The sequence below is a fragment of the Bacillus sp. FSL K6-1003 genome (assembly GCF_037964945.1).
GTDB lineage: Bacteria > Bacillota > Bacilli > Bacillales > Bacillaceae > Bacillus > Bacillus mojavensis.
On sequence record NZ_CP150176.1, the window covers coordinates 3,161,054 to 3,218,724 of the forward strand.

At 44.5% G+C, this 57,671-nt stretch carries 55 protein-coding genes and 2 riboswitches (1 of these 57 cut by a window edge); of the genes, 19 read left to right on the forward strand and 36 right to left on the reverse strand.

The features are described from left to right. Positions 1–1,600: the 5' portion of a M3 family oligoendopeptidase gene (locus tag NSU16_RS16215; RefSeq protein WP_339191500.1), read on the reverse strand. It extends 185 nt beyond the left edge of the window; the window shows 1,600 of its 1,785 coding nt (coding positions 1–1,600); the start codon lies at positions 1,598–1,600; the stop codon falls past the left edge of the window. Between the two features lie 135 nt (positions 1,601–1,735). Here NSU16_RS16215 and NSU16_RS16220 point away from each other — a divergent pair, with 135 nt between their 5' ends. Both NSU16_RS16220 and mrgA read left to right on the forward strand, forming a co-directional pair. Then, complete coding sequence (locus tag NSU16_RS16220; protein WP_326196757.1) at positions 1,736–2,590, forward strand: oxidoreductase; 855 nt, start codon at positions 1,736–1,738, stop codon at positions 2,588–2,590. A 77-nt stretch (positions 2,591–2,667) separates the two neighbouring features. After that, a complete protein-coding gene (gene mrgA / locus NSU16_RS16225) occupies positions 2,668–3,129 on the forward strand; it encodes a metalloregulation DNA-binding stress protein MgrA (protein ID WP_268447220.1) in 462 nt (153 codons plus the stop codon). Between the two features lie 40 nt (positions 3,130–3,169). Here the strand turns inward: mrgA and NSU16_RS16230 are convergent, their stop codons facing one another. Further along, positions 3,170–4,546 carry a trypsin-like peptidase domain-containing protein gene (locus NSU16_RS16230; RefSeq protein ID WP_339178116.1) on the reverse strand — a complete coding sequence of 459 codons (1,377 nt, stop codon included), beginning with the start codon at positions 4,544–4,546 and terminating at the stop codon, positions 3,170–3,172. Between the two features lie 276 nt (positions 4,547–4,822). On the opposite strand from NSU16_RS16230, the gene cssR reads away from it, so the two are divergent. Continuing rightward, positions 4,823–5,500, forward strand: coding sequence for a secretion stress-responsive two-component system response regulator CssR (cssR, locus tag NSU16_RS16235; protein ID WP_168748709.1), 678 nt, complete (start codon positions 4,823–4,825; stop codon positions 5,498–5,500). Continuing rightward, positions 5,497–6,852, forward strand: coding sequence for a secretion stress-responsive two-component system sensor histidine kinase CssS (cssS, locus tag NSU16_RS16240; protein ID WP_010331824.1), 1,356 nt, complete (start codon positions 5,497–5,499; stop codon positions 6,850–6,852). Before cssR ends, cssS begins: the two co-directional genes overlap by 4 nt. A 27-nt stretch (positions 6,853–6,879) precedes the next feature. Here cssS and spxO read toward each other — a convergent pair whose 3' ends face one another. Next, a complete protein-coding gene (gene spxO, locus NSU16_RS16245; RefSeq protein ID WP_003221681.1) occupies positions 6,880–7,044 on the reverse strand; it encodes an anti-adapter protein SpxO in 165 nt (54 codons plus the stop codon). A 168-nt stretch (positions 7,045–7,212) separates the two neighbouring features. Between spxO and NSU16_RS16250 the strand changes: the two genes are divergently transcribed. After that, the gene (locus NSU16_RS16250; protein WP_268447217.1) at positions 7,213–8,088 is read left to right on the forward strand and encodes a TetR/AcrR family transcriptional regulator; all 876 of its coding nucleotides are present in this window, start codon (positions 7,213–7,215) and stop codon (positions 8,086–8,088) included. A 37-nt stretch (positions 8,089–8,125) separates the two neighbouring features. Here the strand turns inward: NSU16_RS16250 and fumC are convergent, their stop codons facing one another. After that, complete coding sequence (fumC, locus tag NSU16_RS16255) at positions 8,126–9,514, reverse strand: class II fumarate hydratase (RefSeq protein ID WP_010331827.1); 1,389 nt, start codon at positions 9,512–9,514, stop codon at positions 8,126–8,128. Positions 9,515–9,580: 66 nt separating this feature from the next. Next, the gene (locus tag NSU16_RS16260) at positions 9,581–9,766 is read right to left on the reverse strand and encodes a YvzF family protein (protein ID WP_010331829.1); all 186 of its coding nucleotides are present in this window, start codon (positions 9,764–9,766) and stop codon (positions 9,581–9,583) included. A gap of 117 nt (positions 9,767–9,883) precedes the next feature. On the opposite strand from NSU16_RS16260, the gene gerAA reads away from it, so the two are divergent. The 3 genes from gerAA to NSU16_RS16275 are packed head-to-tail and all read left to right on the forward strand — an operon-like array spanning position 9,884 to position 13,516. After that, positions 9,884–11,332 carry a spore germination receptor protein GerAA gene (gene gerAA, locus NSU16_RS16265; protein ID WP_168748712.1) on the forward strand — a complete coding sequence of 483 codons (1,449 nt, stop codon included), beginning with the start codon at positions 9,884–9,886 and terminating at the stop codon, positions 11,330–11,332. Beyond that, positions 11,301–12,398 carry a spore germination protein gene (locus NSU16_RS16270; protein WP_168748713.1) on the forward strand — a complete coding sequence of 366 codons (1,098 nt, stop codon included), beginning with the start codon at positions 11,301–11,303 and terminating at the stop codon, positions 12,396–12,398. Before gerAA ends, NSU16_RS16270 begins: the two co-directional genes overlap by 32 nt. Next, the gene (locus NSU16_RS16275) at positions 12,395–13,516 is read left to right on the forward strand and encodes a Ger(x)C family spore germination protein (RefSeq protein ID WP_168748714.1); all 1,122 of its coding nucleotides are present in this window, start codon (positions 12,395–12,397) and stop codon (positions 13,514–13,516) included. The genes NSU16_RS16270 and NSU16_RS16275 overlap by 4 nt, the downstream gene beginning before the upstream one ends. 6 nt (positions 13,517–13,522) lie before the next feature. Here NSU16_RS16275 and liaR read toward each other — a convergent pair whose 3' ends face one another. The 11 genes from liaR to NSU16_RS16330 form a co-directional block, all read right to left on the reverse strand. Then, positions 13,523–14,158: a two-component system response regulator LiaR gene (gene liaR / locus NSU16_RS16280; RefSeq protein WP_168748715.1), complete on the reverse strand. Its 636-nt coding sequence runs from the start codon at positions 14,156–14,158 to the stop codon at positions 13,523–13,525. Next, on the reverse strand, positions 14,136–15,218 hold the full coding sequence (gene liaS / locus NSU16_RS16285; protein WP_168748716.1) for a two-component system sensor histidine kinase LiaS: 1,083 nt from the start codon (positions 15,216–15,218) through the stop codon (positions 14,136–14,138). Before liaS ends, liaR begins: the two co-directional genes overlap by 23 nt. Then, positions 15,215–15,943, reverse strand: a complete 729-nt coding sequence (gene liaF / locus NSU16_RS16290) for a cell wall-active antibiotics response protein LiaF (RefSeq protein ID WP_268504666.1) — start codon at positions 15,941–15,943, stop codon at positions 15,215–15,217. Before liaF ends, liaS begins: the two co-directional genes overlap by 4 nt. Positions 15,944–15,977: 34 nt before the next feature. After that, the gene (locus tag NSU16_RS16295; protein ID WP_339191502.1) at positions 15,978–16,850 is read right to left on the reverse strand and encodes a DUF4097 domain-containing protein; all 873 of its coding nucleotides are present in this window, start codon (positions 16,848–16,850) and stop codon (positions 15,978–15,980) included. Between the two features lie 99 nt (positions 16,851–16,949). Then, positions 16,950–17,630: a PspA/IM30 family protein gene (locus NSU16_RS16300; protein WP_010331838.1), complete on the reverse strand. Its 681-nt coding sequence runs from the start codon at positions 17,628–17,630 to the stop codon at positions 16,950–16,952. 26 nt (positions 17,631–17,656) lie between these two features. Then, the gene (gene liaI, locus NSU16_RS16305) at positions 17,657–18,037 is read right to left on the reverse strand and encodes a cell envelope stress-induced membrane anchor protein LiaI (RefSeq protein WP_326226719.1); all 381 of its coding nucleotides are present in this window, start codon (positions 18,035–18,037) and stop codon (positions 17,657–17,659) included. 161 nt (positions 18,038–18,198) lie between these two features. Further along, positions 18,199–19,467, reverse strand: coding sequence for an MFS transporter (locus NSU16_RS16310; protein WP_010331840.1), 1,269 nt, complete (start codon positions 19,465–19,467; stop codon positions 18,199–18,201). Positions 19,468–19,642: 175 nt separating this feature from the next. Then, entirely contained in the window at positions 19,643–20,224 is a 582-nt protein-coding gene (locus NSU16_RS16315; RefSeq protein WP_339192705.1) for a cob(I)yrinic acid a,c-diamide adenosyltransferase, read from the reverse strand. A gap of 22 nt (positions 20,225–20,246) precedes the next feature. Beyond that, positions 20,247–21,587 carry an ATP-binding cassette domain-containing protein gene (locus tag NSU16_RS16320; RefSeq protein WP_339192706.1) on the reverse strand — a complete coding sequence of 447 codons (1,341 nt, stop codon included), beginning with the start codon at positions 21,585–21,587 and terminating at the stop codon, positions 20,247–20,249. Then, a complete protein-coding gene (locus NSU16_RS16325) occupies positions 21,583–22,647 on the reverse strand; it encodes an iron ABC transporter permease (RefSeq protein ID WP_339191504.1) in 1,065 nt (354 codons plus the stop codon). Before NSU16_RS16325 ends, NSU16_RS16320 begins: the two co-directional genes overlap by 5 nt. Continuing rightward, positions 22,610–23,563: an ABC transporter substrate-binding protein gene (locus NSU16_RS16330; RefSeq protein WP_339191505.1), complete on the reverse strand. Its 954-nt coding sequence runs from the start codon at positions 23,561–23,563 to the stop codon at positions 22,610–22,612. The genes NSU16_RS16325 and NSU16_RS16330 overlap by 38 nt, the downstream gene beginning before the upstream one ends. 101 nt (positions 23,564–23,664) lie before the next feature. Then, positions 23,665–23,804, reverse strand: a riboswitch (cobalamin riboswitch). Positions 23,805–23,958: 154 nt separating this feature from the next. Between NSU16_RS16330 and NSU16_RS16335 the strand changes: the two genes are divergently transcribed. Then, a complete protein-coding gene (locus NSU16_RS16335) occupies positions 23,959–24,750 on the forward strand; it encodes an SDR family oxidoreductase (RefSeq protein ID WP_326218326.1) in 792 nt (263 codons plus the stop codon). Positions 24,751–24,785: 35 nt separating this feature from the next. Here NSU16_RS16335 and NSU16_RS16340 read toward each other — a convergent pair whose 3' ends face one another. The 5 genes from NSU16_RS16340 to sigO all read right to left on the reverse strand — a co-directional run bounded on the left by NSU16_RS16340 (position 24,786) and on the right by sigO (position 29,116). Beyond that, entirely contained in the window at positions 24,786–25,664 is an 879-nt protein-coding gene (locus NSU16_RS16340) for an SMP-30/gluconolactonase/LRE family protein (RefSeq protein WP_268471563.1), read from the reverse strand. 69 nt (positions 25,665–25,733) lie between these two features. Then, positions 25,734–27,476, reverse strand: coding sequence for a HAMP domain-containing sensor histidine kinase (locus NSU16_RS16345; RefSeq protein WP_339191508.1), 1,743 nt, complete (start codon positions 27,474–27,476; stop codon positions 25,734–25,736). Beyond that, on the reverse strand, positions 27,473–28,192 hold the full coding sequence (gene yvrH / locus NSU16_RS16350; protein ID WP_026014607.1) for a two-component system response regulator YvrH: 720 nt from the start codon (positions 28,190–28,192) through the stop codon (positions 27,473–27,475). The genes NSU16_RS16345 and yvrH overlap by 4 nt, the downstream gene beginning before the upstream one ends. A gap of 153 nt (positions 28,193–28,345) precedes the next feature. After that, a complete protein-coding gene (rsoA, locus tag NSU16_RS16355; protein ID WP_010331850.1) occupies positions 28,346–28,582 on the reverse strand; it encodes a sigma-O factor regulator RsoA in 237 nt (78 codons plus the stop codon). A gap of 3 nt (positions 28,583–28,585) precedes the next feature. Further along, positions 28,586–29,116 carry an RNA polymerase sigma factor SigO gene (sigO, locus tag NSU16_RS16360; RefSeq protein ID WP_268471583.1) on the reverse strand — a complete coding sequence of 177 codons (531 nt, stop codon included), beginning with the start codon at positions 29,114–29,116 and terminating at the stop codon, positions 28,586–28,588. A 205-nt stretch (positions 29,117–29,321) separates the two neighbouring features. Between sigO and NSU16_RS16365 the strand changes: the two genes are divergently transcribed. The 3 genes from NSU16_RS16365 to NSU16_RS16375 all read left to right on the forward strand — a co-directional run bounded on the left by NSU16_RS16365 (position 29,322) and on the right by NSU16_RS16375 (position 31,219). Continuing rightward, positions 29,322–29,477, forward strand: a complete 156-nt coding sequence (locus NSU16_RS16365) for a YvrJ family protein (protein ID WP_010331852.1) — start codon at positions 29,322–29,324, stop codon at positions 29,475–29,477. Positions 29,478–29,596: 119 nt separating this feature from the next. Further along, on the forward strand, positions 29,597–30,754 hold the full coding sequence (oxdC, locus tag NSU16_RS16370) for an oxalate decarboxylase (RefSeq protein WP_010331853.1): 1,158 nt from the start codon (positions 29,597–29,599) through the stop codon (positions 30,752–30,754). 63 nt (positions 30,755–30,817) lie between these two features. Continuing rightward, on the forward strand, positions 30,818–31,219 hold the full coding sequence (locus tag NSU16_RS16375) for a regulatory YrvL family protein (RefSeq protein WP_339191510.1): 402 nt from the start codon (positions 30,818–30,820) through the stop codon (positions 31,217–31,219). A 33-nt stretch (positions 31,220–31,252) separates the two neighbouring features. On the opposite strand, the gene NSU16_RS16380 is transcribed toward NSU16_RS16375, so the two are convergent. The 6 genes from NSU16_RS16380 to NSU16_RS16405 form a co-directional block, all read right to left on the reverse strand. Then, complete coding sequence (locus NSU16_RS16380) at positions 31,253–32,482, reverse strand: ABC transporter permease (protein WP_268448347.1); 1,230 nt, start codon at positions 32,480–32,482, stop codon at positions 31,253–31,255. Beyond that, complete coding sequence (locus NSU16_RS16385) at positions 32,475–33,161, reverse strand: ABC transporter ATP-binding protein (RefSeq protein ID WP_010331856.1); 687 nt, start codon at positions 33,159–33,161, stop codon at positions 32,475–32,477. The genes NSU16_RS16380 and NSU16_RS16385 overlap by 8 nt, the downstream gene beginning before the upstream one ends. Next, entirely contained in the window at positions 33,145–34,338 is a 1,194-nt protein-coding gene (locus tag NSU16_RS16390) for an efflux RND transporter periplasmic adaptor subunit (protein WP_339191512.1), read from the reverse strand. The genes NSU16_RS16385 and NSU16_RS16390 overlap by 17 nt, the downstream gene beginning before the upstream one ends. 172 nt (positions 34,339–34,510) lie before the next feature. Next, a complete protein-coding gene (locus NSU16_RS16395; RefSeq protein WP_229149182.1) occupies positions 34,511–35,320 on the reverse strand; it encodes an ABC transporter ATP-binding protein in 810 nt (269 codons plus the stop codon). Between the two features lie 14 nt (positions 35,321–35,334). Then, the gene (locus tag NSU16_RS16400) at positions 35,335–36,345 is read right to left on the reverse strand and encodes an iron ABC transporter permease (RefSeq protein ID WP_339191513.1); all 1,011 of its coding nucleotides are present in this window, start codon (positions 36,343–36,345) and stop codon (positions 35,335–35,337) included. After that, positions 36,345–37,394, reverse strand: a complete 1,050-nt coding sequence (locus tag NSU16_RS16405; RefSeq protein WP_268471567.1) for an iron ABC transporter permease — start codon at positions 37,392–37,394, stop codon at positions 36,345–36,347. Before NSU16_RS16405 ends, NSU16_RS16400 begins: the two co-directional genes overlap by 1 nt. Before the next feature lie 202 nt (positions 37,395–37,596). Between NSU16_RS16405 and NSU16_RS16410 the strand changes: the two genes are divergently transcribed. Continuing rightward, positions 37,597–38,544: an iron-hydroxamate ABC transporter substrate-binding protein gene (locus tag NSU16_RS16410; RefSeq protein WP_268447212.1), complete on the forward strand. Its 948-nt coding sequence runs from the start codon at positions 37,597–37,599 to the stop codon at positions 38,542–38,544. A gap of 206 nt (positions 38,545–38,750) precedes the next feature. On the opposite strand, the gene NSU16_RS16415 is transcribed toward NSU16_RS16410, so the two are convergent. Both NSU16_RS16415 and sspJ read right to left on the reverse strand, forming a co-directional pair. After that, a complete protein-coding gene (locus tag NSU16_RS16415) occupies positions 38,751–40,160 on the reverse strand; it encodes an amino acid permease (RefSeq protein ID WP_268471568.1) in 1,410 nt (469 codons plus the stop codon). A 104-nt stretch (positions 40,161–40,264) separates the two neighbouring features. Next, positions 40,265–40,444: riboswitch (Lysine riboswitch) on the reverse strand. A 115-nt stretch (positions 40,445–40,559) separates the two neighbouring features. After that, entirely contained in the window at positions 40,560–40,700 is a 141-nt protein-coding gene (gene sspJ / locus NSU16_RS16420; RefSeq protein ID WP_010331863.1) for a small acid-soluble spore protein SspJ, read from the reverse strand. A gap of 166 nt (positions 40,701–40,866) precedes the next feature. Between sspJ and NSU16_RS16425 the strand changes: the two genes are divergently transcribed. Both NSU16_RS16425 and NSU16_RS16430 read left to right on the forward strand, forming a co-directional pair. Beyond that, on the forward strand, positions 40,867–41,349 hold the full coding sequence (locus NSU16_RS16425; protein WP_024122827.1) for a metal-dependent hydrolase: 483 nt from the start codon (positions 40,867–40,869) through the stop codon (positions 41,347–41,349). A gap of 101 nt (positions 41,350–41,450) precedes the next feature. Beyond that, on the forward strand, positions 41,451–43,307 hold the full coding sequence (locus NSU16_RS16430) for an LTA synthase family protein (protein WP_339192707.1): 1,857 nt from the start codon (positions 41,451–41,453) through the stop codon (positions 43,305–43,307). Positions 43,308–43,333: 26 nt separating this feature from the next. Here NSU16_RS16430 and NSU16_RS16435 read toward each other — a convergent pair whose 3' ends face one another. Next, complete coding sequence (locus NSU16_RS16435; RefSeq protein WP_268471569.1) at positions 43,334–44,260, reverse strand: substrate-binding domain-containing protein; 927 nt, start codon at positions 44,258–44,260, stop codon at positions 43,334–43,336. A gap of 110 nt (positions 44,261–44,370) precedes the next feature. On the opposite strand from NSU16_RS16435, the gene modA reads away from it, so the two are divergent. Next, positions 44,371–45,153 carry a molybdate ABC transporter substrate-binding protein gene (modA, locus tag NSU16_RS16440; RefSeq protein ID WP_268471570.1) on the forward strand — a complete coding sequence of 261 codons (783 nt, stop codon included), beginning with the start codon at positions 44,371–44,373 and terminating at the stop codon, positions 45,151–45,153. After that, a complete protein-coding gene (gene modB, locus NSU16_RS16445; RefSeq protein ID WP_168748734.1) occupies positions 45,125–45,835 on the forward strand; it encodes a molybdate ABC transporter permease subunit in 711 nt (236 codons plus the stop codon). The genes modA and modB overlap by 29 nt, the downstream gene beginning before the upstream one ends. 15 nt (positions 45,836–45,850) lie before the next feature. On the opposite strand, the gene pgoN is transcribed toward modB, so the two are convergent. Continuing rightward, positions 45,851–46,681 carry a glyoxal/methylglyoxal reductase gene (pgoN, locus tag NSU16_RS16450; protein WP_010331868.1) on the reverse strand — a complete coding sequence of 277 codons (831 nt, stop codon included), beginning with the start codon at positions 46,679–46,681 and terminating at the stop codon, positions 45,851–45,853. A 244-nt stretch (positions 46,682–46,925) separates the two neighbouring features. Here pgoN and yvgO point away from each other — a divergent pair, with 244 nt between their 5' ends. Continuing rightward, on the forward strand, positions 46,926–47,411 hold the full coding sequence (yvgO, locus tag NSU16_RS16455; protein ID WP_010331869.1) for a stress response protein YvgO: 486 nt from the start codon (positions 46,926–46,928) through the stop codon (positions 47,409–47,411). A 46-nt stretch (positions 47,412–47,457) separates the two neighbouring features. Here yvgO and NSU16_RS16460 read toward each other — a convergent pair whose 3' ends face one another. From NSU16_RS16460 to helD, 4 genes are all read right to left on the reverse strand, one after another. Continuing rightward, positions 47,458–49,470 carry a Na+/H+ antiporter gene (locus NSU16_RS16460; protein ID WP_168748735.1) on the reverse strand — a complete coding sequence of 671 codons (2,013 nt, stop codon included), beginning with the start codon at positions 49,468–49,470 and terminating at the stop codon, positions 47,458–47,460. A 259-nt stretch (positions 49,471–49,729) separates the two neighbouring features. Beyond that, complete coding sequence (gene cysI, locus NSU16_RS16465; RefSeq protein ID WP_339191516.1) at positions 49,730–51,448, reverse strand: assimilatory sulfite reductase (NADPH) hemoprotein subunit; 1,719 nt, start codon at positions 51,446–51,448, stop codon at positions 49,730–49,732. A 25-nt stretch (positions 51,449–51,473) separates the two neighbouring features. Beyond that, positions 51,474–53,288 (reverse strand): assimilatory sulfite reductase (NADPH) flavoprotein subunit, encoded by a 1,815-nt coding sequence (locus tag NSU16_RS16470; protein WP_339191517.1) that lies wholly within the window; start codon positions 53,286–53,288, stop codon positions 51,474–51,476. Positions 53,289–53,462: 174 nt separating this feature from the next. Continuing rightward, a complete protein-coding gene (gene helD, locus NSU16_RS16475) occupies positions 53,463–55,787 on the reverse strand; it encodes an RNA polymerase recycling motor HelD (protein WP_339191519.1) in 2,325 nt (774 codons plus the stop codon). A 576-nt stretch (positions 55,788–56,363) separates the two neighbouring features. On the opposite strand from helD, the gene NSU16_RS16480 reads away from it, so the two are divergent. Continuing rightward, a complete protein-coding gene (locus NSU16_RS16480; protein ID WP_168748739.1) occupies positions 56,364–56,798 on the forward strand; it encodes a hypothetical protein in 435 nt (144 codons plus the stop codon). Positions 56,799–56,907: 109 nt separating this feature from the next. On the opposite strand, the gene NSU16_RS16485 is transcribed toward NSU16_RS16480, so the two are convergent. Further along, positions 56,908–57,519 (reverse strand): trimeric intracellular cation channel family protein, encoded by a 612-nt coding sequence (locus tag NSU16_RS16485; RefSeq protein ID WP_339191521.1) that lies wholly within the window; start codon positions 57,517–57,519, stop codon positions 56,908–56,910. Positions 57,520–57,671: the final 152 nt, after the last annotated feature.

Sequence of the window (57,671 nt, forward strand, 5' to 3'; positions counted from 1 at the left end):
GCGCCAGAGCGTAAATGCCGAGAGAAAACAGATAGCCGAACGTATAAGGGTAATTGTAAAACGGCACTCTCGTAATATGAAAGTGGAGCTTTGACGCCCAGAATAGCGGATGATACTCGTCTAAAGCGCCGCAGAACGCTTCTTTTTGCGCCTCTTCCATCAGCTCATTTAAACGGTCCGCCGGCACAATTCCCCGTTTTCGTTCTTCGTAAAACCTCGTTTCAAATAAAAATCTCGCGTGGATATTCATAAAAAAAGCAACGCTTCTTTGCACTTTATCCTCCAAAAGCACAAGCTTTTCTTCCTTTGTTTCCGCCTGATTGACAGTCGCGTCTGCCACAATCATTTCCGCAAAAGTTGACGCAGTTTCCGCTACATTCATAGCATAGGATCGATTTAACGGCCTTACATTGAGCATCGCTTCCTGATGAAAGGCATGCCCGAGTTCATGGGCAAGCGTTGAGACGTTCGAGGCACTGCCGGAAAACGTCATGAAGATACGGGATTCCCCGCTGTCAGGAAAGCTTGTGCAAAAGCCGCCGACTCTTTTCCCGCTTCTGTCCTCGGCTTCAATCCAGCGGTCACGGAACGCCTTTTCTGTAAAGGCGGACAACTTTCGTCCAAACGTGGAAAATTGGCTGATGATTAAGTTTGCGGCTTCATCGTATGAGTATTCCTTACCGGCAGACCCAATCGGTGCCTCAACGTCGTACCAATTGAGCTTTTCGAGACCAAGCATGGATGCTTTCCGGTTGAGAAACTGAACGAACGGCTGCTTATTTTCAATAATGACCTGCCACATCGTATCCAGCGTTTCTTTTTTCATCCGGTTGATTTGCAGCGCCTCCTTCAGAACATCCTGCCATCCCCGCGCTTTGTAGGTTTCCAGCCGAAATCCCGCCAAATGATTCAGCGTGCTGCTGAAAATATCCTGTTCCTGCTCCCATGCATGATTGATGCGTTCAAAAACGGTTTTCCTGACAGTACGGTCCTGATGTGACATCATGTTTTCCGCCTGTCCGACAGATAATTGTTTTTCCTCAAACGGAATGGTCATTTTTCCGACAACGATATGATATAAATCATCCCAGGCATGATAACCGTCAACCGCAAGGCTTCCAATCAGTTTTTCTTTGTCTGGGCTGAGCTTTTCGGCAACCCGTTCTCTTCTTTCATTTAATATGTATGATACCTCTCGCAGCCCGGTTGTTTTGAGCAATTCTTCCCACACGCCTTGATCAATCTCCACAAGTTTATGATCCAATGTGACAAGGGAGGACTGAAAATCTGCGACTAGCTGATGCATGCATGATTTATGCTCATTCGCCTTCTGATCGCTAATGTTCTGTGCCTGAAGACACGAGACAAAAGCACCAGCCTGCTGCAGTTTGACCGAATTTTGTTCAAATGCATCGAGCAATGCGGTCAGCCTTCCAGCATCAGCCGGCGTTTCTGGCGGCTCAAAAGCATCCGTCATGTCTTGAAATGCACGCAGGCTTTGTGACAGCTTTTCAATATATCTCTTGAATTCTTCTGACTGGCTCCCGCCTTTAAAAAACGAATCCAGATCCCATGTTTTGTCTACCCCTTGCAATCCCATGACTCAAAACCCCTTTCCTCATTTGATTTTATTATAGAACAATTCTGAATTATTGTATAAAAATTTCTTTTATAGGCGTCATTCTCTGTGCATCATTGTACAATAGCTGTAGCACCAAACAGGAGGATATGGAAAATGAATAAAAAAATAGCTATCGTAACAGGAGCGTCAAGCGGTTTTGGTCTGTTGGCGGCAGTCAAACTGGCTCAGTCATTTTTCGTCATTGCCACAGCAAGGCAGCCCGAGAAAGCGGAACAGCTGCGCGGTTTAGCAGCAAAACATCATGTAGCTGACTCCATTCACATCACCGCTCTCGATGTCACTGATGAACACTCGATCGAAGCGTTTGGAAAAACCATAAGTGCGTATGCCCCAATTGATGTACTCGTTAATAACGCGGGTACAGCTTACGGGGGATTTATCGAGGATGTCCCAATGGAGCATTTCAGAAAGCAATTTGAAACGAATGTTTTCGGATTGATCAATGTCACAAAAACCGTCCTGCCTTACATAAGAAAGCATAGCGGGGCAAAGATTATAAACGTAAGCAGTATCAGCGGTTTGACCGGATTTCCGGCACTGTCGCCTTACGCCGCTTCCAAGTATGCATTAGAAGGATTTTCTGAAAGTCTGCGCTTGGAGCTGCTTCCTTTCGGCATTGAAACCGCTCTGATCGAGCCAGGCTCATACAAGACATCGATCTGGACAACATCTTTATCGAATCACATGACTGTGCCGGCTGACGATTCAGCCTATCATCAATACTATAAAAAGATCCTTTCTTATGTTGAAAAAAATGCCGCTGAAAGTGGAGACCCCCAAGAGGTTGCCGACCTCATTTATCAATTAGCGATGAAACAGCGCGTAAAGAAATTGCGTTATCCGATCGGAAAAGGCGTCAAGCTCACCCTGCTATTCCGTGCACTTTTTCCTTGGTCCGCTTGGGAATCTATCTTGAAGAAAAAACTATTCACCCGACCTAAATTATAATTATTATAATTTAGTATTGATTTTTAATTAATATGTGATATAATTAAATTAACAGATCACAAGGAGGACGTAATATTATGAAAACCGAAAACGCAAAAACAAACCTGACATTAGTTGAGAATTCAATGAACACCCAATTATCAAACTGGTTTCTTCTATACTCCAAGCTGCACCGTTTTCATTGGTATGTAAAAGGGCCTCACTTCTTTACATTGCATGAAAAATTTGAAGAACTGTATGACCACGCGGCGGAAACTGTAGATACGATTGCTGAGCGCCTGCTGGCTATCGGAGGACAGCCTGTTGCCACTTTGAAAGAATACACTGAGCAAGCATCCATCACAGACGGCGGAAACGAAACGTCAGCTTCAGAAATGGTCCAAGCTTTGGTGAACGACTATAAACAAATCAGCAGCGAGTCTAAATTCGTCATCGGCCTTGCGGAAGAAAATCAAGACAATGCGACAGCAGACTTGTTTGTCGGACTTATAGAAGAAGTCGAAAAACAAGTGTGGATGCTTTCCTCTTATTTAGGCTAAAAAAAAGCTGAACCCTCTTCGGGTTCAGCTTTTTTGCCAGTTAGCTGCTGAGGCTCTCTGTCTTCTTGGTCAATGTCACATTCAGGTTTTTCGTTTTTCCGTTGCGTATCACTTGAATTGTTGTTTTATCTCCGACTTTTAAATCTTTATAAAGAATTTGACGGATATCCGCACTGCTTTGGATATCTTTGCCGTTTAATTTGACAATCACATCCTCAGGTTTCATCCCTGCTTTAGCCGCCGGTGAATTTGATTGAACTTCTTTGACGTAGACACCTTTGCTCAATTGATCCCCAAACAGGCCGAGTGTATTTTCCTGGTACGTTTCAGGAACTTGTGACATATCAATCATCTGCACGCCTAAGAATGGACGGTCCACTTTTCCGTTTTCAAGAAGCTGGTCAACAATTGGCTCTACATCGTTGCTTGGAATCGCAAAACCGAGTGACTCAACCCCGCTTTCACTCACTTTCAGACTGTTGATACCGATCACTTGGCCGTTTGAATTGATTAACGGGCCGCCGCTGTTTCCCGGATTGATTGCGGCGTCTGTTTGCAGCACATTCATTTCAACGGTACCTTGAGTCGTATCGACATCAATCGTCCGGTTAAGTCCGCTAATGATCCCTTGTGTCACTGTTCCAGAGAACTGCTGGCCGAGCGGATTACCGATGGCGATGACTTTTTCACCTGTGCGCAGCTGCGAAGAATCACCGAAGCTCGCCACTTTTTTGACGTTCTTGCTGTTGATTTCCAAAACAGCCAAATCGGTAATTGCATCGCTTCCCACAAGCTTTGCTGTCTCCGTTTTACCATTGTACAGGGTAACAGTCAGCTTATTCGCTCCTTCCACTACGTGGTTGTTTGTAATGATATATGCTTTGTTATTGTCTTTTTTGAAAATAACCCCTGACCCTGTTCCGCTTTCACTTTCTGAACCGGAGCTGCCTTCTGTGCCGAATGTGTTATTATGAGAGGTTTGGATATTTGAGATTCCGACAATCGTCGGCTCTAAGTCCTCTACCATATCAGCCACGTTGGTCGCGTTTGTCACAGGTGTCGTTGTAAAATTGTCGGATTGCACCTGTTTATTTGCGGAAGCCGTTTCGGTCGTCTGATTATGGTCAGACGGCAAATAAGGCGCGATGCCGAGCATCAGTCCGCCGCCGATGATCCCGCCTAAAATCGGGCTCAGCCATGCCGCTCTCCGCTTCTTCTCTTTTTTTACAGCTGTTTCTTTCTTTTCCATTTCTAAAGCGGAAGCTGTTTCTTTTCGTCCCGCTTCATAAGAATGAGGCTGATCAAGCAATTTTTGTTCAGGATGCTCAATCAGCTTCCGGTTATCTGTATTCATGTTTTCTGTATGTGAAGGTTCCGTTTGTTGTTCCCCGTTTTGGTCATCACGTCGGTAATCCATATGCATACACTCCTTATTCGGTTTTTCGTTTATCGTTACATATTCATCTCATGTACAAGTTCAATTGTCCCAATAATGAGGAGAAAAGCAAAGCACCAAAATAGAATATGTTTGATCATCCTGCATCTTCCCCGCTCTTTTCTTTTCCTTTCTTCCCTTATACACATCATAAACAAACATTGTGGGATAAAAATGAAAAGAATATGTGAAATTATGAAAATTGCCTGCCGTATGTTAAAACTAGTTTATAATGACGTTGAAAGGATGTGAAGGGCCTTGTCATATACCATTTATCTAGTTGAAGATGAGGATAATCTGAATGAATTGCTGACGAAGTATTTAGAGAATGAGGGCTGGAACATTACATCTTTTACGAAAGGCGAAGACGCCAGAAAAAAAATGACGCCGTCTCCCCACCTCTGGATTCTCGATATCATGCTGCCGGATACTGACGGCTATACATTAATAAAAGAAATTAAAGAGAAGGACCCTGACGTGCCGGTCATTTTTATTTCCGCACGAGACGCCGATATTGACAGAGTGCTTGGGTTAGAGCTTGGAAGCAATGACTATATTTCAAAACCATTTCTCCCGCGGGAACTGATTATACGTGTGCAAAAGCTGTTGCAGCTTGTCTATAAGGAAGCGCCGTCCGCACAAAAGAACGAAACTGTCGTCTCCTCCTATCGGGTCGCAGAAGACGCCCGAGAGGTTTATGATGAAAACGGCAATTTGATTAATTTAACGTCGAAGGAATTTGATCTCCTCCTCTTATTTATCCATCATAAAGGACATCCATATTCCCGTGAGGATATTCTCGTAAAGGTATGGGGACATGATTACTTTGGAACTGACCGCGTTGTTGACGATCTTGTCCGGAGGCTGCGTAAAAAGATGCCTGAACTCAAAGTGGAGACCATTTACGGGTTTGGCTACAGGATGATGACATCATGAAAAACAAGCCTCTCTCGTTTCAAATATGGGTTGTCATCTCCGGCATCCTGTTAGCCATATCGATTTTATTGCTTGTTTTATTTTCAAACACGCTGCGTGATTTTTTCACCAATGAAACGTACACCACCATTGAAAATGAACAGCATGTTCTGACCGAGTACCGCCTGCCTGGTTCAATCGAAAGGCGCTATTACAGCGAGGAAGCCACGGCGCCGACGACCGTGCGCTCTGTTCAGCACGTGCTTCTGCCCGAAAACGAAGCGGCTTCTTCAGACAAGGATTTACGAATCCTGTCGTCTGATTTTATCCATAAGGTATACCAGCTGGCTGATAAACAGGAAGCCAAAAAGAAACGATACAGCGCTGAAATTAATGGCGAAAAAGTGTTTTTTGTCATTAAGAAGGGACTTTCCGTAAACGGGCAATCCGCCATGATGCTGTCCTATGCACTTGATTCTTATCGGGACGATCTGGCCTTCACTCTGTTCAAACAGCTGCTGTTTATTATAGCGGTTGTCATTTTATTGAGCTGGATTCCGGCGATTTGGCTTGCGAAATATTTATCAAGGCCTCTCGTTTCGTTTGAAAAGCACGTCAAACGGATTTCAGAACAGGATTGGGATGATCCTGTCATAGTGGATCGGAAAGATGAAATCGGCAAATTGGGGCATACCATCGAAGAAATGCGCCAAAAGCTTGTGCAAAAGGATGAAACAGAAAGAACCCTTTTACAAAATATTTCACACGATTTAAAAACGCCGGTTATGGTGATCAGGGGATACACCCAGTCCATTAAAGACGGGATTTTTCCTAAAGGAGATCTTGAAAACACAGTAGATGTCATTGAAGGCGAAGCCCTTAAGCTGGAGAAAAAAATAAAAGATTTATTATATTTAACAAAGCTCGATTATTTATCTAAGCAAAAAGTACAACATGAAACATTCAGTATTATGGAAGTGACAGAAGAAGTCATTGAAAGACTGAAATGGGCGCGAAAAGAATTATCATGGGGAATTGATGTAGATGAAGACATTCTTATGCCGGGTGATCCCGAGCAATGGAACAAGCTTCTGGAGAACATACTGGAAAATCAAATCCGTTACGCCGCAACAAAGATTGAAATCATCATGAAACAGGATGATCAGAATATCTTTATCACCATTAAAAATGACGGACCGCATATTGAAGATGAGATGCTTTCCAGCCTCTATGAGCCTTTTAATAAAGGGAAGAAAGGCGAATTCGGCATTGGTCTCAGCATCGTAAAACGTATTTTAACTCTTCATAAGGCGTCTATCTCAATTGAAAATGACAAAACGGGTGTAACATACCGCATAGCAGTGCCAAAATAGACTGTAGATATTTTTGCAGTCTATTTTTTATGTAAAAGAATAGCCGTTAAAATCTCTGTAATTTGTTTTGAGCGGCTGTTTGCATTGATGAACCCATTTTTTCTCTGACAACGTCTGCTTCGGATATTTGACTTTTTCCACTTTAATTCCTCTGTTTCGCAAGCGGCTGATCATTTCGTCCAATTCTCTCATTTCAGATTCACCCTTTCGCTTGAGCTTTGACCGTTCGGTCATCTCAATCTATAATATAAATAATACATGATAAAAAAACAAGTTACAATAAGGTTAAATTTATAACGTACGGTATGACTATATGGTCATATCCTATGTAGGCCTCAAGCTCCGAAAGGGTGGAACCATTTGAAGGAAAAAGAGAAGCTGATTATTGAAACAGCCATTAAACTGTTTGCCCAAAAAGGATATAACGCAACATCAGTTCAAGAAATTGCCAAAGCATGCAAGATTTCCAAAGGCGCTTTTTATATTTATTTTCCTTCTAAAGAAGCGCTGCTTTTATCTATGCTGAATTTCTATTATGATAAAACATTTACCCGTATTTTAAATATTAAAACGAAAGGCGACAGCCCCAGAACAGCTTACCGCAAGCAGCTTACTGTGTTCTATGAAAACATCCTTGAACACAAAGACTTTATTACAATGCAAATGAAGGAAGGTTCTCTGCCTTACACGGATGAAGTAGAGCAATGCGCAAAAAAAATCCGCCAGACTTCCCTTCAATTTCACATTGACAGTCTGTTAAACATATACGGAGAAAAAGCTGAACCTTATACAGCGGAGCTTTGTTTTCTAATAGAAGGAATCAGCCAGATTTACCTGGAATGCATGATTTTGCTCGGGTATACTGTGAAGCCGGATCAATTAGCAGATATCGTTATTAACCGCATTGATGATATGGTTAAAGGCATGTCTGAACGAAACGATGAGCCTTTCATCACGTTAGAAGAAGCAAGCTCTTTATTCGGGCCCCTGTCTCACGGACGGCCTGACCCGCTGACTGAATCGATTGTGAAAAGCCTTCGTGAGAAAATAAAAAGCTTGAACACAAACTCCTCCCTTGAATTATCGGAGAGCTTGGACATACTTGAAGCAGAAATGAAGAAAAAAACACCGAAGCTGGTGATCGTAAAAGGAATGATCCATAACCTGATGGAGTCGGAAGCTCTCGCAGAAGATGCCGAGCAGCTTACATTTCTCTTGAAACATCAATATATTTAGAAGAACGGCTGCTTCACAAGCAGCCGTTTTTTCTCTATTACGCCTTTGGTTTTACCATATCTTCCGGTTTCACCATTTCGTTAAATTGTTCTTCTGTCAGCAATTCAAGCTTCAAAGCCGCTTCTTTCAGCGTCAATCCCTCTTTATGGGCAAGCTTGGCAATTTTTGCGGCGTTTTCATATCCGATATGCGGATTCAGCGCCGTAACCAGCATTAAGGAATTCGACAAGTTTTCCTGAATCGTTTCTTTATTTGGCTCGATACCGACAGCACACTTATCATGGAAGGAGTTCATTCCGTCACTCAGCAGCTGCACGGATTGCAGGAAGTTGTAAATGATCACAGGTTTAAATACGTTTAGTTCAAAGTTCCCCTGACTTGCGGCAAAGCCGATTGTCGCATCATTCCCCATAATTTGCGCTGCGATCATCGTCAGTGCTTCACTTTGTGTCGGGTTCACTTTTCCAGGCATAATGGAGCTGCCAGGCTCATTTTCAGGAATGACAATCTCCCCGATGCCGCAGCGAGGTCCGCTCGCAAGCCATCTGACATCATTTGCGATTTTCATTAAATCAGCGGCAAGAGCTTTTAAGGCGCCGTGTGCATATGTGATTTCGTCATGGCTTGTCAGCGCGTGGAATTTATTCGACGAGCTGTTAAACGTTTGACCTGTCAGTTTCGTGATCTCCTCTGAAACAAGCTCTCCAAATTCCGGGTGAGCATTGATTCCTGTTCCGACAGCTGTACCTCCGATTGCAAGCGCACGCATTTTGTCTGTCGCTTCTAAAATCATTTCCTTCGAGCGATCGAGCATGTGCACCCATCCGCTGATTTCCTGTCCAAGCGTCAGAGGTGTGGCATCCTGAAGATGCGTACGTCCGATTTTTACAATATCATTGTATGCTTTCGCTTTTTCGTCTAACGTATTGCGAAGCTGATCAAGCGCAGGCACAAGCTGTTCATAGACAGATAAAACGGCAGCAACGTGCATCGCTGTCGGGAACGTATCGTTTGAGCTTTGGCTGCGGTTAACGTCATCATTTGGATGAATTGTTTGATCAGAGTTCTTTTCTTTTAATAACGCGGTCGCGCGATTGGCCACCACTTCGTTCATGTTCATGTTGCTTTGTGTTCCGCTTCCGGTCTGCCATACAACAAGCGGGAAGTTATCATCATATTTGCCTTTGAGCACATCATCACAAACTGCTGCAATAGCTTCCGCTTTTTCCGCATCTAGGTTGCCTAAGCGTTTATTAGCGATCGCCGTGCTGCGTTTTAATATTGCAAACGCCTTCACAACACGCATCGGCATTTTTTCAGAACCAATCTTGAAGTTCTCCTTGCTTCGCTGTGTTTGGGCGCCCCAAAATTTATCAGCAGGAACTTTTACTTCTCCCATGGTGTCTCTTTCAATTCTGTAGTCCATTTTATGTATCCCTCCATAACGGTTGCTTCAATAGATCAAATTCGCCAGTGATATAAAAAATCCTTTTTATTTTTCGATCTTGGCAGATTTTAATTTTAATTCAAGATATACGCGGGAGTCCTTTGAATATTTGTACTTCGGATTCGTTCGCCCGTACTCCCTTGATGTATAAGAGACATCGTAATGCTTTTCAAATGATTTAATGAGCTGTTCTATTTCTTCTTGTTTTCCTGCAAGTCTTACCTGTGCCACTTCGTATCCTCCGCTTTCATAAAAAAACTTACACCATGAAATACTCTAACACAGTATATCATTTTTTTAACAGGAAAAGATAACCTCTACTAAGGTTTTGGATAAGAGGTGACCTCGTTGGAACAAACAGAGTTTAAGGAATATATACACGACAATTTAGCATTGGTGCTTCCAAAATTAAAAGAAAACGATGATCTGGTAAAAAACAAAAAAATGCTCTCCAACGGTCTTGTTTTTTACTATCTCTATTTTAGTGAACTGAATGATCAGAAGAAGGTTGAAGAATCGATTAAAACCTTAATCAAAGATGAAGATACCCTCACGCTTGACCAAGTTAAAAAACGCCTTGACCAGCTTGACGCAAGACCTGTTGAAACCGCAAAAAAAACGGTCGAATCCATTCTCAGCGGCAAGTGTGCAGTGTTTATCAACGGATTGGACAAAGTCTATATTCTATCTACAGTAAAGAAAAAAACAAGAAGCCTGGCAGAGCCGACAACTGAAAAAGTGGTTCGCGGACCAAAAGTTGCATTTGTAGAGGATATCGATACAAATCTCGCTTTGATCAGACAAAGAACCTCTCATCCGAAGTTAATCACCAAAAAAATCATGATCGGCAAAGACAAGCTGAAGCAGGCAGCCATTATGTACATTGAGGGCAAAGCAAAAAAGTTCGTCATAAAAGAAGTAAAAGCGCGGCTTAAAAATGTCCAACTTGAGGATATTCAGGACAGCGGAACGCTTGAGGAGCTCATTGAAGATAATAAATTTTCGCCGTTTCCGCAGGTTCAAAATACGGAAAGACCGGATAAGGTATCGTCGGCCCTGTTTAACGGCCGTGTGGCCATTTTGGTCGACAGTTCACCATTTGTGCTGCTGGTCCCTGTTTCTCTCGGTGTCCTGATGCAGTCCCCGGATGACTACTATGAACGCTGGATTTCAGCATCTCTAATCCGGACACTGCGTTTTGCTTCTATCTTCATCACCTTGTTTTTGTCATCTATTTATATTGCACTCGTTTCCTTCCATCAAGGGCTGCTGCCGACCGCGCTCGCCGTCACGATTTCGGCAAACAGGGAAAACGTGCCGTTTCCGCCGATATTTGAAGCCTTGCTGATGGAAGTGACGATCGAGCTGCTCAGAGAAGCCGGGCTGCGTCTTCCCAACCCGCTTGGCCAGACGATCGGCCTCGTCGGGGGCGTAGTCATCGGACAAGCGGCGGTAGAGGCGAATCTCGTCAGTTCGATTATGGTCATCGTTGTCAGCGTCATTGCCCTTGCATCCTTTACCGTTCCCCAGTACGGAATGGGTTTGTCTTTCCGGGTGCTGCGTTTTATTTCGATGTTTTCCGCCGCTATTCTTGGGCTGTACGGGATTATTTTATTTATGCTTGTTATTTATACGCATCTAACGAGACAAACGAGCTTTGGATCTCCGTATTTTTCGCCAAACGGATTCTTCAGCCTGAAAAATACGGATGATTCCATTATCCGTCTCCCAATTAAAAACAAACCAAAAGAGGCGAATAATCCAAATGAGCCAAAAACAGACTCCACTGAAACTTAATACCTTCCAAGGTATTGCTATTGTTGCAAATACGATGCTTGGTGCCGGTCTTTTAACATTGCCGCGAGCGCTCACCACTAAGGCTAATACTCCTGACGGCTGGATCTCGCTGATATTAGAAGGTGTCATTTTTATCTTTTTCATTTATTTAAACACGCTCATTCAGAAAAAACATCAATACTCTTCTCTATTTGAGTATTTGCAGGAAGGGCTTGGGAAATGGATCGGCAGCATCTTCGGCCTTTTGATCTGCTGCTATTTTATCGGAGTGGCCAGCTTTGAAACCAGGGCGATGGCTGAAATGGTAAAGTTTTTCCTGCTGGAGAGAACGCCGATTCAGGTCATTATCTTAACGTTTATCTGCTGCGGCATCTATTTAATTGTTGGAGGGTTAAGTGATGTGTCTCGGCTGTTTCCCTTTTACTTAATAGTAACGATTATTATTTTACTGGTTGTGTTTGGGATCAGTTTTAAAATTTTTGACATCAATAATTTGCGCCCTGTTTTAGGCGAAGGTCTTGGACCCATTGCGAACTCCCTGACTGTTGTCTCCATATCTTTCTTAGGAATGGAAATAATGCTGTTTCTCCCTGAACATATGAAGAAAAAGAAATACACATTTAGATACGCGGCTTTCGGTTTTCTGATTCCGATTATTTTATATATCCTGACGTATGTCATTGTTGTCGGGGCTTTGACCGCTCCTGAGGTAAAAACGCTGATCTGGCCGACCATTTCTCTCTTTCAGTCTTTTGAGCTCAAGGGCATATTCATTGAACGGTTTGAATCGTTTTTACTGGTCGTCTGGATCATTCAATTTTTCACAACGTTTGTCATTTACGGATATTTTGCCGCTAACGGACTGAAGAAGACGTTTGGATTATCGACTAAAAAAAGCATGGTTCTCATTGGCGCGGCTGTCTATTATTTTTCTCTATGGCCGGATGACTCTAATCAGGTCATGATGTATAGCGATTATCTCGGATACATTTTCGTCTGCCTGTTTTTACTTCCCTTCATTCTCTTTTTCATTGTAGCTGTCAAAAGGAGGATTACAGCAAAATGAAAATCCGCATTTTAAGTATGTTCATATGCATCCTGTTGCTGTCCGGATGCTGGGATAGCCAGAATATTGAGGAATTAAGCCTGATCATCGGTGTTGGCTTGGACAAGCCGGATGATAAAAATTTAGAACTTACACAGCAGATTCTTGTGCCGAAAAAAATCAGCTCCAAGGAAGGCTCTTCATCTGACCCAACACAGCTTTCTATCACAAAGGGTGAAACGGTCCATCAAATGATGAGAACATCTGCATTAAAACATAACCCTACGTTTTCACAGCATTTGCGTCTCATTCTGCTTTCCAAGAGCGTGATTGCGGATCATATTGGAATGGACGCGATCATTAACCAGTTTGTCAGAGACAATGGAACAAGGAGGAGTTCGTACGTCTTTGTCACCGATGGCAGGACTAAGGATATATTTAAGATGAATGATCAAGGAGAGCCCGCATCCAATGTGATTTATGATCTGACAGAGAATAATGCGGTGACGATTAGAATGATGGAGCCTGTTACATTGGGAGAGATCTCAGAACACTTGACCTCTGATGATTCGTTCCTTATCCCTCATGTCGGTGAGGAAAACGGCAAACTCGCGATAAACGGAGCTTCTATCATCAAAGATAAATTATGGAACCGGGATCTAACACCGATTGAGGTTCAAAATATCAACTTATTTACAGGCACTGTCGAAGGAGGCGTCATTGACTTGAAGCGCGATGGCTATCTTTTTTCTTATGAGGTGTATTCGAGCAATCGGAAGATCAAGACGGCCTACAAGGACGGAAAGTTCAAATTCACCGTCACACGCAATATTGAAGGTCGTTTATCAGAGGACTGGAATCCGAATGAAGATTCATTTAAGGATTCATATATCAAAGATATTGAAAAGACAGTCGAAAAACGATTACACGAAACAGTAACAGCATTTATTACAGGCAAGCTGCAGAAAGATATCAAAGCAGATGTAACCGGGCTGCGAAACGAAGTCAGAATTCATTATCCTCAAAAGTGGAAAAAGATCTCAAGAAAATGGGATGATGATTATTTCAGCAATGCGGAAATAGACTACCGGGTCAATGTGGTTGTCAGAGACTTCGGGACGAAAGGCGCAAACAAATAGCCGACTCTATTTTACGAGGTGATTTCGGTGTGCGTACACAGCTGCCTGCGTCCGGTCACTGACATCCAGCTTTGATAAAATATTGGTGATGTGGGTTTTGACTGTTTTGATCGTGATAAACAGCTCCTCACCTATCTCTTTATTTGTTTTTCCTTCTGCAATCAGACAGAGAATCTCAAGCTCCCGTTTCGTGAGGGATTCATGCGGGAGCGCGTTTTCACCTGAGTGGCGCAGCCGGGATAATACTTTCCCCGCCACTTTTGATTCTAGCTTTGGCTCTCCCTTGCTTGCGGCACGGATCGCATCAGCGATTTCGGCCGCTTTTGATGTTTTTAGTAAGTAGCTGAGCGCTCCCGCTTCAATAACCGGATACACTTTATCATCATCAATGAAGCTTGTGAGCACAATAATTTTCGGATCGGAAAGTTTCTGGCAAATTTGCTTTGTCGCTTCAATGCCGTCCATGCCTTCCATGACAAGATCCATTAAGATCACATCAGGCTGTAATTCAACAGCAAGCTGTACACCCTCGCTGCCATCAGACGCTTCGCCGATGACATCTATATCGGGCTGCGCCTCCAAAAAAGCGGCGAGTCCCATTCTGACCATTTCATGATCATCAATCAACAATACTCGAATCACGTTCGTTCTCTCCTTTTTCTTCCGGGAAAATCGGGACCTTTACTTCAATTTGTGTGCCTTTTCCTTCAACCGAAATCACCTCGGCGACTCCGCCGATTTCGCTTGCACGTTCTTTCATCGAATTCAAGCCGTAGGATGACGCTTTTACCTGCTCCATCTTGAATCCTTTTCCGTTATCAATGACCTTCAGCCGCAGCTGATTGTTTTTTGCACCGAGAATCACGGATACTTTTGAGGCTTTTGAGTGCCTGAATACATTGGAAAGAGCCTCCTGTACGATCCTGAATAAATGATCCTCTACGCCTTTGGAAATCGGCGTATCCTGTATGTCCCATTCGATATCAAGCGGCTGTTTTTTCCGAAACTCGTCCAAAAGCTCCGTAAGCCCCTCCTTCAGCCCCTTCCCTTCGAGCGTCACAGGTCTTAAATGGAGCAGCAGCGCCCTCATTTCATTTTGGGCTTCTCCCGCCATGTGCTCTACCATCTTGATCCGTTTCACCGTTTTATCATCCGTATCTTTTACGTGTTCTAATACAGCGGAGGTCATCATCGATATCGCAAAGAGCTGCTGGCTGACAGCATCGTGCAGATCTCTGGCCAATCGCTGGCGTTCTTCTGTGATGACTGATTTTTTCATTTGCACCTGCCATTCAGCCCGTTCATTTGAAAGCTTTTGCAAGGAAGCTACTTGAAGTTCAACCCGCTTCGCCATTTCATTCAGCTGATCGGCTGCAAGCCCGATTTCATCGTCCCCGAGCGGCGGTATACGATAAGCGAAGTTGCCATTTTCAAATGTTAAAATCGATTCAATCAATGTATCGACCCTTGTTTTCAGCCGGTTGCCGTACATGTACCCTGACGCAAAACCGATCGTAAGGCTGATCAGCACCAAAATCAGGATAAACGGAATCCCGAACCAGCTTGACGACAGCAACACAAACGGATCAAGCCGATAGTAAACCATCATAAAAGAAATCAAGCAGACAAATAGAAGCAGACTGATTCCCGTTGTCATGCGAATGGCACGCCATTGGAGACTGGCAAGCAGTTTTTTTCTCATACGTATTTCACATCCACATCACCGATAAATAGGGAGACGGATACTTTCACCCGGCGTTTGGACTCGCTGAAATCAGAAGACGCGGCGTATACCTTTGTGCTTAATCCGCTTTTCTTCGAACCGATCAGATTAATGTCGCCGATAAAAACGGACGAGCTGACAGCCACTTCAAGATCTGATGGAACATAAATATCAACGTTTCCGATCACTCCGCTGATGACAATGGTGCTCTCTCCCTCCGGAATCATCGCTTTTGACAAGTCGATTTTCACATCGCCGATAAAACCCGATACAGTTAAATCATTCAGATCAAACGGCTGCTTCATCATCAGAAGTTCGCCGATAAAAAAGCTTCGCATGTCAGGATGTTTCACATCTTTTGGGGGCTCGGACTGTTTTTCTTTTTCCGTTAAATCGGTAGGTTTCTCATTCGGTTCAAAAATAGGCTTTCCTTTCACAAGCCGGTAGCCGGCGTAAATTAAAAATGCGGCAAACGCGTAGCCAAATAAGTTAAAGGTGATGCTGAACAGATTTTTCAAAAATAAGAAAGCAGCAAAGATGTACATGACGGACCCAAGCCAGTCACGGGAGTATTTTTTCAAAAAATAACCGGCAATCAGAAAAAAGAGCGGCCAAAACAGCAGATCGCCTACTCCGATAATTTGCAAAAACATGCTGATGCCAAATAAAGCAATGATAAGTCCAAGAAGCTGTTTTTTTGTCATTCTGGTTGTTCCGCCTCCTTTCTTCTGCCAGATGCTACCGTATCGCTACATCCCCGCTGCCTGTTTTAATGTCGACTAGGTGCTGTCCGCTTCCTTGTGAGCCTGTGATTTGATGATGATCTTTATGTGTTGTATCAGCAAATGGGTACGCCGAACTGACGCTTCCGCTCTCTGAAGCAGCATTGACTTTGAAACTGCCGTTTTCGGGAAGCTCCAGATTCACATCACCGCTCGTCAATGTGACAGTTGAAGAGCCCGCTGCCTTTTTTAAATCCACGTCAACGTTTCCTGATGTCATCCGTACATCAAGTGAGCCTGAAACACCATCCAAATTTGCGTCGCCTGAAGTTAAGCGGATGCCGGCCGTTTTAGCGTCTGTATTTGATATCGACACATCTCCGGAAGAGCCCTTCACCTCCAGCTCCTGAAGGCGGATACCCGTTACGGTCATATTCCCGCTTGCAGATGCTGCGTTCAGCTTAGAAAGCGTGAGATGTTTATTACCGTCTACAGACACGTCGCCGCTTGAGGTTCTCACAGCCAAACCGCCTTTGTACGTGTATGGAATGCGGACGACAAGGGCAGATCGATGAAATCCATTCAAAAATTGAAATTCTTTTTCCTTTGCCGTCAGCTCCAGCTTTCTTCTCTTTTCAGCCACAAACAATTTTCCCGAGTCACCTGAGATGGTTGCTGATATGTCATTACGCTCTTCCGCTATGATCTTCACATTCTTGTTATCCGATTCAATGATTACGCTTTCGATCTCATGCGGTGAAGCACTGGCTGAATCAGCTTCAGTGCCGTTTATGAATGAAAGACCTTCAGCAAACACGTCTTTGATAACAACCGCAGAAAAAATAAGAATCCCGGCAATGATCAGCAGTTTGCCCAGCATTTTTTTCATTTGTTTTCATCCTTCTCATTTATTCTATTATAAAGGAAAAGCCTGTGAATGAATACGTGCGGAAGGGAAGGACTTGACGAAAACCCTTCCCTGTCCTGTTTATTCATTTGCTGCATGTGAGGTTTGATCTGATTTTTTCAAAGAGAGTTCCCGCATCTTTTCGATTTCAGCTTCTACTTCGTCTGCAAATTCACTTTGGCTCGTTTCTGTGCCGGCTTCCGCTGACTTCGAATAATCGGCACGGATTTCCAATTCCTCAATTCGGTTTTCTATCCGGAGAAATTCCCGATACGCGCTTTCACTGTCAATTTTGTCGAATGTCGCGTTCATATGCTCTTTTGCTTTTGCAGCGTTTGCCCGGGCAATCAGCGCCTGTTTTTTATCCTTTACGTCCTGTAGCCTTGTTTCAAGTGTGGCAAGCTGTTCTTTCAGCTCAGCCAGCTGGCTGCTTGCCTGTTCATAGGAAGCTTTGTGCTCTGCTGCCTTTCCCTCTAAATACTTCATTTCTGTCAGCGCTTTTTTCGCAAGCTCTTCTTCACCGGCATCAAAAGCGAGCTGAGCTTGATTCTTACGCTTTCCAGCCACTTCATTTGCTTCTTCATATTTTTTCTTAAATTGATAGGCGATCGTATGCTGTTTGACGATCGTTTGTTTTGCTTTTGCAATATCGCTTTCCATATCACGAACGTACTGATTCAGCATCACCTTAGGGTTCTCCAGTTTATCCAATCCTTCATGAACTGACGCAACAAACATATCTCTCATTCTTTTTAATACCATACCGTTATTCCTCCTCATATCATGTGTTATTTTTTCTTTAAGAAATTTTCCCATTCGTCATCAAAATGAGACTGGTAGCCGGCAGAAGCTGGTTCAGGGTCAAAGCTTGACATATCGCTTTCCGCGGATCCGTTTTTCATCAGTTTCCAGCCGTAATACACCATAGCAGCCGCGAGTGCAATGCCGACGAGAAACGGAAGTGAGCAAATGAGCATCATCGCCCCGAATCCGCCCAAGATGATACCTGTGATGGTTTTGCCTGCTGCGAATCTTTTGATTCCCGCGTATGTCAGCAATCCTCCGATCGCAAGCGGAATGATAAAGCCGAAGCTGCCGCCCCCAAAAAAGACGGAGATTCCAAATACAATTAATAAGAATCCGCCTATCGTTTTCTTGTTGATCTTCATGCAGATCCTCCTTTCGTTTTCCTTGTCTTCATCTTATACAAAACAAAAGATGAGCAAAACGAATCAGAGATTGATTTTTGGATAAGACCAGAGTCGTAGACAGCACCGGACCCAGCGGCATAAAAAAAGCCATGCACGAGGCATGGCGTCTTCAAAAACCTTTACATATGAACACTTGCTTCCCTTTCTTTTACCAAATCGGATTGTTCTGCTTTGGCCAGCTTTGTAAACAGAAGAATTCCGATCCCCGCGATAATTTCCACAACTCCCCCGGCAGCGATCACATTTCCTGAACCAAAAGCGGTTGCGGCATATCCGCAAATGACAGCGCCGGCCGGAATTGAAATATTTGAGATCATATGTATGACAGCATAAACTTGCGGCTGGTCCTCACTATCGACAGATGTCTGTATAATTGTATACTCGGGAACATTGATTGCACTGACTGCAGCGCCAAATGTAAAAGCGGCGAAAAAGACGAGCGGCAAAAAGGTATTCATTCCAGTAATAAAGAAAGCGAATCCTTCAATGATGCCGGCGGTTACGAAAAGCAGTCCGTACTTGTTTACTTTTACTTTTGTCAGTACAAACCCCAATAAAAACGCGCCTATTGCGGTGGTGGCTTTTAATAGCGAATACACAATCGGCTGTCCGTTTAAATCCTCCGCAACATATACAGCGGAGAGCGCTTCCCAAGGGGCTGCCGCGAAATTCATAAAGATACAATAGATAGCGAGCGGATATAAGATTTGGTGTTTTCTGACTAGGACAAAACCGCGTTTCAGTCTGCCAAAATATGTACCTCTCTGTGCAACGGCCGCTGATTCCGATTTTGTTTCAACAGCAGTGTATTTAATAAAGAGAACAAGAAAACCAGAAATAAGATAAAGTACGAGAGCCATAAGCATTGTATAAGAAGGACTGATAAACGTAAGGAGAGCGCCGCATAGTGTCACAGCTCCAAGACGGACAATTTGGGCGGACGACTGCAGCACAGCATTTGCTTTTTGAATGCCTTTTTCATCTACAATTTGCGGGATTAAAGCAATGGAAGCAGGATTATAGGCAGCGCCAGTAGCTGAATGCACAATCATAAGAGTCATAACAAACCACAGCGGAGAGAACCCGCCGAAATGGCAGAGCGGAATGATTAAAACAACCGCGGCTCTTGTCAGGTCTGAAAAGTACATCCAGAATTTTAATGTATTCTGTTTCATGAAAGGACCCGTCACAGGTGCTAAAACAGCTTCCGGCAAAAAGGTGACAGCAATCAATAAAGCAGTTCCGATCGCACCTTCACCGTCAAAAATTAAAAACCATAATATCGAATTAAATGCGAACATATCGCCGGAAATCTTGACTATTCTTGAAAAGAAAAGAAAGTTGAAATTTCTCTTCCAGACGCTATCACTTTCAATGAATCTCACCATCAATCAGAGCCCCCCACTGCCTATTTTTTACATCAATTTGTTACAATATCTCATTTTTCCATTTTTCAGTCAATAATTCATAAGGTTCATTTTTTGTCGTAAAAAGGGAAATTGACAAAATGAAAAAATAAAAAGCCGGCATGTATTGAAAATGCCAGCTTTCATTCATGTTTTTTTATGATCCGCTGCTGTTTCGATCGCGAAACACAATAGCGCTTCTTTCATACTCCACGTCGTCAATACCGCTTCTCACATTGACAACCCGTGCTGCGGCAAAGAAATAGTCGGACAATCGATTGAGATAACGGAGCACCATTTCATGGATCTCTTCCGTTTTCATCAGCGCCACCACTTGGCGTTCCGCCCGCCTTGTAATGGTGCGTGCCACATGGAGAAGCGAAGCTGCCTTTGATCCGCCCGGAAGAATAAATCTCTTTAGTTCAGGTGCCTCTTCTGTATAGGCGTCGATGCGCATTTCTAAAAAGGAGACGGATTCTTCCTTCAACTTATAGTCTCTTTTTTCTGTGATGATTGCCAGATCGCCCCCGCAGTCAAAGAGCTCGTGCTGAATGTTGAGCAGCTCGGCCGTTAGATCCTCAAAGCCACGCTTTTCGGAGAGCTCAGCCAAGGCCAACCCGACAAAACTGTTCAGCTCATCAATCGTGCCGTAGCTTTCTACTCGGAGGCTGTCCTTATCTGTTCTGCCTCCGATTAAGCTCGTTTGCCCGTTATCGCCTGTTTTTGTATATAGTTTCATCATATCTGTCTCCTTTACAGACTTATTCAAGCAGGTCCGCAGCCTCTCGCACACATTCAGCTGTCCCAAACCGAATCAATTGGTTCAGCCGTTTTTCTATGTTTTCTTCTGAAGATGTCTCTTCAGTTTGTGTCGCTGCAACGAGGATTTCTCCAGGTTCATTTTGTTCACCGCCCAGCACTTTCATGCGCTCGGCTTCCGCTCCCATGACAGCCCTGACGAAGAATTGGTCTGTCGCAAAGCCGTTGATCAAAATCCATATCGAAAAGCCAGACATGACACAAATACAAACGGACAGCTCTTCGTATTCAAACGTACGGCACACAAGCCGGTCAAGTCTGCCGGAGGAGGCCATCGCACAGGTTTCCTGCGGATAAAAGCCGTTTTCAGATAAATAGGCTGTAAGCCCTTCTTTTTGATCTGAATGGGCAGGCAGCCGTTTATGGAGAAACGTCCGGTTCCAAGAAAAGCCTGAACCGATAGGAGCCGAGGACAGCGTCCGGAGCGGGATTTCCGTTTGCAAAAGGATCTCGTCGCGCCGCACTTGCAGCAAAGCTTCAAATGGAATCGCCTGCAGCTTTAGGGCGGCCTCTTCAGGCTGAATCGCAATAAGCGGTTTAGGCAATTGATGATGGAGTAAGGCGCTGACTTTCGTGTTATACAACGCCTTTATGTGCTCTTCTGTGATGGCGGTTTCCGGTTTTTGCTTAGGCCCGGCTGTTCCGTTTTTTATAAAGACGATTTCATCACAGTACAGGCTAGCGGTATTAAGATCGTGAAAAACACTGACAGCAGTCAGCCCATTTTCTCTCGTCAGGCGCTTGATAAGATCGAGCAGTTCTTTTTGATAGGCCAAATCCAGAAAAGTGGTCGGTTCGTCTAAAAATAAAATGCGCGGCTGCTGCGCCAGTGCTTGAGCCAAATAAACCCGCTGCTGTTCACCCCCGCTTAGATCACGAATCGATTTGTCAGCGAAAGCGAGTACCCCTGTTTGTTTCATCGCATTCTCAATGATGGCTTCATCCTCTTCAGTCTGCTGGCTGAACAGCCCTTTTTGAAATGGATATCTGCCGAAGGATACGGTTTCTTTGACAGTAAAGCTAAAGGCTTGATCTGTTTTTTGCGGCAGAACTGCCATCATTTGCGCCAGTTCCTTCGGCTTATATTCAGTGAGTGGTTTGCCAGCCAGACAAACGGAGCCTTCTATTGGCGGAAGTGTTCCTGTCAGCAAGTGAAGCAGTGTTGTTTTTCCACTCCCGTTCGGTCCGAGAATGCCAAGAAATTCTCCCTTCTTCACTGTTAAACTGATATTTTTAATCAGCCGGCTGTCTCCGTAACCTCCCGACAGCCCTTCTGCCTTAATCATAAGCTTTCCCCCCGCGATGCTGCCGAATTAAAATCAGAGCGAAAACAGGAGCTCCCGCTAAAGCTGTAATAATGCCGATCGGCAATTCAATCGGCTCAATCATTGTTCTCGATAGCAGATCGGCCAAGACGAGAAATCCCGCGCCAAGCAAGGCAGACAGCGGCAATAAATGCCGATGATCCGTTCCCCACAGCAATCTTGTGATATGCGGAATCACAAGTCCGACAAAGCCAATGGTGCCGGATACAGCCACAGCGCCGCCCGTCAGCAGTGACCCTGCAATTAAAATCATCATTTTTCTATGCTGGACGCTGACCCCGAGAAGCCTTGCTTTCTCCTCTCCATAGGTCATCACGTTGAGTTCCCTTCCGTTTATGATCAGCAGCATGATTCCTAAAAGAAAAAACGGGAGAAACAGTGCAACGTAGCTCCAGCCTCTCATCGAGACGCTGCCAAGCAGCCAATGCACAATAGGCAGTAAATTATCTCCTGTCAGAGCAATGACAAGAGAAATAAATGCGCCCAAAAATGAATTGATGATGACACCGGTCAAAATGAGGGTGGAAACAGACATTGATGCATGAACGAGGCGGCTGAAGAAAAGGACCGCCGCCATCGTGACAAGTGCCGCGGCTACACTCACAACCGGCAGTGTAAAGCCTCCGATGACAGGAAGCTGCAGGCTAAAGAATAGGGTCACAACCGCGCCCACTGAAGCACCGGACGAAACACCGAGCGTGTAGGGATCAGCAAGTGGATTTTTCAACAGCCCCTGAAAAGCAGCCCCAGCGATAGAAAGAGCCGCCCCCACAAGGGCGGCCAGCACAACTCTCGGCAGTCTGATATTCATCATAATATTTGTATACATTGGATCATAGGAGCCGGCAGAGCCGCCAAAGCCTTCATGCCAAAAGATAAGGAAGATGGCGGGTATCGGAATTTGCAGACTGCCGCAGGAAATCCCCGATATGATACTAGCGGCTAAAAATAAGAAACTGATGCTATAAGCAGCAAAACGATTATTCTTTAAACGTATCCGGGTAAATGCTTTCCGCAAGTTCTTCGACCCCTTCGATCAGACGCGGACCTGAACGTGTGACGAGATCCGGATCAACATCATAAACGCGATGATGTTTCACAGCATTGATTCCGCTCCAGCCATCACGCTTTTCCACCGCATCCGCTTTTACACCGTCCGTTGTGACAATGGTGTCTGGATTCAGCTTAACGATGGCCTCGTCTGTCATTTGCACCCAGCCTTTTTGATCCGCTGCAGCGTTTTTAGCATGGATGACATTCAGCATTTCATTCATAAACGTGTCTTTTCCGGTTGTGTAAATGTCAGGATCAGGCGAAACCTCAATAAAGACGCTTTTTTCCTCGTCTTTTGAAATGGATTTCGCTTTTTCTTGAATCTCCTGCAGGTCTGATTTCATGCTGTTGACCAGTTGGCCCGCTTTTTTCTCGACCCCGGCAGCTTCACCGATCATTTCGATTGATTTGTATACCTCTGCGAAAGATTGTGCATCATTGACAGTCAGCACAGGAATGCCAGCGTCTTTCAGCTGCTTAATGGCATCAGCTGAGGCTGACATGGAAGATTCATGGGCGAGAACGAGATCAGGTTTAAGAGAAATGACTTTCTCAACGTTTACATTCATATCCCCAACCTTCTCAACCTGTTTGACTTCCTTTGGATATGTATCGTTTTTGGTGACGCCGACCACTTTGTCACCGAGTCCGAGAGCATATATAATTTCCGTGTTGCTCGGCATTAATGAAACAATTTTTTTCGGCTCCTTTTTGATGGTAACGTCTTCGTTTGACGCATCATCAATTGTGACAGGGAACGCTTCAGACGTGGCTGTCTTTTGCTTTGCAACGGAATCCTTCTCATCTGCCGCATTGCCGCAGCCTGAAATCATAATGGCGGTAAGCAGAAGCGCCGTCCATATTCCGGCTAATTTTTTCATACCCTTTCCTCCTAAATGAACTAAAAAAGCATCTCTACGATGGTAAAGACGCTGTAAACAACAAAAAAGCCTATTGTTTACACATCATCTGTCCTCGCAGACTTCGTGCTTATCAAACAGGCAGGTATCCTGGCTCTTGGCGCAAAGGCCAATTACAGTGGCGGGACCGCACCGGCTTTTACCGGTTTCCCTATTAAGCCGGCTATTTTCACGTACCGGCACCTGTTTGACATTCGTATCCTTTTTCGGAGTTATTATACTATATGGCTGACAGGCTTGTATATGCAGTATGAATGACTTTTCCGCCGCTGCATGTATGGAAGCAAAATTCTCGTAAACACTAAATTTCATCTTGTATACTAAGCAGCATGATCAATAAAAAAGGAATGATTTTTATGGACTTACAGCTAAAAGACAAGCTCGTCTTAATCACAGGCTCAACTTCCGGCATCGGGAAAGCCGCGGCGAAAAGCTTTTTGCAAGAAGGTGCAGCCGTTATAGTCAATGGCCGAAAACAAGAGACAGTCGATCGCACGGTTGAAGAGCTTTCTTCCTATGGAACGGTGCATGGAGCAGCCGCCGACTTATCAAAACCGGATGAAGCAGCAGCTTTTCTTGAAAAAGTGAAGCAGATCGGTGATATAGATGTTCTTGTCAACAATCTCGGTTTCTTTGAAGTGAAGGATTTCGCCGAGGTAACGGATGAAGAATGGAATCAATATTTTGAAGTAAACGTGATGAGCGCTGTTCGGACAAGCCGTCACTTCCTTCCAAAGATGCTTGCCAAAAACAGCGGCCGCATTTTGAATATTGCAAGTGAAGCAGGCGTTAAACCGCTTCCGACTATGATTCCTTATTCAATGACTAAAACAGCGCTGATCAGCCTGTCCAGAGGAATGGCTGAAATGACGAAGGGCACAAACGTTACGGTTAATTCAGTGCTTCCGGGACCTACTTGGACAGAAGGCGTTGCGTCCTATATGGAGGGCGCCGCAAAGGCAGCCGGCCAGGATACAGATACATTTGTGCAAGACTATTTTAAAGTGAATGAGCCGACTTCACTCATTCAAAGATACGCAACAGCTGAAGAAGTCGCCAACACAATTGTATTCCTCGCATCTGATGCCGCATCTGCCATTAATGGCACGGCACAGCGTGTGGAAGGCGGAATTATCCGTTCACTTTAAATGCAAAAACGCATCCGTTTTCGGATGCGTTTTTTTTATAACTCCCCAGCGAATGGAACCGGCTGATATCCGCCCGTTTCAAGTCTGGCTGAAAACAATCCGCCCGCATGAGGCTGTTCATATCTTTCTGTTTCGGTCATTTGTTCAGTAGCTGTTGTGATGTAAAGGGTTTTCATGTCTTGGCCGCCGAACGCACAGCACGTGACATATTTGGCCGGAACACTTATTGAATCAATTTCTTTTCTCTGAAAAGGATCAATGTGAACCACACGGCTTCCGCCAAACAGCGCTACCCACAGCATGCCGTTTTGATCAATTGTCATGCCATCCGGCAGCCCATCCGATTTTTCAAAACGATAGACAGTCTCGGGGTTTGATACGTTTCCGCTTTCGGGATCGTATTGATAGCACACAATCTCCTGCGTCGGCGTGTCAATGTAGTACATCAGGTTGCGTTCGCGATCCCAATCCAAACCGTTCGAGGTTGAGACTTGATCTTTCATTTTGACAAGGCTCCCATCTGCGTCCAAACGATAAAGCGAGGCTTGTTTTTGTTCGCCTTCCATGCTCGTCGTCCCTGCCCAAAGCCTTCCGTACGGATCACATTTGGCGTCGTTAAACCGAAGGCTCTCATGCATATCCTTCGGCTGTTTGATTTTTTCAAGACTGTCATCATGAAGATGATACAGGTAAAAACCGTCTTTCATCGTCATGATCAGCTCATCCTTTGAATACTTCGCAAGCGCCGTCACAAAGGATGTAAATTTGACCGAACGATTGATTTTTTCTTTAGGATCAAAAATATGGAGCTCACTTCCTAAAATATCAACCCAATATAGTCGGCCGTTTTCTTCATCCCATAACGGGCCTTCACCGATTACTGCCCTAGTGTCTGCTTCTAATACTGCATCCATGTGTAACACCTCTTTAGCTTCATTCTATATATTGTTATTCCCGGCAAAGAGATGTCCAAACCACATGCCTTATTCTTTTTTGAAAAGGATGGTAATGACGGAGCCAATATTGATCCTGCTGTTGACGTGAATCGTTCCATTATGCAGGTGCACCAGCTCTTTGGCAATCGCCAGTCCAAGCCCCGTCCCGGCAGCCGGATCTTTCGTATTGGTTCCCCTGTAATAGCGGTTAAATAAATGGGTGATCGTCTCCTCATCCATTCCTCTCCCATTGTCTTTGACCTTCAATGAAATATGATTTTTTGTCTGTTCAAGAATCACCTGAATTGCTGTTCCTTTATCGTTGTGCTTCACAGCATTTCCGAGCAGATTTTCCAGGATGCGTCTGAACCAGGCTTCATCCAGCGCAAATTCAATATGCTCTTCTCTTGATACAAATGAGATATCATACCCTTCAGAAAACGGATTTTTCTTGAAATCCTCAATGACATTTTTAAAGAATGGAATGAGGCTTGTGAGGTTTCTCTCCATCGGCAGAGCGTCATTTTTTAGACGGTACGTTAAATTTAAGTCCTCGATGAGCTTTGACATGTATTCCGATTTCTCTCTGACCACCTGTCCCATTTCTTTCACTTCGTCAGGAGACCAGTCGTATTGCTTCGATTCAAGCATCATGCTGTAGCCGTAAATGCTGCTGAGGGGTGTTTTTAAATCATGAGACAAACCGGCGATCCATTCTTCCCGTGTCGCCTGAATTTTTTCTCGGTTTCTCTTGTCCCGTCGCAGCGTTTCCGTCAGCTGATCCATAGATTCAAATATCTCACCGAAGAAACGGTACGGCTGTTTGATTTTCCCCTTTTTGTTTTTGCTGACCGGGCGCCCTTTACGGTTTTTCGGCTCTTCAAGCTTCCCTTTCGATAGATTGACGAGCCATTTGATTGTATGAAAAATCGGCAGGCCAAACCTGAACATATACCAGGCAGTCATCCAAAAAATATAGAGAAGCAGAACGCCCATAATCAGGAACATCGCTTTAAGAACAACATTAAGAAACGATTTGTTAAACTCCTGATCGGTTACATAGACAGGATTCGGCACCGTAGCGACCATCCATCTGTCTTTATTGAGGATCTTAACGGAAATTTCCCTTTTATAGTTCCAGGGTTTAGAGCTGTATTTGAGCAGTTCCAGCTGGTTCATCGTTTTTCTTTCACTTTTTGTACTATTGATGCTGTCGAGAATGTTCCCATCGCTGTCCAATAAGTAAATGGCGCCTTTTTCCCGATTAATATAGTCAACTGTACCGGACTTATATTGTGACAAAGAGTCGAGGGACGGTTCACGGCTTTCAATGGAAGTCAGCAGCTGCTCGCTCTTTGACTTCCAGCCGAACAAGAGGAGATATGACTTGTCTTCAATATTGATTGCCCAATAATTCAGCTTATAGTTATCAAGCTTCTTGCTTTTATAAATAGACAAAAGCTCCTTCTTTGTGTAGGTGCCGGGCACGTCTTTCGGCACACTGTAGGAATAATCCGTTTTTCCATTAGAATCAATGATTTGCATCCAGCCGTGCTGTTTATCAACAGATTTCTTCAGGAAATCGTCCACTTCCCATGACCCGTCTTCGTTTACATCGAGGTATGCCTCAAGCGTGTCAGTCGTTGCCTTTGTCAGCCCTGAATTGGATTCCGCATCGCTAAATCGTGAGTCTAAATAGAAAAAGGAAGCCACAAGCATGATCGAAAGAAGAAGGATAACAATCAGCATCTGCCCGAAAAAGTGAAACAGAAACTTCCATCTTAACCTCATGGGCGCTTTCCGTTTCCTTCTGGACTCGGGATAAAACGGTATCCGAGACCGCGAACGGTTACGATATATTCCGGATTGCTCGGGTCACGCTCAATTTTTTCCCGGAGCTTGCGGATATGAACCATGACCGTATTGTTATCTCCATACGAAGGATAGCCCCATACTTTTTCATAAATTTGATCTTTAGAAAGCACCACATTGGGATGTTCGCAAAAATATTGAAGCAGCTGCAGAAGCTGAGCCGAACAGGCGACAGTTTCCCCGCCCACAATCAGCTCGGCATTTTGCGGAGAAAATGTAAAGTAATCATATGTATAGGTTTTGTTTGTTTCAGCTGGTTTCGACTGATAGGTACGCTTTAAATGCGCTCTGATCCGCGCGGCTAATTCCAGCGGATTAAATGGTTTTGTAATATAATCATCAGCTCCGACCGCAAAACCAGATAATTTGTCAGCGTCCGATGATCTCGCCGTCAGGAAAAAAATCGGGGCGTCTGAATACTCCCTGATTAATGTACAGGCCTCAAAACCGGTCATTCCGCCCATCATGACATCCAGTACGATTAAATCAACCTTATTTGTCTTTACGATCGGAATGGCTTCCTCTGCACTTGCCGCATCCATTATATGTCGATAACCTTCTTTTTCGAGAACGCGTTTGATCATATCCACAATCGCTTTCTCATCGTCTACGATTAAAATTGACGCATTTTCCACTTTTATGTTCCTTTCTGTCACTGTTTTTTTTTCATCTTATCATTATATCGTTTCTTTTTGGTACATTTTTGAATAGGAGGGCTCTTGACGGGGGTGAACAGCAGAAAACGGGAACCTGCAAAAATGTTCCCGTTTTCTTAGAATGAGTAATCGTTATGAGTTCTCGTCTACCATGTATAAAATAAACTCCCAAAATCCCGGAACATCCTGACACAGAAGCATATCAGCCTTTTCAAACATTTTGATTTTCAGCTCCTGCTCTAAATCTTCTCTTTCTTGATAGGACGTATTGCTGAGTTTTTTTCTGATCATCGGTGAAAAGCATGCAATCAGATGCTCAATGTCGTACATTTCATCATGATCCCTATTATGTTCAAACTGGCCGCTCACAGTTTACTTTTCCCCCTTTTTTTGCGCCGCTAGCTGCTTTCTAATATTTTCTAATCCCTTCTTATGAATATTAGAGATATTTTGCCGAGACTCACCTAGTGAATCAGCGATTTCCTGCATCGTGGCACCGTGAAGATAGACTTTTGTCAGCACGCTTTTTTGTTTGTCAGTCAGATTCTGAATCGCTTGATAAAGCTGATAATCCTGGACATGCTGGCTCAAATCATCCTGCAGGTCTAAAAACTCCTCAAACGCGTCACTTCCCGTTTCGGAAGGAAGTCGTTCTCCTGCTTCCGGATGATCAACCGTCAGCGGATACCGTTTTTGATTTTTGCGAACCCGCTTATCAAAATCGATGGAAAAAATCCGAATCATCGAATTCATATACTTGACGATGCGAATCTCCTTATAAAATTGCTTGAATTGCTCGTCCAGCGATTTTGCATCCTTTTCATTCGGGTTTTCCATTACATTTTTGAACAAACGGTAATGCTTAGGATTGCTCAAAAAATGCTTCACGATGGGATGCTTCATAATCTCCTTACATTTCGATCGCAACAGACCCTGATAGTCCATCAAACCGCCTCCCTACTAAATTAAATGAAGGAAAGCAAAAAAAAGTAAACTACTACTTTCAGACTAGCGCTTGCTGAAGCAAACCTTCCAGTCATGGTTTACGATTTCTTGGGTTCCCTTCACTTACTTACATGACTGCACAAAAAGGAAGGAGGTGTTTTTCATGGATCAGGTTTTTATAGAGGAGGTCGTCAAGCAGATCAGCAATCTGGGGTTCCCGGCACTGATTGCGATGTACCTGCTGACCCGTTTCGAGAAAAAGTTCGATCAGCTCATTGAATTGATGACAGAGGTGAAAGATCAGAAAGCGAAACATTAATTTTGTATCGAAGTTGACTTTTCATCGTTTCTTTTCACTTAACAAGACAGAAGGGAAAACGAAAGGCCTTTCACATTCTCTTTCTGCGTCACATTTATTTTTAAGGAGGAGACAGAAAAATGAAAAAACAAAACGACATTCCACAGCCAATCAGAGGAGATAAGGGAGCGACAGTGAAAATCCCGCGTAATATTGAAAGGGACCGGCAGAATCCCGATATGCTCGTACCGCCGGAAACTGATCATGGCACCGTTGAAAATATGAAGTTTTCTTTCTCAGATACTCATAACCGTTTGGAAAAAGGCGGGTACGCCCGTGAAGTTACCGTACGTGAGCTGCCGATTTCAGAAAACCTGGCTTCTGTTAATATGCGGCTGAAGCCAGGCGCCATTCGCGAGCTTCATTGGCATAAGGAAGCAGAGTGGGCATACATGATCTATGGGAAAGCACGCGTCACGATCGTGGATGAAAAGGGCCGCAGCTTTATTGATGATGTAGGCGAGGGAGATTTATGGTACTTCCCGTCAGGCCTGCCGCACTCGATTCAAGCACTCGAAGAAGGGGCAGAGTTCCTGCTCGTGTTTGACGACGGGTCATTCTCTGAAAACAGCACATTCCAGCTGACAGACTGGCTTGCCCACACCCCTAAAGAAGTCATTGCCGCTAATTTCGGCGTGACAGAAGAAGAAATCGCCAATTTGCCAGGCAAAGAAAAATATATATTTGAAAAACCTGTACCCGGCTGTTTAAAAGATGACATTGTGGAAGGGCCGTACGGCGAAGTGCCTTATCCGTTTACGTACCGCCTTCTTGAACAGGAGCCGATTGCATCAGAAGGAGGAAAGGTGTACATTGCGGATTCGACAAACTTTACTGTGTCTAAAACCATTGCATCAGCGCTCGTAACTGTGGAACCTGGCGCAATGAGAGAGCTTCACTGGCACCCGAATACGCATGAATGGCAATATTACATCTCCGGTAAAGCGAGAATGACCGTTTTTGCTGCTGACGGCCATGCGAGAACCTTTAACTATCAAGCCGGTGATGTCGGTTATGTTCCATTTGCGATGGGCCACTACGTAGAAAACCTCGGCGATGAACCGCTCGTTTTTTTAGAAATCTTTAAGGATGACCATTATGCCGATGTATCTTTAAACCAATGGCTCGCAATGCTTCCTGAAACCTTCGTCCAAGAACACCTTGACTTAGGCAAAGAATTTACGGATGTCCTTTCAAAAGAAAAGCATCCGGTTGTGAAAAAGAAAAGCAGTAAATAATAAACAACTGGCAGCTTGCAGAGAGCGCTCGTTCTCTGCAAGCGCTGATAAGGAGCTGAATCAGTGCTACATCAAAAAGATACAATAAAGCAGGCCGTACAGTACGTGCTGGCAGCGGCGGCTGTGTTATTTTGCTATTTCACTATCATTCTCAGTGTTTTTTCTTTGGCGGGAATGAGCTACCGATCATCTGCTCATGTCCTGCTATTTGCTGTGTTATTTCTTGTGATCGGACTATGCTTTGAACCTTTTGAACGGCTGATGATACATAGTTTTACGTTTTTCAAGACTGGAAGACGAGCTTTTATCCTTATGGCCGGCACCGTCCAGCTGCTGTTTTTATGGATAACCGCTTATACGACAGATCAAATGATTCATGACATTTGGCTGTCAACCACAGAAGAGATGATTCTCGCAGCCGTTTTTCTTATTTTGGATAAATGCAATTCATCACTGCCCAGCTAAAAAAAGAACGCCATCCGATTGGATGCGTTCTTTTTATTCATATCGAAGCGCGTCGACAGGCTGAAGCTTCGATGCCTTAATGGACGGCAGCAAGCCAAAAATAATGCCGACTGCCATTGAGAAAATGAGTGCTCCGATAACTGCCGGAACGGAGATGATGAAAGGCATCGGAAAGATAACCGTGATAAGTTTAGCGATGCCAAAGCCCGCAAGCACACCGAGAATTCCGCCAATACTTGTCAGCACGACGGCCTCTGTTAAAAATTGAAATAAAATCACGCGCCGCTTGGCACCGAGCGCCTTCTTAATTCCGATTTCCCGCGTGCGCTCCGTCACTGAAACGAGCATAATGTTCATGACACCGATGCCTCCGACCAAAAGTGAGATGCTGGCAATTCCGCCAAGCAGCAGAGCAAATGACTGGTTAAAGGATTCCACTTCCTGAGCGACCTCCTGAAGATCCATCACGCTGTACTCCGCTTTTTCCAAATCAGCATCTGACAGTCCTTGATTTAGAAGATCCGCGGCCATTACACCGGCTTCTTGGATATGCTCAGAAGAGTCTGCCTGCACCGCAATCTGTGTCGGTGCGTCGAATCCTTCAATTAGCGGCCACACTTTTTTCGGCGCATATAAAACCGGATTCGCATAGTCGCCACCAAACATGCTTTCTTCCTGTTTCTTTTCTTGAAAAACACCGGCAACCCGGAACGGCACACCGTTCAGCTCGATGTTTTTGTGGAGAGCGTCCCCGTCAGGAAACAGCTCATCTCTTGCAGCCTCATTGATCATAACCACTTGGTGTGTGCTGTTTAATTCTTTTTCCGTCAGTTTTCTCCCCTCGGTGATGCTGATCGGGAACATATCAAAATAATCAGCATCAACTCCGTACACTTGGGGATATGAAACGTTCGTTAAGTGAAAAACGGAGGCGCCTTCAGACAGGTAATATAAAGATAATCCTTTTACAACAGGGTCTGATTTTATCGTCTCAATCGTTTCTTCAGATACAGGGGGGGCGGACGTATAAGAAACCTCCTGGTAACCGCCTTCCTCCTCCCCGCCTGTTGGCTGGTACACTACATTAATCGCGTTATTTCCCATGCCAATCATACTTTGCTTTAATTGCTCGCTTTGGCCTTTCAGCATAGAAACGATCGCAATGATCGCCGCTATACCGATAATGACACCAAGCATCGTAAGAATCGACCTCAGCTTATGTGAAAAAATAGATTGAAAGGAGATCCGAATATGTTCAAGCATGGCTAATCCCTCTCTCGTCTAACACTAATTCTCCGTCTCTGATAAAAACGGTTCTGTCGGCTTTTCTGGCGACGTCCGGGTCATGGGTGATCATAATAATCGTTGTGCCTTCCTGATGCAATTGTGAAAACAGCGACAAAATTTGTTCACTTGATTTTGTATCAAGCGCCCCGGTCGGTTCATCTGCCAGAATAAACCGCGGCTGATTGACAAGGGCTCTTGCAATCGCCACCCGCTGCTTTTGTCCGCCGGACAGCTTTGGCGGTTTGTAGGATATCCTATCTTTCAAACCAACCTTTTCAAGAGCTTCGTAGGCTCTTTGCCTTCTTTCTTTTTTCTTTACCTTATTGTAAATCATCGGCAGCTCGACATTTTGCAATGCGGTAAGGCGCGGCAGCAAATGAAAGGTTTGAAACACAAATCCGATTGATTCGTTGCGAATGTCAGCCAAAGCACCGTCTTTCCCTTTTAATACATCCATCTGGTCTAGCATATAGGTTCCGGAGGTCGGCCTGTCCAAACAGCCTATAATATTCATTAACGTAGACTTTCCTGAACCGGACGGCCCCATAATGGCCAGAAATTCACCAGCCTTGACGGTGAGATTAATCTGCTTTAAGATCGGCACCTCTTCTTTGCCCAGCTTGTACGATTTAGAAACATTATTCAGTGTCAGCATTGACTGTAACCTGCTTTCCTTCCTTGACCGCGGGATCAGGATAGATCACATAATCTTCCGGTGTCAGGCCGCTTTTGATTTCGACCATGTCACTTTCGTCTGTTTCCCCGATTTCAACAGGCTGTTTAACCGCCTTCTGACCCTCATCCGTCTTCCAAACATACGGTTCGCCATCGTCCTGGATAATCATGTCGGAAGGCAGCTTAATGGTATTCGCATCAGCTTCGTCACTAATGACTTCAATGTTGACATGATAGCCGACTTCAAGGCCCTTATGGCTGTCCAATAAAACAGTGAAAGGATAGTTAGAAGATTGGGGATTCATTTCCTCTTCAGCATAACTTTCTGACGCTTCCCCCTCACCTGTTCCAGCAGGAAGCTTGCCGATTGAAGTAATTTTGCCTTTCCACTCGCCTTCACTGCCTGTTTTCAGCGTAACTCTGACCTTGCTGCCTTTTTTAATCGTGTCCATTAACAGCTCGTTGATTTGGCTTTTTACAAGGTATTTGCCCGTTGAAACGATCTGGATATACGGTCCTGCTGCTTGATCACCAGTAGCGCCGTCCGCAATATCCTGATTGACGCTTTGAACAATACCGTCATGCTTGCTTGTGATCACATTTGAACCTTTGTTTTTCGATTGTGTAGCCAGTTCTTTTTGGTGCTGCTTCAGTTCAAGCTGGCTTGTCTTTAAATCAAAATTAGCCTGGTCAAGTTCGTCTTGAAGTTGTGCTTTCTCGTCTTTTCCGGCTGTTTTCAGCTTCTTCTCTGTTTCTGCTATTGATTTTTGCAAGCGGCTGATTTGAAGGTTTGTCATTTCAATTTGTAAATTGCTTTGCTCAATTTCGTCAGAATGATCCTCGCCCTCGTACTCAAAAAGCTTATCGCCTTTTTTGACCTTATCGCCTTCTTTGACGTACGTTTTTTTAATGCTTCCTTTCTCTGAATCTATGTATACTTTTTGCTGTTTCTCTGGTTCAACTTTTCCTGAAAACGATTGGGCTGATTCAGATTCACCGCCCATATACACCGCGACCGATTCAGCATAAGGCTCCGATGAAACGGCAACTTGATTCATGTGAGTAAAAAAGTAAAAACCGCCGGCGCCGATCCCCGCCAGTACGAGCACACCGGCACATATCGAACCGGCAATAAGCCATTTTTTCTTCTTGGACACAATGATCTCCTCTTTCTGTAATCTTCGTAATATTTTCGAAACATTCTAACCAATATTATCTATTAATTCAAATAGACTTTCAATCTTTTTCTTCAAAATACGGAATTTGTAAGTGAAATTACATTTTTGGGGGTTGAAAATAAAAAATCCCGGCGTTATACCGGGATTTTTCTTACACAGAAACAAGCTGTTTTTCAGTTTTAATCAGGTCATAGGTTAAGCATACGGGTTTATTTGTACGAGGATCAGTGACGATTTCAGCATCAATCTGGAATACCCGCTTCAAAATATCCGGCGTCATGACCTCCAGTGCGGTCCCTTCCTTGATGACCTTGCCTTTTTTGAGCGCAATCATATAATGGGAAAAACGGGCCGCATGATTCAGATCATGAATGACCATTAAAATCGTCCGCCCCTGTTCCTTGTTCAGTCTGTCAAGCAGCTGCAGGATTTCGAGCTGATGTGCAAGATCGAGATATGTTGTAGGCTCATCAAGCAAAAGCAGCTCTGTCCCTTGTGCAAGCGCCATCGCAATCCACACGCGCTGACGCTGTCCGCCTGACAATGCCTCAATCGGACGCTCATGGTATTCCGCCATGCCGGTTTCTTCGAGTGCCCATTTGATGATGCGGCGATCTTCATCATTTAATCTGCCGAAGCCTGATTGATGGGGAAATCTGCCGTACGACACCAATTCGTACACCGTTAATCCGCTCGGAGCCTCAGGCGTCTGCGGCAGAATGGCCATATCCTTCGCAATGTCCTTCGTAGACATTTTATGAATCGCATTGCCGTTTAAGTAAACGGCACCTTGATGTGAGCGCATAATCCTGGACATCGTTTTTAATATCGTTGACTTCCCGCAGCCATTTGGCCCAATTAAGGTTGTTATTTTTCCTTTAGGAATGGATATATTTAAATCTTTCACAATCAGCCTGTCGCCATAACCGATCCCAAGCTGTTCCGTTGATAATGAATTCAAGTTCGGTCCCCTCCTCAATTCGATTTCATCAATAAATAAACAAAGTAAGGCGCACCTAAAACGGAGATGACAAGTCCGACCGGAATTTCTGATGGTGCCAATACATTTCTCGCCAGCGTATCAGCCAGCAGAAACAGAAACGCGCCGATAAAGGCGGAAACGGGTATAAGCGTCTGATGGCGGGGACCGGTAAGCCTTCTTGCCACATGCGGTGCGATTAATCCGAGGAACGCGATGCCTCCTGCAGCTGCCACACAGGATGCGGCAAGAGCGACCGCTGCCAGAAGGAGAATCCGTCTTTCCTTTTCAACAGCAGTGCCAAGGCCGGTCGCTAATTGGTCTCCCAGCTGTAAAATGTTCAGATAGCGTGCTTTATATAAAGTAAAAGGAAGCAAAATCACAATCCAGGGGAGTACCGCCCAGATCATGTTCCAATTGGCCCCCCATATCGAGCCTGATATCCAAACCGCAGCCTGCATAAAGTCATGCGGGTCCATTTTGAGCTGAAAAATCAGCAAAAGGGCATTAAACCCCGCATTCACACCGATGCCGACCAGGATCAGCCGAATCGGAGTCACACCTTTTTTCCAAGCCAGAAGATAAATGAGAAACGCAGCGAGGAACGCGCCTGCCAGAGCACTGAACGGCAGCATAAACGTCCCTAAGAAGCCCAGATCTGATGCCGACCCTTGAAAAAAGTAAATAAAGAGCACAACAGCAAGCGAACCCCCGGCGTTAATCCCGAGAATACCCGGTTCAGCCAAATCATTTTGAGACACGCTTTGCAAAATGGCTCCGGCAACAGCGATACCCGCCCCAACAAGCAACGACAAAGCTATTCGCGGCAGCCTGAACTCAAATAAGACAAGCTCATCCCGCGCCGTCCCTTGGCCGAAAAAGACCTTGAGCGTTTGCAATGGAGCAATTTTTATGACACCCAGATTCAGACTGATAAAAAAGACAAGCACGATCAGCAGTAAAGTCACCGCTATCACAACAAGAGGTTTTTTCGTTTTTGTTTTCATTACAGCCCTCTCCTTTCACGACGTGCCAAATAAAAGAAAAAGGGAACACCGATGAGAGAGGTCAGAGCGCCGACAGGCGTTTCAAACGGCGCGTTCACGAGTCTGGCCGCAATGTCAGCAAAAACAAGCAAAACAGCCCCAAGCACCGCCGAGCAAGGAATGATCCACCGATAATCAACCCCTACCAAAAACCTTGTGATATGAGGAATGATCAGTCCAATAAACGCAATAGTGCCGGCAATGGAAACAGCAGCACCGGTCAACACCACAACGACAAGCATCCCAACCAGTTTTACCGCAGATGTATACTGCCCAAGCCCCTTCGCCAGATCGTCACCAAGGCTTAACACCGTCACAGACCGGGCAATGATAAACGCAAGCGTTATACCGACAGCTCCTGCGATAACCAGCAGCTGTACGCCTGACCATTTCACACCCGCTACCCCGCCTGCGTACCAAAAGCTGACATCCTGTGCTACATCAAAACGGAGCGCAATTGCTGTTGAAATGCCCGTAAAGAAATAACTGACGGCTGTTCCGGCAAGAGCAAGCTTTACAGGCGTGAGACCGCCTCTGGAAAACATGCCGATGCCCAATACCGTTGATGCCCCCAGTCCCGCACCCGCAAAGGACCACAGCACAAGCCCGATGGCTGAAAGCCCTGGAAAAAAAGCAAACGCAATTGAAATGGCAAAAGCAGAGCCAGATGTTATCCCCATGATAGAAGGCTCCGCCAATGGGTTTCTTGTCATGCCCTGCATGATCGCCCCAGACACGGCTAACAATGCGCCGACAAGTGCGGCAGCAGCCGTTCTTGGCAGCCGAAGATCGTGTATAATTTGGTGTGAGGTTTCATTTGGCTGAAAATGAAAGATAGCGTCCCACACAGTCCGTAAATGGATATCCGCAGCACCGAGAGAAATGGACAGCATCGCCCCGAAGCATAGGAAACATAACCCCGCAACAAGCACAATGACCGCACCTAACGACCGGGATGTCCATTGAATTTCTTCATCTGATATCATCTGTTTATTTTTCATGTGACTCAACAGCCGTACTTCCTTTCGATAATGATAATGATTATCAATTGCTGTTTCAGTATATCACTTTTTTCCGCTGATTTAATAGAGCGTTTTGATAAAAATGAGAATATAAATGCAAAAATATCGTGCCAACTGGCACTTGTGATGGTATAATCACAGATGATAATGATTCTCTTTATCATCTATTTTTTGAAAGAAGGTATGAGATATGACCCATACATACAAGAAGCTTGGCGCCGCTTTTTTTGCTCTTTTATTGATTGCAGCGCTGGCAGCCTGCGGAAATAATTCAGAAAGCAAAGGCTCTTCCTCTGATTCAAAAGACGAAGAAACCGTTACATACAAGGCTGAAAACGGAAATGTGAAAATTCCTAAACATCCTAAACGGGTGGTTGTCATGGCTGACGGCTACTACGGAGACTTCAAAACACTGGGCATCAACGTCGTCGGTGCACCTGAAAATGTATTTAAAAACCCTTACTACAAAGGTAAAACCGACGGAGTCACAAATATCGGAGACGGCACTTCTGTTGAAAAAGTGATTGATTTAAAGCCTGACCTGATCATCGTTTGGACAACACAAGGCGCCGATATTAAAAAGCTTGAAAAAATCGCACCAACTGTTGCGGTGAAATACGATAAGCTCGACAACATTGAACAGCTGAAAGAATTTGCAAAAATGACAGGAACGGAAGATAAAGCGGAGGAGTGGCTTGCCGAATGGGACAAAAAAGTAGCGGCAGCCAAAACAAAAATTCAAAAAGTCATCGGTGACAAAACAGTTTCCATTATGCAAACAAACGGCAAGGACATTTATGTATTCGGTAAAGATTTCGGAAGAGGCGGAAGCATCGTCTACAAAGATCTTGGTTTACAGGCCACAAAGCTGACAAAGGAAAAAGCCATTGACCAAGGTCCAGGATATACCAGCATTTCTTTAGAAAAGCTCCCTGACTTCGCCGGAGATTACATTTTCGCGGGTCCATGGCAATCAGGCGGAGATGACGGCGGCGTATTTGACAGTTCCATTTGGAAAAACCTCGATGCTGTCAAAAATGATCATGTCTATAAAATTGACCCAATCGGCTTCTATTTCACAGACCCAATTTCACTAGAAGGACAGCTGAAATTTATCACAGAAAGCTTAACAAAATAAACAAAGAGCCGCACTGATCTGCGGCTCTTTTCTATTTTGCAAAGAAACCGACAAGCCGGAGCACCTCATATTGAATCACATCGCATATTTTCTTACTCCATTCATGCGAAGCGCGTTCCTGTCAGCTATTTTGTGTATGGGATTCGTAACGGGAGTAATAACACTTTCTAAAAAAGACACCTGACTAAATTGTCAGGTGTCTTTTTTTATGCTTGTTTTTCTTTCGAGAATTTCTTAATCACAAACGGATAAATCACCAGACCGACAAAGAACAAACCGATACCGAGAATAAATGTCGTTAAATCGGCAGTTCCTGTTACGATAACAAACAATGAGTATACACACGCTAACAACGCGATCAATCCGTCTTTTACGCGGGAGCCTTTCAGCTGATCATACGTTTCGCCTTTTATAACCAGCTTTAGACTGTAGATCGCAGACACTAAATACGGAATTAAATACGCAAGTGTCGCTGCTGTCGTTAAAAACGTAAATGCGTCACTTATTGTCCGGGAAATAACAGAGAATATGAAGACCTGTGACATCACATTTGTAATGATCAGAGAAATAACCGGGCTTCCCTTTTTATTCGTTTTCGCAAAGATCGCCGGAAAATCGCCTGCTTTAGCAGCTTGGTATGGAACCTCAGAGCCAAGCAAAATCCAGCCGAGCATCGTTCCGAATAAGCAAAGAATCGCTAGTAGTGCCATGATCACGCTTCCTGCGTTTCCGACAATCGCATACAGCACATCAACGAACGGTTTTTCAGATCCGACAAGTTTATCGTGCGGCAGAACACCCATCGTGATCAATGTCACTATAATGTAGATGCTTAACGCGATCAACAACCCTGTGATTGTTGCACGTTTGACATCACGCTGAGTACGCGCGCGTCCAGACAAGATCACTGCTGATTCAATTCCGACAAACGCCCATAAAGTAGAAATGGCGGCGTTGTGAACCTGTCCGCCGATGCCAATGGTTGTGCCATTTTCACCTTGAACCGGAAAATAAAAATGATCGAATAATGTCGTTTGAAACACAAACAATCCGGCAATGATAAAGAAAACAAAACCTAATACTTTCGAAAACGTTGTGATAAAGTTTAATTTACTTGCACCGTTAATGCTTGCAACAAGAATCGTGTGCGTTCCCCAGAGCAAAATCGTACATACAGCAAACGTCAGCAATTGGCCGAGTGTCACCTCTTGGCTGCCGACAGCAAACAGTACACGTTTATCAACTAAGATCGGGAAAAACGAAGTCAAGTAACCGGCGAGACTTGTGATAATCGCCACGTTACTAATCCAGCTCGCCACCCAGTAGCCCCACACCATTGTGAATCCGGCAGCGTTCCCTTTCTTCGGATCAGAAAACAGCGCTCTCGCGTAACTTTGCGGCCCCGCTGTCAGCTCAGGCTTGCGAATCGACAAGTGCCCGAAGACAAGCGCAATCATCAGCACGCCAGCACCTGTCAAAAGCCAGGCGGACGTGGCGCCAAGCGGACTTGCAATCGAAGCAAGCGAACTCGGCAGGGAGAAAATTCCCGATCCAACCATATTTCCAACGACAAACGCCGTTAATAACCAAAAACCCCATTTTTTTGTCTGTTCCATTCCAGTACCTCCAATGATTCTTTGTACGGACCAGAACCCGAGATCATGTAAATACAAAAAAAGCCTGAACAAAAGTCCATGCTTAAAGAAACACACACCCTTGATCTCCGGATAGCCCTCCGCGAAAAAGCACGCGGCAGTCCTGCACTTATTCAGATACAGTCCCAGCATAGAGAAGGATCGGCTTTCTCCACACTTCGGCGCTGATGCCTTTTACACATGTTTAACAGCTCCTGTCAGCCTGGCATGTGTGACTCATCATCCGCGCAACCTCTACCTCACTGAGAAAGAGTGAGGATTTATTTATTCAGTTACTCCAGAAGGTTATCAAAGAAAGAATGATCTGTCAAAGGGAACAGATGGAAAATGCGGATAGAGCCAAGCCCTATCCGCATGCGATTAGCGATTATTTTTCTTTTTTTGCACAGCTTCTTGAAGCGGATCATCTTTAAGAGCTGAACCGGCATCCTCAAGAGCTCCTTGGATTACGTTTTTTTCTTTTTCAGATCGTTTCCCTTTATCTTTATTAAAGAAAGCCATTCGTATCACCTCTTTTAGAAAATAGGTACATCTTTAAGATGCCTTTTTCTCAGAAAATTATGCGGCTCATTTTTTTATCGGCCAAAGTTCTGTTGCTCAAACATACATTCTCTTGATATATTTGTAATTCAGAGATTTTTGCAAAACATAAAGGAGAAGCGGGGAAATGACAGGAAAAACACACATCATGGGAGGCATCGCTTCTTGTACCGCAGCAGCTTATTATTATGGATTTGACCCAGTACTCATGGCGGCGTCCGGCGCGGTTGGCGCATTAATTCCCGACATCTGCCACACACAAAGTAAAATCGGAAGAAGATTTCCTATCTTATCGAAAATAGTAAGTTCCGTATTTGGCCATCGCACCTTTACCCACAGCCTGCTGTTTCTTCTCATCATGTTTTTTATCACAGCTACATATATTCCAGATAAAAACATATCAGCAGGGCTGATGATTGGAATGGCAAGCCACTTGGTTCTGGATGCCTGGACAGTGAATGGCATCAAATTGTTATTCCCTTCAACCATTCGCATACGGCTGCCGCTGTATATGAAGACAGGCAGTTTTTCCGAACAGCTTGTGTTGGCCGGTCTGACAATAGCATCATGCTATTATTTTTATATGCTGTTCCATGGGCGCATGTTTTAAACCGAGTGCTGAAGCTTGTCTAAGAAGACTGTTTTTAGTAGGTTTTACATAAGAAGCATCTCATGGCAGATGTTCAAGAAAACGTGAGGAGTTATAAATTGATGAAAGGAACCCTTTTTCACAATCAGCGTTTTTTAAGTTTATCCATCTTATTCATGTGGATCAAAACTTATGTGATCTATAAACTGGGCTTTGATTTGCAGACCGACTCTCTATTACAGGAGCTGATTCTGCTGATCAATCCGCTTAGCTTCATACTCCCTCTATTTGGAATTGGCCTGCTTTTACAGGGCAGCAAGCAGCGCATCTTTTTGCTGATTGCCAATTTGGTTCTGACTGCCATTTTGATCTCCAACACGATTTTTTACGGCTTTTATATCGATTTTATCACCATCCCGGTTTTGTTTCAGGCAAGCAACATGAGCGATATGGGCAGCAGTGTAAAAGAGCTGTTCAATCCTTTGTTCATCGCTCTGTTTGCGGATTTGACTTTTCTTCTGCTGCTCTCCAGAAAAGAAAAGAGACCGGAGTCAAAAGCGAACCCCCGTACGGTCAAACGGTACTATGCCGCTTCCTGCGGGATTCTTATATGTACGCTGGGGCTTGCCGAAATTGAACAGCCGAAGCTCTTGGCCCATTCCTTCGACCGGGAAGTGCTCGTCAAAAGTATTGGTCTGTTTCAGTTTCACATCTACGATACCATTTCTCAGACTGTCAATATGAGTGCGAAGGCATTTGCCGATGAAGACAGCCTCTCTACAATTAAAAACTACACTGAGGCTGACTACAGCAAGCCCAATCAAAGCAAGTTCGGACTGGCAAAGGGACGGAATGTGATTTTTGTGACGCTTGAATCGACTCAAAGCTTTGTTCTGAATGAAAAGGTAAACGGAAAAGAAATTACCCCGTTCATGAATGACCTGATGAAAAAGAGCTATACCTTTGATCATTTTTATCAGCAAACAGAGCAAGGCAAAACGTCTGATTCGGAATTTATCGTCGCTAACTCTCTATACCCTTCCCTAAGCGGCGCCGTCTTTTTTACGAAAAGCGACCATCAATTTCATACGATGTACAAATCACTCAAGCAGCATGATTATTATTCAGCCGTCTTTCACGCCAATCATAAGACATTTTGGAACAGAGATGTGATGTATGAAACGTTTGGGATTGACCGCTTTTTTGATGTCGATGAATTCCATGTGACTCCTGAAACCTCAACAGGCTGGGGTTTAAAGGATAAGGAATTTCTGGAACAGTCAGCTGGTAAACTGAAAAGCCTGCCGCAGCCGTTCTACAGCAATTTCATCACATTGACGAACCATTTTCCGTTTGAAATTGACGAAAAGGATCAGCTGATTGATGAATATGATTCAAGCAGCGACCTGTTAAACCGCTATGTGACGACGGTTCGCTATGAGGATGAAGCACTGAAGCATTTTATCAAAAAGCTCAAGGATGAAGGCTTATACGAAAACTCGATGATTGTCTTTATGGGAGATCATTACGGCATCTCAGAAGCTCATAATAAAGCCCTGGCAGAGTTTTTAGGAAAAAGTGACATTACGCCGTATGACACCGTTCAGCTTCAGCGGGTGCCGTTTATTATTCATATTCCTGGAATCACTGATCAAAATCCGGAAACAATCTCCGATGCCGGAGGGCAGGTTGACGTTAGGCCGACCCTGATGCACCTGCTCGGAATCAATACAAAAGGTGATATTCAGTTCGGCAATGATTTGCTGTCAAACGACCGAACGCCATTTGCCGTGCTGAGAAACGGCAGCTTTATCACGAACGACTATGTGTATACGAAAAACACATGCTACAGCCAAAAAACAGGAGAAGTGTTAGAAAACCAAGATGCATGCACTCCCTATAAGGAAAAAGCAAATGAAGAGCTGTCTCTCTCTGATAAAATGTTAAACGGAGACCTTCTGCGTTTTTATGGTCAATAAAAAAATCCCTCTAAGAGGGATTTTTTTCATGTTTCGTATATCACTTTGCCTGTCAGCTTCGTTTGATAGCCATTGAGATGAGACAGGTTGGCCTTATAGTCTTCCGATTTCAAGATGCTCTTTACAGCTTTAAGCAGCTGCTGGTGTTTTTTCAAAATGACAACGTCGTATTGCTCCTCGATGAGCGGGATAAAATCAACGCTTCCCATATGTGCCGCGTGCTGCGCCCCGATTCCCGCGTCTGCCTGTCCGCTTGAGACTTGGGAGGCAACAGCATAATGATCAGTCACAGTGTCACTGTACCCCTTGACATCTGAAGGCGTCACACCAAGCAGACCAAGCTGTTCGTCAAGAAGCACTCTTGCGCCCGATCCTTTTTCTCTGTTGATGATGCGGATGTCAGTTCGTTTCAGGTCATTCCAGCCTTGTATATTTTTTGGATTTCCTTTTTGAACGTATAGGCCGGCTTTGCGAAGAACAACATTCATCTGACAAAACGGTTCGCCTGACAGAATGCGTTTGACATAAGGCGTGTTATATTGAGCGGTTTCCGCATCGTACAGATGCAGGCTGACAATGTCGCATTTGCCTTGGTACATGTCAATCAGGCTGTTTAAGCTGCCTTTGTATTGGCGGAGCGGCGTCTCTTGAATGGCATTTTCCAAATGCTTGCTGAGCAGATCCATCGATATATCCTGTCCGCTGATAACGACATTCTGCCTGCCCTCCGGCATCGGCTCCTGTGCCTTTCTTGGCTCTTCGTGTGTAGACACAGGCTGAGACATCCTCATGTTTGCCTTATATTGCTTTAAATCTGCTTCATCGACACGCATCTGCCTTCCGACACGGTAAGCAGGGATCATGCCTTTTTTAATCAAATCATAAACGGTCAGCTTTGATACCTTCAGCAGACCAGCAACTTCTTCTATCGTATAGGAAGAGGTTTCATTCATTATCATCACTCTCCTATTTCATTATACCTTTTCGGAGAATGTATAAAAACCCACATAACTCAAACATAATCCGTTATAATTAGATATAACTAAACATAAGGGGTGCAATCATGTTTAAGAAGTATTCCATTCTGACCGCAGCATTAACTGTTTTTCTGCTTGCATCAGGCTGCTCTGCCAGCCAGTCATCAAGTGACAATGAGAAAGAAGTGACCTTAACTGTCTCAGCAGCTGCCAGTGCCCAGGATGCACTCGAGGAAATTCAAAAGAATTATGAGAAAGCCCATCACAATATTACGATCCAAGATAACTTTGGCTCATCAGGCGCCTTACAAAAGCAAATTTCTCAAGGAGCCGGGGCTGATCTGTTCTTCTCAGCCGCTGAGGACAAATTCCAAAAGCTTGTAGATGATGGGGATATCGCTAAAAAAGACAGCACTGATGTAGTCGGAAATGAAATTGTGCTGGTCGTGCCAAAAGACGGAGATTCACCTGTCAAAAGCTTCGACAATCTGACTGATTCAGAAAAAATCGCTCTTGGAACCCCGGAATCCGTGCCGGCAGGAGCTTATGGAAAAGAATCACTGACAAAGCTGTCTCTATGGGACAAAATAAAAGATAAGATCGTTTACGGAAAAGACGTTCGCCAGGTTCTTTCATATGTAGAAACAGGCAATGTAGACGCAGGCGTCGTTTATAAAACGGACGCGCTGATCTCTAAGAAAGTCAAAATCGTCGACGAGGCAAAAGCTGACACACACAGCCCGATTGTTTATCCGTTAGGAATTGTAAAAGATACGAAACACTATAAGGAAGCGAAGGAATTTTACGATTACCTGCAAACAGATGAAGCGATGAAAGTGTTTGAGAAGTATGGTTTTACTGCTGCATAACATCAGCACTTCAGAATTTTTTACGCCGGTTGCGCTTTCCTTTCAAGTGGCGGCGGTCGCCGGAATCGCGGTGATCATTCTCGGAACATTGGCGGGAGCGTGGATGGCGCGGGCTTCATTTTTCGGAAAAACTGCACTCGAAACGATTTTTATGCTTCCTCTCGTTCTTCCGCCCACCGTTGTCGGTTTTATTTTGATTGTCATTTTTGGAAAGCACAGCTTCATCGGACAAGCGATCGAATGGATCTTTCACCAGCCCGTCATTTTCACCTGGTGGGCCGCTGTGATTGCTTCTGCTATCGTTGCTTTTCCGCTTATGTATCAATCGGCCAAAACTGGATTTTCCGATATTGACCCTGATATAGAGGGAGCGGCAATGGTAGACGGCGCAAGCAGATGGAAGGTGTTTATCCATATCTCCATTCCGCTGGCATATCCATCATTGCTGACCGGAAGCATCCTCAGCCTGGCGCGGGCGCTCGGTGAATTCGGCGCCACCTTGATGTTTGCCGGGAATATCCCGGGTGTTACCCAAACACTGCCGACGGCCATTTATGTGGCTTTGGATTCCGGCAACAACACACTTGCGTGGGCTTGGGTCATCTGTATCATCGTGATTTCCTTTCTGATGCTGTTTTTGATTCAACTGAAAAAAACACATGAAAAAACTCCCCGTACTTAGACGGGGAGTTTTTGATTAAAACAGAAGCTCATCGGGGTTTGGACCGACACGTTCATCTTGATTTAACGCATCAATTTTGTCCATGTCTTCTTGAGACAATTCAAAATCAAAAATATCAGCGTTTTCGATAATACGGTGTTCTTTAATGGATTTTGGAATCGTTACAACTTCATGCTGAAGATCCCAGCGCAAAATCACTTGTGCTACAGATTTATTATATTTTTCAGCGATCTGTGTGAGCACATCGTTATCCAGCAGCTGACCCTGCATAAGCGGAGACCATGCTTCCAGCTGGATGCCTTGCGCTTTGCAGTAGTCTCTTAATTCTTTCTGTGTCAAACGAGGGTGAAATTCAACTTGGTTCACCATCGGTTTGATTTCAGCATCTTTCAAAAGCTCTTCTAAATGATGAACTTGGAAGTTGCTGACGCCGATCGCGCGGATTTTGCCGTCTTTATACAGCTTTTCAAGCGCGCGCCATGTATCTTTATATTTATCCTTGCCAGGCCAGTGGATTAAATATAAGTCTAAATAATCAAGCTGAAGTCTTTCCAGGCTTTTTTCAAAGGCAGCAAGCGTAGTGTCATAGCCCTGATCTTCATTCCATACCTTTGATGTAATGAAGAGCTCTTCTCTTGCAACACCGGATTCTTTGATGCCGATGCCTACACCTTCTTCATTTTTATAGACAGCCGCTGTATCAATGCTGCGGTAGCCATTTTTAATCGCAGCTTTAACAGATTCAGTCGCTTCACTGCCGTTTTCTACTTTAAAAACGCCAAGACCGAACCAAGGCATTTCAACTCCGTTATGTAGCTTTACAGTATCTTTTAAACTTGTTGCCACTTGAACATCCACCCTTTCATTGAAATGTAAGCGCCTATATTATCTCACATTCCTCTCAGCAGATACCAATAATACGCTTAAGAGCCTCTTATTGCTTCTTTTTTCATAAGGATGAATTTCATCTCATAGTAAATTATGAGCATTACCGCTAATTTTTTCCTATTTTATCAATTATAAGATTAGTTAGACAGCGAGCAGGGTAAGCGAATACTGTAGCCCACAAAAACATAGAGGAGGAAACAAATTGAAACGTATTCGTATCCCAATGACTATTGCTCTTGGCGCCGCTTTGACAATTGCCCCTTTTTCCCTTGCCTCTGCTGAGGAAAATCCCGCACCGAAGATCTCACAGAAAACAACCGCCGGAACTGCTGCCGCAGAAGTCGGTTTAAACGTTAACCTTGATTTGCTTGGAATTGCCAACCAAATTTCAGATGCCATTAAATCAGCCCAGAACCGCGATGGTTTTGTGAAAAATCTCATGGAATCTTCCTTCTACGCATCCGGCCAAAAATATAACGTCATGGTTTTTAACTTAAGCCAGGAATATGAAGATCATTTAAATGGTGTGCAGTTTTACGGCTCGGCCGTTTATGACGGCATTACGTACGGCATTTGGGTATTTGAAGACGGAAGCTTCACAAACAAAGGAGACGGCGGCTGGATCAACTGGGCCTTCAGAGGCTGGTTTGACCGGCATGACAACACTGTCGAATTCCATCGTCCCTAACCTATAGAAAAAAGCTGGCATCCGATGCCAGCCTTTTTTCTTGAAGTTATTCGCCGCCTTCTAGCATTGCGGCTTCCACATCATTAATATATTGGCGAAGCTCATGAGAGATGTCCCGGGAAATTTCCCGCTCCTCAAAGAGTGTCTGAATCTCATTTCTGATCGCCTGCACAGCCTTCAGCTTTACTTCCAGCTTCTGATTTTCGAAATGGGCGCTCGATTTATGTTCGTGATGGCTGTGCTTCAATCTGAAAATTAATTGTTTATAAAACGAGATGACAGATAAAAATACTTCCTTATGTTCTTCCGGTATATGCTTTTCCAAATGTTCAAGCGCGGCTTTAGCCGTTTTAACTCTAGTTGCTCTCATTAATCCCTCTTCGTTTAAAATCGACATCTCCGGCTTTTTATGCTCTCCGAAGAAAATCCAATGCATCAGCCGTTTCAGCCTTGTCTTTGATAAACCGACTTTAAACGGGTTGGCATACAAAATTTCTAATTCATTAAATCGTTCCTGCAGAGCGTTTGCCGTTTCTTCCGGGATGTCTCCCCGCTCCAGCAGTTTCATCAGTTCTTCTTGCTCGGCTTTAATCCCTTGAGCGCGGATTTTCCGTTCATACTTTTTTATGCGGGTTGACGTTGTGTATTGCTGAAAACGAAGGTTTTTCATTTTCTCATTGTATTCAGCAATGACCGCAAGAGACGCCGTTTTGTTTGTATCATTCATGCCTTCTTTAATCGTTTTGAGAGCCGTTTTAATCAGCTTGCGTCTCGCCGTCAGCAGCTTCTTATTTTTCTCTTCGTCATCTTCTTCTTTTTCAGTCAGAAGCGGAAGCACAACGGTGGCAATGACAAGCGTACATAAAATGACGCCTGCGGCTAAAAAGAGAATCAGATTTCTTTGCGGAAACGGTGTGCCGTCTTCCAAGAAATATGGGATGGAGAATGAACCTGCAAGCGTAACTGCTCCCCGCACACCAGAAATGGAAATTAACAGTGTAGAACGAAGTCCCGGCTTATATATGGTTTGATCTTTATTAAAGAACCACTTGCCGTTCCAGAAGAACAGCACCCACAGAAATCTGAGGAGCATTAACGTAAATGTAATGACCAGAATATAGCCGATCACTTTCATGTTGCTGATCGCTGTATCGTTAAAAATGACGGAAATGACATCCGGAATCTGTGTGCCAAGGATGACAAAGACAAGACCGTTCAAAATAAATAAAATAATATTCCACGTACTCGATGAGACGATTTGCAGCTTGACCATCGTCGATTCGAGACGATCCTGTTCAACCGCATGCGTAATACCGCCTGCCACAACGGCTAAAATGCCGGAAACACCGATTTCCTCCGCTGCCAAATAAATCACAAACGGCGTCAGAATTTGAATCAGCATGTGCATCGTGACATCCTGCATGCCAAGGCGGCGCAGGAATAGACGAAAGCGGATAATCAAGAACGAAATCACAACCCCGCACAAAAGGCCGCCAACAGAAATAAACACAAAGCTGACAGCTGCTTGGGCCAATGAAAAGGCCCCGGTAACCGCTGCGGCAATCGCAAACTTAAAGGCAACCAGACCTGATGCATCATTCATCAGTCCTTCCCCTTCAAGCAGGCGCAGAATTCCTTTGGGCATCTTCACCCTTCCTGATAATGCGCTGACAGCGACAACATCAGTCGGTGAAAGAATGGCTGCCAGTCCAAAGGCCGCTGCCAGCGGAATATCAGGAATCATCCAGTGGATCGTGTATCCTCCTACAATCACAGTGGCAAATACAAGGCCAAGTGCAAGCAATAAAATGGGGGCTCTTAAATTCCAAAGCTCCGCCCGAGGCGTCCTCTTTCCATCATTAAATAGAAGAGGCGCAATAAACAAAACGAAAAACAATTCCGTGTTTAATTCAAAATGAAGCCCCTGTGGAAATGAGGCGGCAATAATCCCAAGCGCCACCTGAATCAGAGGCACTGGAATAAACGGGATAAACCGATTGACAATGTTAGAAATCGCAATAATAGCCAGTAAAACAAGGACGACTAAAAATATGTCCAAATGCATAACCTCCTTAATCTGTTGCGTATCTGCATGATGAGTTAATCAATATTTGTCCGAAGAGGCTGAGGCTTGCAAAAGATAAAAGATGGCCTTACATCCCATACTGGATTCCGCAGGAGTCTCCTCCACACTAGTCTTCTTTTATAGTACCCTTTTTAGGGTATTTTTTCTCATGATATGCTCATGGTGAACTTTTTTGCCGTAAAGCAAAATGAAAAAGAGACAGGGCAATCCTCCCTGTCTCTCGTCTCTATAATCAATCATGAAAATTCGTGCCGTCAGTTGTCGCTTTAATGATACCGGCGCGAATGACGAAATCACCGAAGTGCTCGCCTTCCTCGCGTTCTTTCGCATAGCGGGAAAGCAGGACGCGCAGCTCGCTCAAAATGTCTTCTTCTCCGATATTTTCGCGGTACATTTTGCTTAAGCGGCTGCCGTCAAACGCAGCGCCTAGATACATATTATATTTGCCAGGCGCCTTTCCAATAAATCCAATCTCTCCGAGCGCATGGCGGGCGCAGCCGTTCGGGCAGCCTGTCATGCGAATGGTAATTTCCTCATCACGAAGACCGTTTTCGTCAATAATCTCTTCTACTTTATCTAAAAGGGACGGCAAGTAACGTTCTGCTTCAGCCATTGCCAATCCGCAGGTCGGAAGTGCGACACATGCCATAGAGCTGCGACGGAGCGCTGAATGATGCTTCCCGTCAGTTAAACCGTATTGGTCGATTAACGCGTTGATTTCGTCCTTTTTCTCGCTTGAAACGTTACCGATAATCAAGTTCTGATTGGCTGTCAGACGAAAATCACCTGTATGAACTTTAGCAATTTCACGCAAGCCTGTCATCAGCTTATAATCCTCGTAATCCGTCACGCGGCCGCCTTCGACAAACAGCGTAAAATGCCATTTATCCTCAATGCCTTCTACCCAGCCGTAGCGGTCGCCGTTATGGTCAAAATGGTACGGCTTCGCTTCTTCCAGGCTCCAGCCGAGACGATTTTCCAATTCCTCTTTCACTGTTTCCAAACCGAGGCGGTCAACTGTGTATTTGAAACGGGCATTTTTACGGACGGAACGGTTTCCGTAGTCTCGCTGAATGGTAATTGTTTTTTCAGCAACGTCATACATTTGTTCAGGGCGGCAGAATCCAATTACCTTGGCTAATTGCGGATATGTCGCTTTGTCGCCGTGCGTCATTCCCATACCGCCGCCGATTGCCACGTTAAATCCGATAAGCTTGCCATCTTCCACAATTGCAATGAATCCGAGATCCTGAGAAAAGACATCAATATCGTTTGACGGCGGAACCGCAATACCGATTTTGAATTTCCGCGGCAGGTAAAGCGGCCCGTACATTGGCTCGACTTCTTCTGCGTCAGGTGTGCCGGCCACTCTTTCTTCATCAAGCCAAATTTCATGATACGCTCTCGTCCGAGGCAGGAGATCGTCACTTAATGTTTTGGACCATTCGTATACTTCAGAATGGATTTCAGACTGGTAAGGATTCGATGTGCACATGACATTCCGGTTTACATCTCCGCAAGCTGCGATTGTATCCAGAAGAGCCGAGTGGATCGTCTGAATGGTTTTTTTCATGTTCCATTTTAAAATCCCATGCATTTGGAACGTCTCACGAGTCGTCAGCTTTAGGGTGCCGTTACCGTATTTCTGTGAAAGATCATCCATCACGAGCCATTGCTCAGGCGTTGATACGCCGCCCGGCATACGGACACGCAGCATGAACTGATAAGCCGGTTCAAGCTTTTGCTTTTGGCGTTCATTGCGGAGGTCCCGGTCATCCTGCAAATAACTGCCGTGGTGTTTCATCAGGCGGTTATCATCATCCGGAATTCCCGCACTGATCCGATCCAGCATCACTTCTTTCAGTGTGCCGCGCAAATAATCGCTTTTTTCTTTAATGCGCTCGACGTCACTTGGAGAGCCGTCCGGTGCTTTTAAGATTTTGATCACCATGTTGAAAAACTCCTTTCAGGTCAAATCAGTATACATCACGCTGATAACGTTTTTGCTGCTGCATATCGGCAAGATAAACTTCCGCTTCTTCACGGGTCATATTGCCTTCTTTTTCTATAATTTCTAAAAGGGTGTTATGGACATCGTGTGCCATGTGCTTTTCATCTCCGCAAATGTAAACAGCCGCTCCTTCTTGAAGCCATTCAAACAGTTCTGCACTCTGTTCAAGCATGCGGTGCTGCACATACACTTTTTCTTCCGTATCGCGTGAAAACGCAACGTCCATTTTTGTAAGCACGCCGTCTTTCAGCCAATTCTGCCACTCTGTCTGATAAAGGAAATCTGTAACAAAATGCTGATCACCGAAGAACATCCATGCTTTTCCTTCAGCTCCCGTCTCCTCTCGTTCCTGCATAAAGGAACGGAACGGCGCAACGCCTGTCCCAGGGCCGACCATGATAATTGGTGTTTCAGGATCCTTCGGAAGCTTGAAGTTCTGATTATGCTGGACATAAACCGGCAGTGTGTCTCCCGGCTGCAGACGCTCAGCGCATAAAATCGAGCAGACGCCTTTTCGTTCGCGGCCATGCGCGTCGTACCGGACTGCACCAATCGTTAAATGCACTTCATCCGGGTTTGCGGATAAGCTGCTCGCAATTGAATAGAGGCGGGCCGGCATTTTTCGAAGAATGGATACAAATTCTTGCGCCGTTACACTGAACGGGCCATAATCCCGGATCAAATCAAGCAAATCGCGCCCTTCCATATACGCTTTCACTTTCCCCTCATTTCCCGGTGCTAAAAGCTCTCTAAGCTCCTCGCTTCCCGTCAAATGAGCAGCCTGTTCAAGAAGCGGCTTTGTGAGAACAGTAATTTCATAATGGGAAATCAGCGCTTCTTTCAGCGGACGGACATCGCCTTGCTTATTCAGCGTCACAATCTCTTCGGGATCCCAATTCATTTCCTGAAGCAGCGCATCGACAAGCTCCGGATCATTTTCCGGATAGACGCCGAGGCTGTCACCAGGTTCATACGTAAGGCCTGATCCTTCAAGAGACAATTCCACATGGCGTGTTTCTTTATTTGATCCGCGGCCGTTTAAATTTAAATTTTCTAACACTTCCGCCCGAAACGGATTTGTTCTTGAATACGCAGATTCACCAGTTTGAGGCGCTGCTGCCGGCGCAGGCGCGGCGCTTCCGCCCTCGGCTTCACTTAAGCCTTCAAATACGCTTTCCAGCCATTCAGCAGCCGGCTCATCATAGTCCAAATCACAATCAACGCGCGGAGAAATTCGTTTCCCGCCAAGCTCTTCCAAGCGCTGATCAAATTCTTTTCCTGTCTGACAGAAGAATTCGTATGAACTGTCACCAAGCGCCAAAACAGAAAAGCGAAGATCCTCAAGCTTAGGCGCCCGTCTTCCGTGCAAAAATTCGTGAAACGACAGTGCGTTATCAGGCGGCTCGCCTTCGCCATGCGTACTGACGACAATCAGAAGATTGTTAATTTTCTTGAGCTGGTTCGGCTTAAAATCACTCATAGATGAAACGGTGACTTGAAAGCCTCGCTCCTCAAGCTGCTTGCCGGCGTTCTCTGCAAGCCCTTGTGCGTTTCCCGTCTGTGAACCGTAAAGAACGGTGACTTCTTTTGAAATGGCCGGTGCCGTTACACCCGCAGACTCAGCAGCCGGCGCCCCCGTTGTTTCCAATACGGAAACAGATGGCGCTGATAAATAGCCGCTCAGCCAAATTTTCTGAGATTCTGTCAAGGTTGGCAGAAGGCGGTTAAGGAGCTCTGCCTGCTCCTGATTAAACGGACTGTTCATGACCTGAAGTTGCAACGTATCCACCTCACAAAATTGTATAAACTGATCGAAATAGTATCTAATTGAACTTTACCGGAAGACACACCGCAAGTAAAATATATTTACATGATGATAACGATTAAGATTATTAATGATAAAACCCTTTGTCTCATTGAAATGAAGAAAAAAAGAGAAGGTATCCCTTCTCTTTCAATCAGCATTCTTATATAAATGAGGGGGCACAGCACTCACAAACGGACTTGGCTCACCGATAGAAGATACAGTCAGCCCGTGCATGGCCCGGGTGCAGGCAGTGTACAGCAGCCTGCGGTCGTGCTCTGTTCTATATTGCTCTTCTGAGGCATCATAGACAAGTACTGCGTCAAACTCAATTCCCTTCGCTAAATAAACCGGAATAACACAGACTCCCTTTTGAAACGTTTGGTTTTCTTTATGAATCAGCCGAATATCGATATATTCGCTCATTTGAGCGTGTACCTGTCTTGACTGCTGCGCCGTTTTGCAAATAACGGCAATGGTTTCATGCCCTTTCTTTCTAAGGCGCCCAATTTCTTTCGTAAGCTTTTGGCAAAGATCCTCGCGACCCTCGCTTTTTAACACGCAGGGCATTTCCCCATCTCTGTTAAAAGGCTCGATATCCGCCCCGTCCTGAAGCAGCGCCTTTGTCAATTCCACAATTTGTCTCGTTGATCTGTACGTTCTTTTTAAACGGACACATTCAGCCTGCTCATCTTCAAAGCCGGCATCCATACGCGCTGCACCGTTTATTGCATGGGCATAAATAGACTGATTGATGTCACCGAGCACTGTCATGCTGGCAGACGGGAAATTACTCCTTATATACGCCATCTGGAATGGAGAATAATCTTGAGCTTCATCGATAAATAGATGTTTGATCTGCGTGTTTTTCTTTCTGCCTTCTAGCAAATCCTGCAAATACAGAAATGGAGACGCGTCCTCATAGAGCAGTTTATTTTCTCCAAATGCCGATCTTGTCAGCTCCCCTATGGCCGCAGTCGAATCCGTTTGGTATTTGCTTCCCCAGTCAGAAAACAATTGCAGATACAGCTGTTTGACATCAAGAAACGCCAGCTGTCTGACTGCCTGTTTAATTGGGCTGAAAGCCTTTTTTACAATCATGGCGGCAAGCAGCTGCTGTTCTCTTTGATGGTCGTTAAATGTACTCTCACTAAACCGTTTTCTTGCCTGCAGCTTTTTGTACACTTCCAAATATTCCTCTTTGTCGAGAAGCTCGGCTTCCTGTACGACCCAATCCTTTCGCCGTTCCTTTTTCTCCAGCTTGTTAAGCTCACTCAGAAGCCAATTCGCTGTTTGTTCCATTCGGTTCGGAATGGACTGGCTTTGATCGAGCGAGTAAAAATATGCTTGGACCTGTTCCTTTGTGATCAGTTTTTGCTCGCGGAAAACGATATTTTTAAAGATCATTCTTTCAGAAGACAGCCTGCTGACGTATTCATCAATAAATTGCTGAAAAGATAAACCTGCCTTCCACGTGATTCCGGCAAGCCTTGATTGAAAACGGCCATCTTTTGTTTTGGTCAGGCAATATTCCAGCTGATCAAAGGGGCTTTCACATTGAAACTTGCGGCCAAGCCGATGCTCGATATATTCCTGAAACGTCGCCTGGTCCATATTTTCTTCGCCTAATTCAGGCAAAACAGAGGAGACATAGCTGTTAAACAAAAAGTTGGGGGAAAATAAAACGATTTGTCCGGCATCAATGACACCGCGGTGCCTGTATAACAAATAAGCGACACGCTGGAGCGCCGCTGACGTTTTTCCGCTGCCTGCCGCACCCTGCACAATCAGAAATTTGCTTTTTTCATTTCGGATAATCTGATTTTGTTCTTTTTGAATCGTGGACACAATGTTTTTCATTTGTGTATCAGAATGGTGGCTTAACACCTCTTGGAGCATCTCATCTCCGATCGTCATATCTGTATTAAACATCGCTTTGAGAGCGCCGTTTTTAATGATAAACTGGCGCTTCAGCACCATTTCCCCTTCTATCGTTTCACCGGGTACCTCGTATTCAGCTTTTCCTGGGGAATAATTATAGTAAAGGCTTGATATCGGCGCTCTCCAATCATAAATCAGAAAGTGTTCCTCCTTATCATCCATACAGGATGCTAAACCGATATAGATCTGCTCCGCCTGTTTGTCGCCGTTTTCAATAAAATCAATCCGGCCGAAATAAGGCGTTGCTTTTAATTGATGAATTCGCTTGAGCTGCTGATCCATATGCCGATGATTCCGTTCCCGATCAGACAGCAGCTCTGCTTGCTGCTTAATGCTTGCCATCGTTTCAACAGCTTCATGGGCGTCATCAAAGTTAACCGTGACATCTTCCCAGAAGTTTTTTCGTAATCTGATAATATCATGCTTTAACCCGCCCGCAGACGTTTCGAGAAGCCGCTCTTTATTCTCGAGCTCCTGCAGTACATCATCTATTCTTGACTGCTCTTCTTTCCATTCCTTATCATGCTGATTCATGAACGGCACCTCCAGAAAATAGTTGACAAACGAACAAGAAATAAGGTAAAATAGAATTGGATATATATTTAATATATGATAAAAACAGGCAAATACAATTTATAATAGCACATTCACCCAACATCGTTCAAGGTTTGGGTTATTTATATGCATTAAAAAACCGATTTCAACTCGAGATCGGTTTTTTATTTTAAGATTTCACATTGATCACTGCTGGACGTGCTTTTCTTAGGTTGCGAATCTTCTCTTTTATCAGTATCGATTCCTTATTCCATTCCATCTTCGATAGGATATATCTTTTTCATTTTAAAAATATACAGAGCTTTACCGTGTTTGTCCGTTCATCTAACATGAAGAATGACTAAACTGGCTGTTATTGTCATCTTCCATAAAGCAACTACATCCTTGCTATCGTACCTATAGTCGCAGTAAAATAGTCATTTTTCATCCAATTTCGACATATTTCAACAAATTGAAGTTTTTAATTTGGGAGAATAGGACGATGTTACATTATTTCTCTCGGTTTATGATATGAACATGAAGAAAGAACCAGAATAAGTTAGGAGGAAATACTCAGTGAAGAAAAAGCTATCTATGATGTTGCTGGCATTCGTCGTAGCCGTTACAAGTTTTACGGCGATTGACCTAGTAAACAACAAAGCGGAAGCTAAAGATTGGGTTAAAAAAGGGCAAATATGGAGTACTCATTACCATTCGGGCTCGTTTAAAAACTATACTTACTCGCCAACTTTTCATATTTATTATCCAGGGCAAGGAACTTGGGCCAACATTAAGGCAAACGGATCAGGCAGCGGGAAAATTACAGCAACTCTGCAACAAAAGACAAATAAAGGCTGGAAAAATGTTAAAACTTTTTATGCAACGAAAAAAGGCTCTACAAATTTAAGTTACAAACAAGCTTCTAAAAGCTACAAAACAACATACAGATTCAAATTCACTAACACAGGAACTAAAAAAACCATCAGCTATACATTTTGGGCTACCTATTAATTTTCAAACAGCTTTGCTCTGTGCGGCCAGCATTCGAAAGGACTTTTTATTTGATCCCAGCAGGCTACCATAAAAGAAACCTCTCCATGACGGAGAGGTTTCTTTTATTTTACTGACTATCTAAGCGAAAATAACGGTTTGGCAGCTTCCAATTAAACATATAAGAACAAACGCGGCATACGACGAGCAAAAAAAACAGCGCATATAAACCGATCGAGTTTCCGGTCCAGCCCAAGCCGACGATTAAACCGCCGAGCGCCGCCCATACCGCATAGATTTCCGCTTTCAGCACAAGCGGCTTGCGCCCGGCAAGCAGGTCCCGAATGATTCCTCCGCCGCTTCCCGTCAGAACCGCAGCCACGATAACGGCACTAAGCGGATGCCCCATTTTAACGGCATACAGGGCACCCTGAATAGCGAAGGCTGCAAGACCGATCGCATCGGATAAATTTCCCCATTTGTTCCAATGCTTCAGCAGCAGCTTTGGAAACAAGAAAACGATCGTGATCGATACCAGAGCGATTTGAAAGTACGCACCCTGCTCCCACAATGCTGACACCGGAACGCCGATCAGCAAATTGCGGATCGCTCCTCCACCAAAAGCTGTGACAATTCCTAATATATAAACACCTAAAATATCATATTCTTCTTCCATCGCAACAATTGCGCCGCTAACCGCAAACGCAATGATGCCGATCACACTGAGCAGCTCCCAAGCCATTCTGATGACTCCCTTTATATTTGTTAAATTTTCTGACGACCTCTAGATTTTATAACCGCTTCAGGTGAAAATCAATAACATTTTTATGATAAAAAAAGATAAATTTAGAGGGAAAACAGCAAACACCGATCAGCATGGGTTTACCTCTGGCA

What these genes read in the sequence shown, in the direction of transcription:
- NSU16_RS16220 (WP_326196757.1), top strand. Translation starts at nt 1,736, where the DNA reads ATGAATAAAAAAATAGCTATCGTAACAGGAGCGTCAAGCGGTTTTGGT.
- mrgA (WP_268447220.1), top strand. Translation starts at nt 2,668, where the DNA reads ATGAAAACCGAAAACGCAAAAACAAACCTGACATTAGTTGAGAATTCA.
- NSU16_RS16230 (WP_339178116.1), bottom strand. Translation starts at nt 4,546, where the DNA reads ATGGATTACCGACGTGATGACCAAAACGGGGAACAACAAACGGAACCT.
- cssS (WP_010331824.1), top strand. Translation starts at nt 5,497, where the DNA reads ATGAAAAACAAGCCTCTCTCGTTTCAAATATGGGTTGTCATCTCCGGC.
- spxO (WP_003221681.1), bottom strand. Translation starts at nt 7,044, where the DNA reads ATGAGAGAATTGGACGAAATGATCAGCCGCTTGCGAAACAGAGGAATT.
- fumC (WP_010331827.1), bottom strand. Translation starts at nt 9,514, where the DNA reads ATGGACTACAGAATTGAAAGAGACACCATGGGAGAAGTAAAAGTTCCT.
- NSU16_RS16270 (WP_168748713.1), top strand. Translation starts at nt 11,301, where the DNA reads ATGAGCCAAAAACAGACTCCACTGAAACTTAATACCTTCCAAGGTATT.
- NSU16_RS16275 (WP_168748714.1), top strand. Translation starts at nt 12,395, where the DNA reads ATGAAAATCCGCATTTTAAGTATGTTCATATGCATCCTGTTGCTGTCC.
- liaS (WP_168748716.1), bottom strand. Translation starts at nt 15,218, where the DNA reads ATGAGAAAAAAACTGCTTGCCAGTCTCCAATGGCGTGCCATTCGCATG.
- liaF (WP_268504666.1), bottom strand. Translation starts at nt 15,943, where the DNA reads ATGACAAAAAAACAGCTTCTTGGACTTATCATTGCTTTATTTGGCATC.
- NSU16_RS16295 (WP_339191502.1), bottom strand. Translation starts at nt 16,850, where the DNA reads ATGAAAAAAATGCTGGGCAAACTGCTGATCATTGCCGGGATTCTTATT.
- NSU16_RS16300 (WP_010331838.1), bottom strand. Translation starts at nt 17,630, where the DNA reads ATGGTATTAAAAAGAATGAGAGATATGTTTGTTGCGTCAGTTCATGAA.
- liaI (WP_326226719.1), bottom strand. Translation starts at nt 18,037, where the DNA reads ATGAAGATCAACAAGAAAACGATAGGCGGATTCTTATTAATTGTATTT.
- NSU16_RS16310 (WP_010331840.1), bottom strand. Translation starts at nt 19,467, where the DNA reads ATGGTGAGATTCATTGAAAGTGATAGCGTCTGGAAGAGAAATTTCAAC.
- NSU16_RS16315 (WP_339192705.1), bottom strand. Translation starts at nt 20,224, where the DNA reads ATGAAACTATATACAAAAACAGGCGATAACGGGCAAACGAGCTTAATC.
- NSU16_RS16330 (WP_339191505.1), bottom strand. Translation starts at nt 23,563, where the DNA reads ATGAAAAAATTAGCCGGAATATGGACGGCGCTTCTGCTTACCGCCATT.
- NSU16_RS16335 (WP_326218326.1), top strand. Translation starts at nt 23,959, where the DNA reads ATGGACTTACAGCTAAAAGACAAGCTCGTCTTAATCACAGGCTCAACT.
- NSU16_RS16340 (WP_268471563.1), bottom strand. Translation starts at nt 25,664, where the DNA reads ATGGATGCAGTATTAGAAGCAGACACTAGGGCAGTAATCGGTGAAGGC.
- NSU16_RS16345 (WP_339191508.1), bottom strand. Translation starts at nt 27,476, where the DNA reads ATGAGGTTAAGATGGAAGTTTCTGTTTCACTTTTTCGGGCAGATGCTG.
- sigO (WP_268471583.1), bottom strand. Translation starts at nt 29,116, where the DNA reads ATGAAGCATCCCATCGTGAAGCATTTTTTGAGCAATCCTAAGCATTAC.
- NSU16_RS16365 (WP_010331852.1), top strand. Translation starts at nt 29,322, where the DNA reads ATGGATCAGGTTTTTATAGAGGAGGTCGTCAAGCAGATCAGCAATCTG.
- oxdC (WP_010331853.1), top strand. Translation starts at nt 29,597, where the DNA reads ATGAAAAAACAAAACGACATTCCACAGCCAATCAGAGGAGATAAGGGA.
- NSU16_RS16380 (WP_268448347.1), bottom strand. Translation starts at nt 32,482, where the DNA reads ATGCTTGAACATATTCGGATCTCCTTTCAATCTATTTTTTCACATAAG.
- NSU16_RS16385 (WP_010331856.1), bottom strand. Translation starts at nt 33,161, where the DNA reads ATGCTGACACTGAATAATGTTTCTAAATCGTACAAGCTGGGCAAAGAA.
- NSU16_RS16400 (WP_339191513.1), bottom strand. Translation starts at nt 36,345, where the DNA reads ATGAAAACAAAAACGAAAAAACCTCTTGTTGTGATAGCGGTGACTTTA.
- NSU16_RS16410 (WP_268447212.1), top strand. Translation starts at nt 37,597, where the DNA reads ATGACCCATACATACAAGAAGCTTGGCGCCGCTTTTTTTGCTCTTTTA.
- NSU16_RS16415 (WP_268471568.1), bottom strand. Translation starts at nt 40,160, where the DNA reads ATGGAACAGACAAAAAAATGGGGTTTTTGGTTATTAACGGCGTTTGTC.
- sspJ (WP_010331863.1), bottom strand. Translation starts at nt 40,700, where the DNA reads ATGGCTTTCTTTAATAAAGATAAAGGGAAACGATCTGAAAAAGAAAAA.
- NSU16_RS16425 (WP_024122827.1), top strand. Translation starts at nt 40,867, where the DNA reads ATGACAGGAAAAACACACATCATGGGAGGCATCGCTTCTTGTACCGCA.
- NSU16_RS16430 (WP_339192707.1), top strand. Translation starts at nt 41,451, where the DNA reads ATGAAAGGAACCCTTTTTCACAATCAGCGTTTTTTAAGTTTATCCATC.
- NSU16_RS16435 (WP_268471569.1), bottom strand. Translation starts at nt 44,260, where the DNA reads ATGAATGAAACCTCTTCCTATACGATAGAAGAAGTTGCTGGTCTGCTG.
- modA (WP_268471570.1), top strand. Translation starts at nt 44,371, where the DNA reads ATGTTTAAGAAGTATTCCATTCTGACCGCAGCATTAACTGTTTTTCTG.
- cysI (WP_339191516.1), bottom strand. Translation starts at nt 51,448, where the DNA reads ATGGTGATCAAAATCTTAAAAGCACCGGACGGCTCTCCAAGTGACGTC.
- helD (WP_339191519.1), bottom strand. Translation starts at nt 55,787, where the DNA reads ATGAATCAGCATGATAAGGAATGGAAAGAAGAGCAGTCAAGAATAGAT.
- NSU16_RS16485 (WP_339191521.1), bottom strand. Translation starts at nt 57,519, where the DNA reads ATGGCTTGGGAGCTGCTCAGTGTGATCGGCATCATTGCGTTTGCGGTT.